The 57,671-nt window shown below is 39.7% G+C and carries 49 protein-coding genes (1 of these 49 running past the window's edge); 17 read left to right on the forward strand and 32 right to left on the reverse strand.

Annotated features, from left to right (window positions below):
- The first annotated feature begins 212 nt into the window (after nucleotides 1-212).
- Entirely contained in the window at nucleotides 213-914 is a 702-nt protein-coding gene (locus H4J61_RS13105; protein WP_182134977.1) for a VC0807 family protein, read from the forward strand.
- Nucleotides 915-1,178: 264 nt separating this feature from the next.
- On the opposite strand, the gene H4J61_RS13110 is transcribed toward H4J61_RS13105, so the two are convergent.
- The 5 genes from H4J61_RS13110 to H4J61_RS13130 form a co-directional block, all read right to left on the reverse strand.
- Complete coding sequence (locus H4J61_RS13110) at nucleotides 1,179-1,451, reverse strand: DUF1145 domain-containing protein (protein ID WP_182134975.1); 273 nt, start codon at nucleotides 1,449-1,451, stop codon at nucleotides 1,179-1,181.
- Nucleotides 1,452-1,466: 15 nt separating this feature from the next.
- Nucleotides 1,467-3,092 (reverse strand): GMC family oxidoreductase, encoded by a 1,626-nt coding sequence (locus H4J61_RS13115; protein ID WP_182185358.1) that lies wholly within the window; start codon nucleotides 3,090-3,092, stop codon nucleotides 1,467-1,469.
- 73 nt (nucleotides 3,093-3,165) lie between these two features.
- Nucleotides 3,166-5,130: an alkyl/aryl-sulfatase gene (locus H4J61_RS13120; RefSeq protein WP_182185359.1), complete on the reverse strand. Its 1,965-nt coding sequence runs from the start codon at nucleotides 5,128-5,130 to the stop codon at nucleotides 3,166-3,168.
- A 99-nt stretch (nucleotides 5,131-5,229) separates the two neighbouring features.
- The gene (locus tag H4J61_RS13125) at nucleotides 5,230-6,591 is read right to left on the reverse strand and encodes a DUF1329 domain-containing protein (RefSeq protein ID WP_182185360.1); all 1,362 of its coding nucleotides are present in this window, start codon (nucleotides 6,589-6,591) and stop codon (nucleotides 5,230-5,232) included.
- Nucleotides 6,592-6,621: 30 nt separating this feature from the next.
- On the reverse strand, nucleotides 6,622-8,463 hold the full coding sequence (locus tag H4J61_RS13130) for a DUF1302 domain-containing protein (protein ID WP_182185361.1): 1,842 nt from the start codon (nucleotides 8,461-8,463) through the stop codon (nucleotides 6,622-6,624).
- A 138-nt stretch (nucleotides 8,464-8,601) separates the two neighbouring features.
- Here H4J61_RS13130 and H4J61_RS13135 point away from each other — a divergent pair, with 138 nt between their 5' ends.
- The 8 genes from H4J61_RS13135 to glsB all read left to right on the forward strand — a co-directional run bounded on the left by H4J61_RS13135 (nucleotide 8,602) and on the right by glsB (nucleotide 20,114).
- Nucleotides 8,602-9,696 carry an AraC family transcriptional regulator gene (locus tag H4J61_RS13135; RefSeq protein ID WP_220461266.1) on the forward strand — a complete coding sequence of 365 codons (1,095 nt, stop codon included), beginning with the start codon at nucleotides 8,602-8,604 and terminating at the stop codon, nucleotides 9,694-9,696.
- A 263-nt stretch (nucleotides 9,697-9,959) separates the two neighbouring features.
- Entirely contained in the window at nucleotides 9,960-11,093 is a 1,134-nt protein-coding gene (locus H4J61_RS13140) for a YCF48-related protein (protein WP_182185362.1), read from the forward strand.
- A 10-nt stretch (nucleotides 11,094-11,103) separates the two neighbouring features.
- Nucleotides 11,104-13,452, forward strand: coding sequence for an RND family transporter (locus H4J61_RS13145; protein ID WP_182185363.1), 2,349 nt, complete (start codon nucleotides 11,104-11,106; stop codon nucleotides 13,450-13,452).
- Nucleotides 13,452-14,867, forward strand: coding sequence for a coniferyl aldehyde dehydrogenase (locus H4J61_RS13150; protein ID WP_182185364.1), 1,416 nt, complete (start codon nucleotides 13,452-13,454; stop codon nucleotides 14,865-14,867). Before H4J61_RS13145 ends, H4J61_RS13150 begins: the two co-directional genes overlap by 1 nt.
- Nucleotides 14,868-15,167: 300 nt before the next feature.
- The gene (locus tag H4J61_RS13155) at nucleotides 15,168-16,802 is read left to right on the forward strand and encodes an AMP-binding protein (protein WP_182185365.1); all 1,635 of its coding nucleotides are present in this window, start codon (nucleotides 15,168-15,170) and stop codon (nucleotides 16,800-16,802) included.
- Between the two features lie 367 nt (nucleotides 16,803-17,169).
- Entirely contained in the window at nucleotides 17,170-18,042 is an 873-nt protein-coding gene (locus H4J61_RS13160) for a LysR family transcriptional regulator (protein ID WP_182135037.1), read from the forward strand.
- A 196-nt stretch (nucleotides 18,043-18,238) separates the two neighbouring features.
- Complete coding sequence (locus H4J61_RS13165; protein WP_182185366.1) at nucleotides 18,239-18,748, forward strand: tetratricopeptide repeat protein; 510 nt, start codon at nucleotides 18,239-18,241, stop codon at nucleotides 18,746-18,748.
- A gap of 433 nt (nucleotides 18,749-19,181) precedes the next feature.
- Nucleotides 19,182-20,114: a glutaminase B gene (glsB, locus tag H4J61_RS13170; RefSeq protein ID WP_182185367.1), complete on the forward strand. Its 933-nt coding sequence runs from the start codon at nucleotides 19,182-19,184 to the stop codon at nucleotides 20,112-20,114.
- On the opposite strand, the gene H4J61_RS13175 is transcribed toward glsB, so the two are convergent.
- Nucleotides 20,101-20,799, reverse strand: coding sequence for a hypothetical protein (locus tag H4J61_RS13175; protein ID WP_182185368.1), 699 nt, complete (start codon nucleotides 20,797-20,799; stop codon nucleotides 20,101-20,103). The two genes, glsB and H4J61_RS13175, sit on opposite strands and share 14 nt — an antisense overlap.
- 208 nt (nucleotides 20,800-21,007) lie before the next feature.
- Between H4J61_RS13175 and H4J61_RS13180 the strand changes: the two genes are divergently transcribed.
- Both H4J61_RS13180 and ltaE read left to right on the forward strand, forming a co-directional pair.
- Nucleotides 21,008-21,736: a YebC/PmpR family DNA-binding transcriptional regulator gene (locus H4J61_RS13180; protein ID WP_182185369.1), complete on the forward strand. Its 729-nt coding sequence runs from the start codon at nucleotides 21,008-21,010 to the stop codon at nucleotides 21,734-21,736.
- Nucleotides 21,737-21,847: 111 nt separating this feature from the next.
- A complete protein-coding gene (ltaE, locus tag H4J61_RS13185) occupies nucleotides 21,848-22,885 on the forward strand; it encodes a low-specificity L-threonine aldolase (protein ID WP_182185370.1) in 1,038 nt (345 codons plus the stop codon).
- A 141-nt stretch (nucleotides 22,886-23,026) separates the two neighbouring features.
- Here ltaE and H4J61_RS13190 read toward each other — a convergent pair whose 3' ends face one another.
- Nucleotides 23,027-23,827 (reverse strand): enoyl-CoA hydratase-related protein, encoded by an 801-nt coding sequence (locus H4J61_RS13190; protein ID WP_182185371.1) that lies wholly within the window; start codon nucleotides 23,825-23,827, stop codon nucleotides 23,027-23,029.
- 62 nt (nucleotides 23,828-23,889) lie between these two features.
- Nucleotides 23,890-24,690: a nucleoside triphosphate pyrophosphohydrolase gene (gene mazG, locus H4J61_RS13195; protein ID WP_182185372.1), complete on the reverse strand. Its 801-nt coding sequence runs from the start codon at nucleotides 24,688-24,690 to the stop codon at nucleotides 23,890-23,892.
- A gap of 209 nt (nucleotides 24,691-24,899) precedes the next feature.
- Between mazG and H4J61_RS13200 the strand changes: the two genes are divergently transcribed.
- On the forward strand, nucleotides 24,900-25,340 hold the full coding sequence (locus H4J61_RS13200; protein ID WP_182134943.1) for a hypothetical protein: 441 nt from the start codon (nucleotides 24,900-24,902) through the stop codon (nucleotides 25,338-25,340).
- Between the two features lie 169 nt (nucleotides 25,341-25,509).
- On the opposite strand, the gene relA is transcribed toward H4J61_RS13200, so the two are convergent.
- Together relA and rlmD are read right to left on the reverse strand one after the other, a co-directional pair.
- Nucleotides 25,510-27,711, reverse strand: a complete 2,202-nt coding sequence (relA, locus tag H4J61_RS13205) for a GTP diphosphokinase (protein WP_182185373.1) — start codon at nucleotides 27,709-27,711, stop codon at nucleotides 25,510-25,512.
- Nucleotides 27,712-27,747: 36 nt separating this feature from the next.
- Nucleotides 27,748-29,064 carry a 23S rRNA (uracil(1939)-C(5))-methyltransferase RlmD gene (gene rlmD, locus H4J61_RS13210; protein ID WP_182185374.1) on the reverse strand — a complete coding sequence of 439 codons (1,317 nt, stop codon included), beginning with the start codon at nucleotides 29,062-29,064 and terminating at the stop codon, nucleotides 27,748-27,750.
- A gap of 140 nt (nucleotides 29,065-29,204) precedes the next feature.
- On the opposite strand from rlmD, the gene barA reads away from it, so the two are divergent.
- The gene (barA, locus tag H4J61_RS13215) at nucleotides 29,205-31,991 is read left to right on the forward strand and encodes a two-component sensor histidine kinase BarA (protein ID WP_182185375.1); all 2,787 of its coding nucleotides are present in this window, start codon (nucleotides 29,205-29,207) and stop codon (nucleotides 31,989-31,991) included.
- Between the two features lie 40 nt (nucleotides 31,992-32,031).
- On the opposite strand, the gene H4J61_RS13220 is transcribed toward barA, so the two are convergent.
- From H4J61_RS13220 to rpoE, 12 genes are all read right to left on the reverse strand, one after another.
- Entirely contained in the window at nucleotides 32,032-32,277 is a 246-nt protein-coding gene (locus H4J61_RS13220) for a hypothetical protein (protein ID WP_182185376.1), read from the reverse strand.
- 136 nt (nucleotides 32,278-32,413) lie between these two features.
- On the reverse strand, nucleotides 32,414-32,794 hold the full coding sequence (gene acpS / locus H4J61_RS13225) for a holo-ACP synthase (protein WP_182134933.1): 381 nt from the start codon (nucleotides 32,792-32,794) through the stop codon (nucleotides 32,414-32,416).
- Between the two features lie 24 nt (nucleotides 32,795-32,818).
- A complete protein-coding gene (pdxJ, locus tag H4J61_RS13230) occupies nucleotides 32,819-33,556 on the reverse strand; it encodes a pyridoxine 5'-phosphate synthase (RefSeq protein ID WP_182185377.1) in 738 nt (245 codons plus the stop codon).
- A gap of 122 nt (nucleotides 33,557-33,678) precedes the next feature.
- On the reverse strand, nucleotides 33,679-34,365 hold the full coding sequence (gene recO / locus H4J61_RS13235) for a DNA repair protein RecO (RefSeq protein ID WP_182185378.1): 687 nt from the start codon (nucleotides 34,363-34,365) through the stop codon (nucleotides 33,679-33,681).
- A gap of 169 nt (nucleotides 34,366-34,534) precedes the next feature.
- Nucleotides 34,535-35,446, reverse strand: a complete 912-nt coding sequence (era, locus tag H4J61_RS13240) for a GTPase Era (RefSeq protein WP_182134927.1) — start codon at nucleotides 35,444-35,446, stop codon at nucleotides 34,535-34,537.
- 34 nt (nucleotides 35,447-35,480) lie between these two features.
- Complete coding sequence (gene rnc, locus H4J61_RS13245) at nucleotides 35,481-36,167, reverse strand: ribonuclease III (RefSeq protein ID WP_310649779.1); 687 nt, start codon at nucleotides 36,165-36,167, stop codon at nucleotides 35,481-35,483.
- Between the two features lie 2 nt (nucleotides 36,168-36,169).
- The gene (gene lepB, locus H4J61_RS13250; RefSeq protein ID WP_182185379.1) at nucleotides 36,170-37,090 is read right to left on the reverse strand and encodes a signal peptidase I; all 921 of its coding nucleotides are present in this window, start codon (nucleotides 37,088-37,090) and stop codon (nucleotides 36,170-36,172) included.
- Nucleotides 37,091-37,185: 95 nt separating this feature from the next.
- Nucleotides 37,186-38,976, reverse strand: coding sequence for a translation elongation factor 4 (lepA, locus tag H4J61_RS13255; protein WP_182134923.1), 1,791 nt, complete (start codon nucleotides 38,974-38,976; stop codon nucleotides 37,186-37,188).
- Nucleotides 38,977-39,064: 88 nt separating this feature from the next.
- Nucleotides 39,065-39,541 carry a SoxR reducing system RseC family protein gene (locus tag H4J61_RS13260; protein WP_182185380.1) on the reverse strand — a complete coding sequence of 159 codons (477 nt, stop codon included), beginning with the start codon at nucleotides 39,539-39,541 and terminating at the stop codon, nucleotides 39,065-39,067.
- Nucleotides 39,538-40,560 carry a MucB/RseB C-terminal domain-containing protein gene (locus tag H4J61_RS13265; RefSeq protein ID WP_182134919.1) on the reverse strand — a complete coding sequence of 341 codons (1,023 nt, stop codon included), beginning with the start codon at nucleotides 40,558-40,560 and terminating at the stop codon, nucleotides 39,538-39,540. The genes H4J61_RS13260 and H4J61_RS13265 overlap by 4 nt, the downstream gene beginning before the upstream one ends.
- Nucleotides 40,557-41,150 (reverse strand): sigma-E factor negative regulatory protein, encoded by a 594-nt coding sequence (locus H4J61_RS13270; protein ID WP_182134917.1) that lies wholly within the window; start codon nucleotides 41,148-41,150, stop codon nucleotides 40,557-40,559. Before H4J61_RS13270 ends, H4J61_RS13265 begins: the two co-directional genes overlap by 4 nt.
- 137 nt (nucleotides 41,151-41,287) lie before the next feature.
- Nucleotides 41,288-41,866 (reverse strand): RNA polymerase sigma factor RpoE, encoded by a 579-nt coding sequence (gene rpoE, locus H4J61_RS13275; RefSeq protein WP_182134915.1) that lies wholly within the window; start codon nucleotides 41,864-41,866, stop codon nucleotides 41,288-41,290.
- 238 nt (nucleotides 41,867-42,104) lie between these two features.
- Between rpoE and nadB the strand changes: the two genes are divergently transcribed.
- Nucleotides 42,105-43,706, forward strand: a complete 1,602-nt coding sequence (nadB, locus tag H4J61_RS13280; protein WP_182134913.1) for an L-aspartate oxidase — start codon at nucleotides 42,105-42,107, stop codon at nucleotides 43,704-43,706.
- A 38-nt stretch (nucleotides 43,707-43,744) separates the two neighbouring features.
- Here the strand turns inward: nadB and H4J61_RS13285 are convergent, their stop codons facing one another.
- Together H4J61_RS13285 and H4J61_RS13290 are read right to left on the reverse strand one after the other, a co-directional pair.
- Nucleotides 43,745-44,224 carry a protein YgfX gene (locus H4J61_RS13285; RefSeq protein ID WP_310650063.1) on the reverse strand — a complete coding sequence of 160 codons (480 nt, stop codon included), beginning with the start codon at nucleotides 44,222-44,224 and terminating at the stop codon, nucleotides 43,745-43,747.
- On the reverse strand, nucleotides 44,184-44,435 hold the full coding sequence (locus tag H4J61_RS13290; RefSeq protein WP_182134909.1) for a succinate dehydrogenase assembly factor 2: 252 nt from the start codon (nucleotides 44,433-44,435) through the stop codon (nucleotides 44,184-44,186). Before H4J61_RS13290 ends, H4J61_RS13285 begins: the two co-directional genes overlap by 41 nt.
- A gap of 197 nt (nucleotides 44,436-44,632) precedes the next feature.
- Here H4J61_RS13290 and ygfZ point away from each other — a divergent pair, with 197 nt between their 5' ends.
- On the forward strand, nucleotides 44,633-45,598 hold the full coding sequence (gene ygfZ / locus H4J61_RS13295) for a tRNA-modifying protein YgfZ (RefSeq protein ID WP_259363322.1): 966 nt from the start codon (nucleotides 44,633-44,635) through the stop codon (nucleotides 45,596-45,598).
- Between the two features lie 8 nt (nucleotides 45,599-45,606).
- On the forward strand, nucleotides 45,607-46,101 hold the full coding sequence (locus tag H4J61_RS13300; RefSeq protein ID WP_182134905.1) for a peptidylprolyl isomerase: 495 nt from the start codon (nucleotides 45,607-45,609) through the stop codon (nucleotides 46,099-46,101).
- Between the two features lie 264 nt (nucleotides 46,102-46,365).
- Here the strand turns inward: H4J61_RS13300 and H4J61_RS13305 are convergent, their stop codons facing one another.
- The 4 genes from H4J61_RS13305 to guaB form a co-directional block, all read right to left on the reverse strand.
- Nucleotides 46,366-48,312, reverse strand: a complete 1,947-nt coding sequence (locus tag H4J61_RS13305) for an ATP-dependent DNA helicase RecQ (protein ID WP_259363323.1) — start codon at nucleotides 48,310-48,312, stop codon at nucleotides 46,366-46,368.
- Nucleotides 48,313-48,352: 40 nt separating this feature from the next.
- Nucleotides 48,353-48,706, reverse strand: coding sequence for a RidA family protein (locus H4J61_RS13310; RefSeq protein WP_182185382.1), 354 nt, complete (start codon nucleotides 48,704-48,706; stop codon nucleotides 48,353-48,355).
- Between the two features lie 246 nt (nucleotides 48,707-48,952).
- On the reverse strand, nucleotides 48,953-50,530 hold the full coding sequence (gene guaA / locus H4J61_RS13315; RefSeq protein ID WP_182185383.1) for a glutamine-hydrolyzing GMP synthase: 1,578 nt from the start codon (nucleotides 50,528-50,530) through the stop codon (nucleotides 48,953-48,955).
- A gap of 242 nt (nucleotides 50,531-50,772) precedes the next feature.
- Nucleotides 50,773-52,245: an IMP dehydrogenase gene (gene guaB, locus H4J61_RS13320; RefSeq protein WP_182134897.1), complete on the reverse strand. Its 1,473-nt coding sequence runs from the start codon at nucleotides 52,243-52,245 to the stop codon at nucleotides 50,773-50,775.
- 190 nt (nucleotides 52,246-52,435) lie between these two features.
- Between guaB and xseA the strand changes: the two genes are divergently transcribed.
- Nucleotides 52,436-53,773 (forward strand): exodeoxyribonuclease VII large subunit, encoded by a 1,338-nt coding sequence (gene xseA / locus H4J61_RS13325; RefSeq protein WP_182185384.1) that lies wholly within the window; start codon nucleotides 52,436-52,438, stop codon nucleotides 53,771-53,773.
- Between the two features lie 9 nt (nucleotides 53,774-53,782).
- On the opposite strand, the gene H4J61_RS13330 is transcribed toward xseA, so the two are convergent.
- The 4 genes from H4J61_RS13330 to H4J61_RS13345 all read right to left on the reverse strand — a co-directional run.
- Nucleotides 53,783-54,466, reverse strand: coding sequence for a PilZ domain-containing protein (locus tag H4J61_RS13330; protein ID WP_182134893.1), 684 nt, complete (start codon nucleotides 54,464-54,466; stop codon nucleotides 53,783-53,785).
- Nucleotides 54,467-54,641: 175 nt separating this feature from the next.
- Complete coding sequence (gene der, locus H4J61_RS13335) at nucleotides 54,642-56,117, reverse strand: ribosome biogenesis GTPase Der (RefSeq protein WP_182134891.1); 1,476 nt, start codon at nucleotides 56,115-56,117, stop codon at nucleotides 54,642-54,644.
- A gap of 152 nt (nucleotides 56,118-56,269) precedes the next feature.
- Nucleotides 56,270-57,478, reverse strand: a complete 1,209-nt coding sequence (gene bamB, locus H4J61_RS13340; protein WP_182134889.1) for an outer membrane protein assembly factor BamB — start codon at nucleotides 57,476-57,478, stop codon at nucleotides 56,270-56,272.
- Nucleotides 57,479-57,492: 14 nt separating this feature from the next.
- Nucleotides 57,493-57,671, reverse strand: partial view of a tetratricopeptide repeat protein gene (locus H4J61_RS13345; protein ID WP_182134887.1) — the end only. 460 nt of this gene lie beyond the right edge of the window; only the last 179 of its 639 coding nucleotides appear in the window; the start codon falls outside the window, past its right edge; the stop codon is at nucleotides 57,493-57,495.

The raw sequence follows: 57,671 nt of genomic DNA on the forward strand, positions 1-57,671 counted from the left end.
CAGGAAAAATGGCCAAATATAAGGCATTTATTTTAATAACTAGTTGTTCTAATTATTAAATAAATAACGCAGTAGTGGGTTATTTTAACCAGTAAAAATGATCAGATAATTAGTGAGATTGGTATCGCATGACATTTTAGCTATTTTTAGCTAAAATGCCGGTAGACTTAAATAAACTGGCTATGGTCAGTTGCACCTTAAAATGAAATATAATGTCAACTCAAACACCCGCTAAACGTCCTAATACCTTTTTAGAGATTATTTTTAATATTGCTATTCCGTCGGTTATTTTAATGAAATTATCGGGGGATGAATATTTAGGCACTGTATATGCCTTAATATTGGCGTTATTATTTCCACTCGGTTATGGCTTGTATGATTTTATTAAAAACAAGTCAATGAACTTCATTGCCTTGCTTGGCTTTATAAGCACCTTATTAACCGGGGGTATTGGTTTATTTGAGTTAGATGTGCAATGGCTAGCCATTAAAGAAGCCGCCATTCCCTCGGCCATTGGTTTAGTGGTATTAATTTCTGGTTTTTGGGGCAAACCCTTAATTGCCAAAATATTATTAAATCCGTTGGTGTTTAATTTAGAGTTAATCTATCAAACCCTCGAAAATAAAAATAAAACGGATGAGTTTAAAGCCAAAATTCAGCGGGCAAATCACTTTTTATCCACCACCTTTGTTTTTTCTGCCGCCATGAATTACTTATTAGCAAAATGGATAGTCGTTAGCCCTGCAGGTACGACGGAGTTTAACGAGCAATTGGGTGAGATGACTCTATTAAGTTATCCAGTGATTGCGATACCTTCGATGATCATGCTAATTGCGATTATGTTTTATGTTGTCAGAAGTACCATGAAGTTAACGGATTTAAAGTTGGATAACATATTGAACAGTGAAAAATAACGCTATTTAGTTTACCTTTACCCCTGTAACACTTAGTTACTATCAGTTTTAAGGGTATGCTTAGCTAGGTATAAAAAATCCTTACCAGAAGAGCTTACATTAGTTGTGTAAGCTCTTTTTTTATCTGGCTATTATGCTCTTTGTAGACTTAAGCATAGATTTAACTCGCGTTAAAATCCCATAAAAAAACCACAGCCAGTTGCCTGGATGTGGTTTTTATTTACCCTAACATATTGTTAAATAAATATTTTCATCTTAATCAACTTACTTTTTAGACCGCTTTAAAATCGGCAGCCAATAACCAAAGCCCCAAAGCATCGTTTGCAGAAAGTTCATGGCTAAACCACTTTGTTTTTTAAACTTAGCTTTCATCGAAAAAAACTCAATAAAGTGTACTAAAAGCGCCACACCCGCTAATGTAAAAGCATAAAGTTGATAGTCTGCTGGTAGTGGTGATAGCGATAATAAACCTAATATTGCCAAAACCCATAAACCGGTCAGTAAAGCTTTAAGACTATATATAACGACATTTAACATCTGCATATTCCTCAATTAATTTGCCAAGATCATCGCTGACACTTTTTCGGCAATCGCCATTGTTGGCGCGTTTGTGTTACCACTGATCAGCGTTGGCATAATTGAAGCGTCAACTACTCGCAGGTTTTTAATGCCATGAACTTTTAACTGATGATCAACCACCGCCATATCATCATGGCCCATTTTGCAGGTACCAACAGGGTGATACACTATGCCTAGGCGCTCTTTTACCTTAGCAAAAATTTGTTCATCGGTTTCAAAATCCTTGCCTGGATGCACTTCATTATCATAATGTTCGGCTAATGCCGGCGCGGTTAATATTTTACGCAACTGTCGCATACCATCAATCATCACCGCTTTGTCTTTGCCTGCTTGATCAGAAAAGAAGTTAAAATCAATCTCTGGTGCGTCTTGATAATTAGCAGATTTTAGCGATACCGTGCCAGTGCTTTCTGGCCGTAAAACACAAATATGACATGAAAAACCATGCTGTGATAAAAGTTTCAGGTCGCGACCATTATCGTCATATAACAATGGCAACATATGTAATTGAATATCTGGCCTTTGCACCTGCTCACTTGATTTAAGAAAGCCACCTGCCTCTAAAATACTATTGGCCAGCTTACCTTTTTTACCCATGATATATTTCACCGTATCGGGTAGCATTTTCAGTAACCCGCTGACTGACACAGTAAAGCCATCTGTTTTTTTACTTTTGACTAAGATACAAGCATCAACATGTTCTTGTAAGTTTTTACCCACACCTTTAAGTTCATGAACACAATCAATACCCTGCTCGTTAAGTTCATTTTTATCACCAATGCCTGAGAGCATTAATAACTGCGGTGAAGCGATAGTTCCACCACTTAAGATCACTTCTTTTTTAGCCGTTATACTGCTACTTTTACCTTTAACAACCACATCAACGCCATAGGCTTGTTGGTCTTTTATCAGTACCTTACTGACTTGTGCATCGGTTAATACAGTCAAATTTTCTCTAGCAAGTACCGGCAATAAATAGGCATGCGCCGCCGAGCAACGCTTACCATCTTTTATGGTGCACTGGTAATAGCCAACGCCTTCTTGATCACTGCCATTAAAATCATCGGTAAATTTAAAGCCCGCTTGTTTGCCCGCCTCAATATAACGTTTACTGATTTCATAAAAAACCGGCCGGTCAGTGACCTGTAAAGGCCCACTATCGCCGTGCAATTCACTTGACCCGCGCTGGTTAGTTTCTGATTTTTTAAAGTAAGGTAAAATATCGTCAAATGCCCAACCTTCATTGCCTAAGGCCGCCCAGTGGTCATAGTCTTGTTTTTGACCACGAAGATACAACATGGCATTGGTAGCAGAACTACCGCCTAAACCTCTACCACGGGGCACAAACAGGGCAGCACCGTGACGAATATCACTTTTAGGCTTAGCATTAAAACTCCAATTGAACTTTTTCAAAAACATAAAGGCTGAAAAAGCGCCTGGGGTATTAACTAACATACTCTTGTTGTCACCACCGGCTTCTAATAAACAAACCGTAAATTTACCATTCTCGGTTAATCGATTGGCTAAAACACAACCTGCTGAGCCGCCACCAACGATAATATAATCAAACTCGTTGGCTGATTTTCTTTGAGTGTTCATCACAAAAACCTCACTTGTTCAAATTGGCTTAATTCATTTTTTATTTTTATATTTATATTTATATTTATATATATTATGGCGTCACAATATTGAACCAGAATGGAAATTCATCCATCATCATCAATAGTTGACCAAAGACTTTGCCATTACCATCGAGCTGCATTTTTCCAGATTTGACCAATTGCCCAAAAGACTGTTGTTTTAACAGTAAAAGGTTTAAATCTTTTCGGTCGATAGTGACCGTTAAGTCTGCGGCTTTGTCTTGAATATTTTCAATGTTATTTAAATGGGCATTACTTAACTCGACTAGGAATTTTTCATTACGGTCGGGGAAAACAAAATTAATTTTAAACTGATGTGCCAAGGCTTTATCAGTATTTAACCGCACACCCAGAAAATCAAAAATCAATTCACTACTCATGGCTTTGATGATATCTGGGCCAGCTTTAGTGGCTTTAGCCTGGGTAGGTATGCCGTGGCGCAATTCAAAAGCGGCCGCTAGATAACTATTACGCCAGCCGGCATTCTCAGCTTGGTAACCCAATTGTTCTAAGGTGTCTGCTTGCAGGTTTTTTGCTTGCTGATTTTCTGGCTGAGCAAAAACTAAGTGATTGAGTAACTCAGCTACCCAGCGATATTCGCCTTGATCAAAAGCTTTTTGTGCCTGAGTTAGTACCTTTTCTGCGCCGCCCATCAAGTCAATATATTTAACCGATGATTGCGCCGGACTCAGCTTATTAAGCGTTGCTGGGTTAGCGTCATAAAAACCTAAGTATTTATTGATAATACCTCTAACATTATGAGAATAAGAGCCATGGTAACCACGGTTATACCACTGGTGCGCTAACACGTCAGGTACCGCTAATTGGTTGTGTATTTCATTAATGGTGACGCCTTTGTTGGCAAGATTTAGCGTTTTATCATGTAGATAACCATACATATCACGCTGTTTTTCTAACACTTCTATAATGTATTCTTTGCCCCATCTTGGCCAAGAGTGCGAAGCAAACATGATGTCGCTATCCTGAGCAAAACGATAGATAACTTTATTTATAAACTTACTCCACGCTTGTGAGTCGCGTACTTCAGCGCCACGTAGGGTATAAATATTGTGCAGTGTGCCAGTAACATTTTCAGCCAACCAAAGGGTTTTAAATTGGGGGAAATAGGTGTTCATTTCAGCGGGTGATTCTGTCCCTGGGGTGTTTTGCATGACCATTTCAATACCATCAACAATAATGGTTTCTTCATCGGCCAAAATTTCTCTCGTCGGTGCAATCAAATCGATGTAGCCGGTAGATAAGCCTTTACCAATAGCGGCGTCAACTTGGCCTTTAGGACCTTTTGCCAGCGCGTTACCATATTGGTAGGTGGCACGACGCGTCATCGCATTGCCGGCTAAGACATTTTCTTTAATCGCGTGTGCCATAAAACCACGCGGGGCAATAATTTCTACGGCACCAGAATCAACTTGGGCTTGGCTAACCACGCCTTTTATACCACCAAAATGGTCAGCATGAGCGTGACTATACACTACGGCTTTTACCGGGAATTGACCTAGTTCTTCGGTCACAAGGGCTAATGCAGCTCTAGAGGTCGCCGCCGTTAATAGGGGATCAAAAATAATCCAGCCACTATCACCTTTAATAAAAGTAATATTGGCTAAATCGTAGCCTCTGACCTGATAAATGCGTTCGGTTACTTGATACAAGCCATAAGCCATATTTAACTTAGCTTGACGGAGTAAACTGGGGTTAACCGTGTCTATATTAGGGTTATTAAGTAAAAATTGATAATTACCGAGTTCCCAAACCACATTACCTGAGGTGTCTTTAATAATGAGTTTTTCAGGCCGTTTGATCAGGCCTTTTTCCGCCAAAGAGAAATCAAGTTTATCGCTAAAAGGTAAGTTTTTCAGTAATTGCGCTTGATGAGCAAGGGTATATTTACTGGCGGGTTTTAGCTCGGTATTAGCATGAGCAGCACCCATGGTGACGAATAAAGCACAATATAAAAATAAAAAAGTACGTTTGCACATATCATTTCTCTTAAATAAGCGATAAAAAAAGCTGATTAATGCGGTTGAAAATACATTCAACCCTATTAATCAGCTCGGTTTTACTTCACTTTACTTTAATTAACGACCTAAACGTCTAAGCGCTGAAGTTGAAAAGTCTTGTCTACTGACTTTTTCGCCCCAAATCATAAAGGTCGGCTCTTCATTACTTAAACCAGTCACCAAGTAGCGACCAGAATTTAAGTCGTGTAAGGTTTCAGCAACCATCCAAGGGGTATCAACATCATAGAATTGGATGTTGTGGGCTTCTGATAATTTCCACAATTCACCACGACCGTCATATTGATCGATAACAGAGGCGCCCCAAGTATCTTCATCAATAAAGAAAGTACGTTTAGCATAAATATGTCTAGCGCCTTCTTTTAATGTTGCCTCAACTTGCCAAACACGGTGTAACTCATATCTTAAATGCTCAGCATTTAGATGACCTTCTTGTATTAAGTCTTCATATTTTACTGTGGTATCGAGTAAGTTATATGAGTTATATGGGATATAAAGCTCTTTTTTACCGACTAACTTCCAGTCATAACGATCAGGAGCACCATTGTACATATCATAGTTGTCAGTCGCTCTTAAACCATCAGTACCTGCGCCTGGGCCGTCATAAGCCACATTAGGTGCACGACGAACACGACGTTGGCCTGCATTGTAGACCCAAGCTTTACGTGCTTCTTTCACTTGATCTATAGTTTCATGAACTAATAGCGCAGTACCTGTTAAGCGTGATGGCGCAGTAATTTCCTGAAGATAATAGAACAATATATTGGCATCTTCTTCAGCATCACGGCCGCCTTTTAAAAACTCAGGCCAAACTAATTGGTCATTCATTTTTACGGGTACAAATGAACCATTGGCTTGTACAGGAATCGTGGTCAAAAAACGTTTAGCCGTACCACCACGATAACGCGTGATGTGATTCCAAATAACTTCTGAGCCATTTTGCGCGATTGGAAAAGGGATCGTGGTATCAAAATTAGCGATACCATTACCCGATTGCACCAATTCAGCTGTGGTCGCATTTTTCTTCACAACATCATAAAGATCATTTGAGTAAGCGGCTGTTCTTCTGGTTTGATAAATAGGCATTGTATAGTCTGCATATTTCTCAAACATAGCAATTTGACCAGCACTTAAATTAGCTTTGTAATCACCAAAATTAGCGTTAGTAATTGAAAACAAAACCTTATCTTCTGAAAAAATGTTTGCGGGGCGCCCTGAGTCTGCACTTGCTGTCGTATTTTTACTGGTTAGCCCACCTGTCCATGCCGGAATAGTACCCGAGGCATTAGCCGCCATTTCAGCACCTAATGGCGTTAGCGTTTTGCCTAATTGCTCAGCTTGCTCTGCAGTCACTTTGGCGAAGGTATAACTACTAACGAGTGATAGCATTAGTAAACTTGCTGTTGTAATATTTTTTTTCATCATAATTCTCTTATGTTTTTTGCAATATAACTAATATGAAATGCCAAATGACAGCGAAACTAAATCTTTATCTTCTAAATTGCTGTGACTACCACCTGAGTAGTTGTTGTAGCCTAGCGTCATAGAGTATTTTTGTTGATATGAAGCTTGCACAGAAACCCCTAGATTTTTGCGACCTTCATGAAATTGCTGACCTGGATCTGGCGAATAGCCACTCACATCATGGCCCCAAAAAATACTTGGCTCTAATGATATGCCTGCATAGACATCGCTATAAGTAAAAATAGCTTTCATGCGATAGCCCCAAGCATTATCGCTGACAAAACCATCGGCACGACAATCACCTGATAAAGCACCTGCGGCAACCAAATTGGTACAGTTAAAACCACCACCGGCATCAAAGTCACCTAAACCAAAGACAGAATTACGACCATAATGTTGGTCAGAGTCTTCAACACCATCAGTTAAAATAACACCGACTTCACCAATAACGGTTATGCGAGAAGCTCCTAACCTGTTTTCAAAGAATTTAATCGCGGTGACTTGTAATTGGGTCACATCAAATTCATCCCAACCTTGAACTTCTTGGCCATAGCCAACAGCGGTAACTCTTGGGCTGAAACGTAATACCGGTGATTCAGACAAAGCACCATTTAATATTTCCGGACCACTAATTTGAATAGGCGTATCTGGCTTGTAAGAAACCTCACCTGATAAAGCCACACCGGCAACATTGGTGGCAAAACTAGCACCAAAGTATTTTAAGTCTTCAGGAAATTCAATATTATAACCAGGATTTAGTGCCGCTAAAGCGCCGCCTGTTGGGTCGACCATCTTAGGAACAAAAACCGGTGTAGGGCTTCCTGTTGCTAAAGGAACACTGGTACGAACAGCATTAATTAGTGGCACACGAGAGTGAATATTCATGTAGTACAAACCAAACTCAGTATCATTGAGTTCTTCAGCATAATAACGTGCCGCTATACCGTATTGACCACCGTCATCTGGTTCAACATCTGCTTGTCTTTCAGCAGCAAAACCTCCGGCTAAACCGGCTTGATCGCCAAAAGGTCCTACCGAAACAAAGTTACAACCAGAGGCGGCAAAATCTGCTCCTGAGAAATAAGTACCACAACCATCAATTTGAGTTTTTTCCCACTCATATTGATAAAAAGCTTCAATACTTAATTCACTGGTTAAACCTAAGTTAGCGTAGAGCATGCCAACCGGTAAAATACCTTCTTTTAATGTCGCGCCTGGGCGACGTAACGCGGCGACATCAAATGGGTTAGATGAGTTCATACCGCCTTGAATAAAGGTGCTTTCACCCCAGCTCACCACTTGGCGGCCTAAACGTACGTCCAGAGGAGAGGTACCTATATCGAATGCGCCATAAACATAAGCATCAAGTAATGTTACACCTGAGAATTTAGTATTATCTTCAAAGCCATCATCACTTAATGGGGTATTTGGCGTGTAGCCATTGTTAGAATTACCATGAAGCACATCACTATCCTTAAGCGCATAGTCGTACCAATATTTAACACGAACAAAAGCACCAAAATTACCTTTACTCAACTGCAGATCATGCACACCTTTTATTATTTTCGAATAGGCATCATGCTTGGCATAGTTTAAGTTGCCATCATCTGTAGTTGATGTAAAACCTGTTCCACCATTGGTTTTACCAATAAAACGAGGGTCAGCATCACCCAGTCTCAAACTTGCGCCAATATCTAATTGTGAGTTGATTTGCAGTAGAATGTCATTGTCTTCACCAAAGTTAAAGTCTACGGCCTGCGCTGAGGATGTACCCAGTGCCATAGCAACAACCAGAGCTAATGGTTTGATTTTACAGTTATTAGTTAGCATTTTATTCGCCTGTTATTATAGTTGTAATAGGTCAGTTGTAATAGATAATGTAATGTTTTTTTATTGTAATTGTAATAGGTAATGTAATATTTCTTCCGCATTAACATTACGCCAATGTTTTAATTAATATTTCGCTAAATGCGCCAACCTATTGTCATTTCGTGCAATAGTCGTAAAATAGAAAAAAATCAAAATATAGGTAATGTAGTGCAAGATTATTATTCAACATTAACTGGCTGGATGATCCCTATTTCAAGGGCTATGCAAGCAAATAGCATTGACGCTGCAAAAGCGCTAAAAGAATGTGATATCTCTCTCGATGTCATGCAGGATCAAGAGTCTAGTATTGCTGCCGAAAAGTTTGCCCATTTACTTGAATATTGTAATAAAAAATTAGACCGTCATGATTTTTCTGTACTAGTAGCAGAGCAATTTCACCCCGGTATGTTTCATGCATTAGGTTATGCCATGATGTCTTCAAATACCTTGTATGATGCACTGGAGCGTATTGCTCATTACAAACGTGTGGTGTCAAACACTTGCCAATTAGTTAATCATGAACGCAATGAACACTTAGTCTTTGAAATGAACATTTTTACCTATGAATCAACTAACAGACCCGTACTATCACAAGAAATTGTCGAAACTTTTCTAGCGACCATTATCCGCTTTTCCCGCGAGCTTGTTACCTTAGACTTTGCGCCGGTAAAAGTTTGTTTTGCTTACCCTACTCCCCGATATGATGTGTCTTATTTAAACAATTTTTTTAACTGTGAAGTAGAGTTTGATAGCAACCAAACCGCGATCATCTTTGATCTAAAGCAAACGAAAGAAAAATTACTTTGTGGTAATCCCTTAATCACTCATAGCCATGAAAAAATGCTTGACGAATTTATGGCTAGAGTTGATAAAAATGATTTAACCCATATCATCAAAAACAAAATTTTTGAACTATTACCACTTGGCGCACCATCACAAACTGAAATAGCTGAATTTCTTGGGATGAGTTTGCGTAATTTGCAACGCAAATTAAATGACCAAGGGACAAGTTATAAAGAAATATTAGAAAGCACGCGCAAAAAATTAGCGATGAATTACATTACTCAAAAACATTTAAGCTTAAGTGAAATTGGCTATTTAGTGGGTTTTTCCAGTGTCGGTAATTTTAATCGCGCTTTTAAGCGCTGGACCAATCAAACCCCTGGTGATTATCGACAAGGTCGTAAAACATAGAAAATTAGCGCTCAATTTCTCTAAAACTGCATACATCTGTAGTTTGGCTGGCGTGTGTATAAGGGCTATCATCGGTTTAACGCTTTGAAGATAATAAATTTAAATTGATGCTAGCGATATCACATAGTCCAAATTCAGCGGCAAAAATCCCATCAAAAATTAACTGTGTTGCAAAGATAATCATTTGGCACGTTTAACACCTCTAAATTAAATTGTTATCATCAATACTAGTCAGTAGATTTATATAACTTATTAGGACTTTTATGCGCCCATCTTATATTGCTCTTAGCGTGATAAACTTATTTTTTCTCGCACAGCTTAATTTAGCTGAAGCGAAAACTAGCTTAGATTTACTTGAGTTACCCGCTAAGCAAAGCGCTTTAGCCAGTAAAAGTGTACTGATGGCAATGACGCCTAATAATAACGCTATTCTAGCGGTAGGTGAACGTGGCCATATTATTAACTGGAAAAGTCAGTCAGATTGGCAGCAACAACAGTCCCCGGTGAGTGTATCTATAACCAGCATTACGGTATTGTCTAACGGCAGAAAAATAGCCGTGGGGCATGATGGTGTCATTCTAAAAAGTGCCCCTGAAAGTAACACTTGGCGTAAAGTATTTACTGGCGCTGAGCTGACTAAGCTTAAAATAGCCCAGGTAAAAGCACAACATAAAGCCCTGCAGTTAGTGATAACGAATACTCAAGATGAAAACGAACTTGATGAGCTAACCTACCAACTTGAAGACTTAGCCTTTGCCATTGAAGATAACCAATTAGAATTAATCTCTGGCCCCAACAAACCGCTTTTATCTGTCACAAGTACCGCTAACGACACCCTATTTGCTACTGGTGCTTACGGCTCATTTTTGACCAGCAAGGACCAAGGAGAAACTTGGTCCTTAATCAGTAAGCGCCTTGATAACCCTGATAGCTTTCATCTGAACTCTGTAATTACCACCCCTGATGACCAGTTATATATTGTTGGCGAAAATGGCATGGGCTTTCACTCTGACAACCAAGGTGAAACTTGGTCGTCAATGGCTTTACCCTACTCTGGCAGCCTATTTGGCATTATCGCCAATCCGACAAACTCTGCTCAACTGGTGGCTTTTGGCTTACAAGGTAATCTGATGGTATCGCTTGACGGTGGCGCGCATTGGCAACATAAAAAGCTACCCACTAGCGCTAGCTTACTCGGCGGCACCTTCTCTAAACAAGGTAAAGCTTACTTAGTGGGACACGGGGGCTTAATTGTCGATTTACTCCCTGAAGACCTCAGCACATTGGCGATTAATAAACACCCTTCAGGTGCAGCACTTTCAAGTGTTTTAGTGCAAGAAAATTCATTAGTTCTCGCCGGACAATTCGGTATTTTAACCTGGTTACTTAAGCAGTAAGGGCAAACTTATGTCAGAGAATAAACCCGTTCATTCGGCTAGCAAGTTAGAGCAACTTATAGAGAAATTCGTCTTTGGTCATCGCGCGATAGTGATGACCATCATTGCCGTTTGTATCGCTTTACTGACCATTCAAGCGGTTAACGTTAAGCCCGAAGCTAGCTTTACTAAAATGATCCCCGGTGATCATCCTTTTGTAAATAATTTTTTAACCTATCGAAAAGAACTGGCTGATTTAGGTAATGTGGTTCGCATTGTGGTAGAAAATAATCAAGGTGATATTTTCAATGCTGATTTTCAACAAACCTTAAAGCAAGTTACTGACGAAGTTTTCTATATTCCGGGCGTAAGTCGTGACGGTCTTAAATCATTGTGGACCCCTAATGTTCGCTGGCAAGAAGTCACTGAAGAAGGTTTTGTTGGTGGCGCCGTAATCCCCGATGGTTATGACGGTTCGGCTGAAATGATAGAACGCGTTAAAGCGAATATCTTTAAATCAGGACAAATAGGCGTGTTAGTGGCTAATAATTTCCAATCAGCCATTATTTTAGCGCCCTTGCAAGACATTAACCCTGAAACAGGTTTGCCGCTTGATTACCGAGAACTGTCAAAGATTTTAGAAGAAAAGATACGTGACAAATACAGTAGCGACAATATCACTATTCGTATTGTTGGCTTTGCAAAAGTGGTCGGTGATTTAATCGATGGCGCTTTACAGGTTGTCGCCTTTTTCGTTTTAGCCGTGCTTATTACCTTTGTATTATTATGGTTTTATTCGCGCTGTATACGCAGCACAGTGTCGGTATTAGTTTTCTCTATTTTTGCCGTATGTTGTCAACTGGGTATTCTGAATTTACTCGGTTTTGGTATTAACCCTTATTCAATGTTAGTGCCCTTTTTAGTTTTTGCTATTGGTGTTAGCCACGGCGTACAAATTATCAATTCAATTATTCACCATAGCGTCACTGGCGCTAATAAAATTGATGCGGCCAAACTTGCTTTTCGCTCACTCTATATTGCGGGTATTACCGCTTTAGTCAGTGATGCTATCGGTTTTACCACCTTAATGGTGATTGATATTGAAGTGATCCGAGAACTCGCCATAGCCGCCAGTATTGGTGTCGCGATTATTATTGTCACCAACTTAGTTGCACTGCCTATTTTAATGAGTTACATCGGTGTTTCTCCTGCTGGTTTAAAATACGCCCAAAAATCAGCTCATAAAACCGGTATTGTTGAGCGTTTGTTTAAAAACTTTGCTAAACCGCCGCTAGCAAAAGTAGCGATAGCTGTTGGTATTATTCTTTTTGCTTTAGGGCTTTATTTCTCACAAGCTATGCAAATTGGTGATTTAGACGCCGGAGCACCCGAGCTAAGACCTGATTCCCGCTACAACTTAGACAATGCTTATATTGTTGAAAATTACAGTACCAGTACCGACCTATTTGTCATTATGGTTAAAACTGAAGTTGAGCAATGTGCTCAATATCAAAACCTAGTGTGGGTCGATCAATTTCAATGGCATTTACGCAATGTGCCTGGTGTACAAGCGGTAAAATCTGTTGCCGATGTGTCAAAATTTGGTCTGTTTGGTATGAACGAAGGCTCATTAAAATGGTATGGCTTAAATCGCAACCAGTTAATGACCAACGCTTCCTTGTCTAAAACACCACAAGGTTTAATGAACAAAGATTGCTCTATGGTGCCCGTATTGGTCTTCCTTAATGATCATAAAGCACAAACCCTAGACAATGTGGTTAAAGCGGTAGAAGTATTTAAAGCTGAAAAGCAAGTTGATGGTGTCGAATTTCTGATGGCTGCCGGTAATGCCGGTATAGAGTCTGCCACTAATATGGTGATTGAAGATGCACAAACTGAAATGCTAGTTTGGGTATATGCCATTGTTATTATTATTTGTTTAATCACCTTTAGAAGTGGTCGCATCGTGGTTTGTATTATCACGCCATTAATCTTAACCAGTATCATGAGCCAAGGCTTAATGGGCGTTTTAGGTATTGGCGTAAAAGTTGCCACCTTACCTGTCATTGCCTTAGGTGTGGGTATTGGTGTTGATTACGGTATTTATATTTTCAGTAAAGTTAAAGAGGCACTCGGCCAAGGTAAATCCTTATACATGACTTATCGCTACGCTTTAAACCAAACAGGTAAAGCCGTTGCTTTTACCGGTATAACCTTAGCGATTGGTGTAGCTACTTGGGTATTTTCACCGATAAAATTCCAAGCCGACATGGGTATATTACTAACTTTCATGTTTATTTTTAACATGTTAGGAGCACTAACACTGATTCCAGCTCTTGCATGGTTACTGAAGATAGGCTCTAACAAGGATAAGAAATAATGACCGAAATAATCACACAAACAGCCTTAAATGAGACTTTTTTACAACAAAAAGCATTTTTTGCTCAGCATACTTATCCTAGCTATCAAGAGCGCATTAGAGACTTAATCAAGTTAAAGGCGCTTATTGTTGATAACCAAGACGCTTTTATTGCCACCATGAGCGAAGATTTTGGCCATCGTAGTGCTGATGACTCAAGAATAGGTGATATTCTCACCACCGTCATGGGTATTAACTATGCAATAAAAAAATTAAAAAACTGGATGAAGCCTGAAAAAAGACATATCGGGATTTTATTTCAACCGGCAAAAGGTCAGGTTATTTATCAACCTAAAGGTGTTATCGGTATTATCGCGCCGTGGAATTATCCGGTATTTCTGACCTTAGGGCCGTTAACAACAGCATTAGCCGCAGGTAATACTGCGATGATAAAAATGAGTGAATACACAACTAACACCAACAGCTTATTAGCCAAGTTAGTGGCTAAGGTGTTCCCGAGTAATCAAGTGGCGATAGTGTGTGGTGAAGCTGACATGGCGGCGGCATTTTCAGCGTTAAGTTTCGATCACTTATTTTTCACTGGCTCTACTGGTGTCGGTAAATTAGTGATGAAAGCTGCCGCTGAAAATCTAGTCCCTGTGACCTTAGAATTAGGCGGTAAATCACCGACCATTATTGATGAAGATATTGATATAAAAACGGCAGTCAGTCGATTAATTTTAGGTAAAACGCTTAATTCTGGCCAAACCTGTGTGGCGCCAGATTATATTTTTTGCCCACAAAGTAAAGTATCAGAGTTAACTCAAGCTTTTCAAAGCGCTTATCAAAGTATGTACCCTAATACGCTAGAAAATGACGACTGCACTTGTATCATAAATGATGGACAAAAAGCCCGAATTGATGGTTTATTAACTGATGCTAAAGCCCAAGGGGCGACCATAATACCCTTGAGCCCAACCAGCAGTGATAGCGCGTCGAGAAAAATGCCTTTAACACTGCTCACCGATGTTAATGATGATATGAGCGTGATGCAGCAAGAAATTTTTGGCCCTTTGTTACCTATTATTGGCTATAACAATATTGACGAAGCCATTACTTATATTAATAGTAAACCGCGCCCACTGGCCTTGTACATTTGCAGTTTTAACAAGGCCTTTCAACAACAGGTATTATTAAATACTCATGCCGGTGGTGTCTGTATTAATGATGCCGCTTTTCATGTTGCTATTGATGATTTACCTTTTGGTGGTATCGGTGCCTCTGGCATGGGGCAATATCATGGTAGTGAAGGTTTTAAAACTTTCTCGCACGGTAAATCGGTACTTTCACGAGGAAAAATAAGCCTAGGGACATTATTATTTCCCCCGTTCGGTAATAAAATTCATCAAATTTTGTTTAAATTATTTATTCGTTAATTAACCTCATGAGTCAATAATTTACTCATGACACTTTTATTAAGTTTTTGATCTTTTGTTCGCAAAGAAAATAAATCAGCCCGATGTTTATGGTTGCAGACTAAACATAAGTACCTGCAGCTCTTTAGCAGCAATACTTGAATATTGTGATTGATAGCACCGCTGCCGTGATGTATTTTAACCGCTACGACTGATCAATAACTTAATGAAATTATTATTAATTTACAATTTCATATTACTTTGCTTGTTCTACTCTATTTGTTTCAAGCACCAACGCATCTAGTTGCTAAAGGAAATAACATGACTAAACCTTGGATTAAAAATTATCCAGAAAACGTGGCTCATGAAGTGGATTTAAATCGTTATGACTCTTTATTAGCTTTATTTCATCAAACCACCGCTAAATATGATCAACAAACCGCCTATAGTAATTTTGGCGCTGAGTTGACGTTCAAGCAAGTAGATGTACTATCACGATCCTTTGCGGCTTATCTACAAAATGAACTCAAGATTGTTTCAGGTGAACGTGTCGCCTTGATGTGTCCGAATACCTTATGTTTTCCAGTGGCTATGTGGGGCATTATTCGTGTTGGCGGCGTGCAAGTAAATGTTAATCCTATGTACACACCACGAGAGCTTGCGCATCAGCTTAATGATGCTCAAGTCGAAACCATCATCATATTTTCACCCTCAACAAAAATGCTTGCTGATGTTATTGAAAAAACTGATATTAAAAATGTTATTACGGTTAACTTAGACGATTTAGTCAATAAAGGTTTACCTTGCGATCCTGTTGACTCGCGTTTGAGCCAAACCATAAGTTTTACTGATGCCTTAACGCAAGGAGAAAGTTTAACCCTGACTGAGCCGACTCTCTGTCAAACTGATTTATTGTTTTTGCAATATACCGGTGGTACTACTGGGCTATCTAAGGGCGCTATGCTGAGTCATGGCAATCTAATTGCCAATATTATGCAATACCAAGAGTTTGCTAAAAATAAGATAAATTACGGCAATGACGTTGTTATTACCGCTATCCCCATGTACCACATCTTTGCTTTGATGGCGAATACGCTAAGCTATTTCTATTTTGGCGCTAAAAATGTTTTAGTGACTAATCCTCGTGATATGGCGAGCTTTGTCGACATATGGAAAAACACGCCCGCCACTGTTTTCACTGGGGTAAACACGTTATTTAATGGTTTATTACACACGCCGGGCTTTGATCAAGTTGATTTTTCATCATTAAAAATTTCTCTGGGCGGCGGCGCAGCAGTACAGCAAGCGGTCGCAGACAAATGGCAACAAGTGACCGGCGTTAGGCTAAACGAAGGTTATGGTTTATCTGAAACTGCACCGGTTGTGTCATTAAATTTTGGCACTACCATTAACGGCAAAGCCGTTTATATACCCGGTATTGGTGTACCCGTGCCCAGTACTGATCTTTCTATTCGTGACGATGCTGGCAATGAAGTCGCACAAGGCGAATCTGGTGAGTTGTGTGCTAAAGGTCCACAAGTTATGCAAGGTTACTGGAACAATATTGCCGCCACCCATGAATGTATGACTCCTGATGGCTACTTTAAAACCGGCGATGTCGGCATGCTGGACGAGCAAGGCTTCTTCCACATTGTTGATCGTAAGAAAGATATGATTAATGTTTCTGGTTTTAATGTTTATCCTAACGAAATTGAAGCTGAAGTGGCTAGAATGCCTGGCATATTAGAATCAGCTTGCATCGGCGTAACTGATGAAAAAACCGGCGAAGCTGTTAAACTCTTCATCGTTAAAGCAGATAAAAGTATTACCGAACAAGATGTTATCAAATTTTGTCGCCAAGGATTAACGGCCTATAAGGTCCCTAAACATGTGATCTTTATCGATGAAATTCCTAAATCAAGCGTCGGTAAATTATTACGCAGAGAGTTAAGATAGTATTTACGGTCAGCTACAGCGGTTATAGGGGCAATGAGTGAAAATAATTCAACCGTTGAATGAATTCTTCTCGTTTGCTGCCAACAGATAATAGCCTTAAGATGATCTTGTTTTAGGATCTCCCCCGGTTCAAAAAACGTTTTTACATAGTTAATTTGTTTCATTTTAAGGACATCAATCGATGTCCTTTTTTTTTCATTATTTTTTATCCACAACATTATTTTGGTGCAAGCACACTATAATGGTGCACTATCCGGTATTTCAAAGCGTAAAAAATAAAATAAAACATATTAAATCAATAGGTTAAATTACGGCTTAAGTTTTGCTATAAGACATTTGTCTTTATTAAAATATGTTAACTATGCCAATTCAAACACCTATACGTGGCCTACGCTCATTTTGCGTAGCGTCGAAATGTTTAAGCTTTAAGCATGCTGCAGCACAATTATTTTTAACTCCCTCAGCCGTTAGCCATCAAATAAAACAACTTGAAACACAATTAGGTATCGTTTTATTCAATCGTGGCACCAGAACCATTGAACTTACCAGTGCCGGAAAACAGTTTTACCAATCGATTCAACCGTTAATTAATCAATTAGAATCAACCATAGACGAATTTACGCAAAAACAACAAAATCAAACTATTGTCATCAGTTTGCCAGAATTTTTTGCCAGCGAATTATTTATCCCTCGTTTATCAGAGTGGTCGCAAAATAACCCAACCATTAACCTACAGCTAGAAACAGTTAAGTCTGGCAGCGAACCATCACGGTCTGCAGATTTATCTATTGTGCTTGCTAATGGCAAGCCTAATGCAAAAATAGTTCAAGAGTTATTTCCTATTCGTTATGCCCCGGCGTGTAACAAAAAACTTTATAAAAAGCTAAAAAACACTGGTTTTTCTGCCTTAAAAACCACACCGTTACTTTTACATAGATCACGCCCATGGTCTTGGCATCAATGGGCTGATAAAAATAATGTTGACGATTTTGACCCTAAACAAATTATCCAATTTGACAGTATGTATGCTGTAGTTCGAGCGGCACAACAAGGCATGGGTATAGCATTAGTGCCATTGCCAATGAGTAAAGCCTGGTTCAGTGAGCAACTGCTGGTAAAGCTATTTGACGAGGAATTAAATACCAATGATAAATATTATCTTATTCAGCATGAAAATATGGATAATAATACAAAGCTCAAGCTCTTTGCTCAATGGGTAAAAGAAACCTTCACCATTTAACCCCCTTACGCTTATAAACATTAAATGCTGATGTTCGACCTTGAGTCAATTCTCCGCTAACAACAGAGTTAAGCTACTGACATACAGTTGAATTTTATTCACTTGATAGGTGTATTCTAATCGTTTGTCAGTTATTGGGCTTATCTTTATATTGTTGTTGTATCAATTTGATGCACAACAGATATGGGATAACAACATGAACAAAACTATGTTAAAAAACACACTATTCGCCACTTTATTATTAAGTACTACGCCTGCAACTTTAGCCAATGAAGGGATATTCCAAGTGGCTGTCGTAAAAGGTAGTATCGGTACTGCAGACATAACTAAAGGTGAAGTAGAGTTGGGCATAAAAAAATTAACCGCTAGTGAAAGTAGCAAAGATTTTTATGACCGTAAAATGAATTTGTGCGTTGCTTATTTGCAATCTGCACAGAGCAATAAATCAGAGTCAGCCTGTACAGAAGCGATCAACAGCATAGAGTCTATTAAGCATCAAAATAGCAAAGTGCGCTATTTAACTTCACTTAATTACAGTAACCGTGGTGTTGCTAGGTATAAACAAAATCAATTAACCGCGGCATTAAAAGACTTTGAATTTGCCGTTACCATTGACAATAACCCCATTACAGCCGGTAATTTACAAAAAATAAAACAACTTTTACCAGTAAACAAAGTAGAAAAAATAGCGGCGTTATCTGATTAACACTGATATTTTTCCAATTAGGAGCAGACAAATGATCAATAATATACTTCACACAATCAGCTCAACCATTAGCTTGATGACTGAAATTAAGCATATCTCGATTAGCCAGTGGGATGTTGAGTAAAAAGACGGCATTATTCATTACCAAAGTTTATAAGCTGGTAGCTAAGGTAATGAATAATGTCAAAACCACCATAACAGCACTGAATAAGAGTAAAACAACGCATTTAAATGATTGAACCAAGATTGCCACTGTCTACAATAAATAGATTTTTCATATGATAAGCGCAACAAATTAAATCACCTTATTAGTCATTTATTAGCTTAAACATAGCAAGGCTAACAAAGCGCTAGGCATGTATCATTTTTTGTGCATAATGAAGATCCCTCATGCATTATTGCAATCTATTCAAAAGATAAACAAGTCCGTTATATGATAAAAGACATTTCCAACTTGCAGGTCAAATTACAAACCTTACTCGCAGCACAGCAAGAATTTTATACTCAAGGTAAAGTAGCCGATTACATTCCAGCCTTGGCTGAAGTCAGTCCAGAAAAAATGGGCGTTTGTGTTTCCACTATTGACGGTAAAACTGTTGGCGCTGGCGACTATCAAGAGCCCTTTTCGATTCAAAGTATTTCAAAAGTGTTTGGTTTGGTTATGGCAATGAACCGCATCGGCGATGACTTGTGGCAACGGGTTAATATGGAGCCATCTGGGCAACCCTTTAACTCCATTATTCAATTAGAATGGGAAAAAGGTATTCCCCGAAATCCAGTAATAAATGCTGGCGCCTTATTGGTGGCTGATGTGCTCACTAGCCACTTTTCTTCTAGTAAGTTAGCCTTTTTAAGTTTTATGCGCTCAATAGCTCATGATGACAGTATTTATGTCGACAATTATGTTTACCAATCAGAATTAGCCCATGGTAGCCGAAACGCCGCATTAAGTTATTTAATGAAAAGTTTTGGCAATATAGAATCAGAAATACCTGAGGTATTAAGTCATTACTTTACCCAATGTTCAGTCGCCATGAGTTGTGAACAACTGGCAACTAGCCTGCTATTTTTAGCAAATAAAGGTATCGACCCCGTTTCTAAAGAAGCTATTTGCACGCCAAGAGATGCCCATCGAGTGAATGCAATATTATCCACCAGTGGTATGTATGATCAGTCTGGCGAATTTGCTTTCTCTATTGGCTTACCAGCAAAAAGTGGCGTAGGCGGTGGTGTTATTGCGATAGTGCCTAACTATGGCGTTATTTGTACTTGGAGTCCGCCATTAAATAGCTTTGGTAACTCAGTGATTGGCACAAATTTAGTGGCGAGTTTAGCCCAAGAGTTAGGCTTGTCTATTTACCATTAACACCATCATCTAATACTCGCTCAAGATAATACTCGCGCAAGATTTTTTCTTCCAAAATATGCGGCGAGTATTGTCTGGATAATAAATCATCCAGCCTGTTAAGGTAATATAAATAGGCGTCACCATCATAGTTCGCTGATAATGGATTCATAAAACCATGTAAGTATTCACTTTTCTCAAGTGTGACCGTGGATTTATCTTGTAAAACAGTGCGCAATGCAGCCACTGAAAAATGTGGCTCTGTGCTAGGTAAAATTAACCTAGTTGCAATATTGGGTGTTAACCGAGTTAAGTGTCTAATTTGGCTACTATAAAAACAAATAGCCCCTAAGCTTTGCTTAACCGCGCCTTGTGCGCATAATTGCCAAATAGCACTGCCACCAACACTAAAACCCACCAACCATTTACTGCCTGATATTGCTAACAGCTTTTGCTCAAGTTTGTTAACGTAACCCTCTAAACTAACGTTTTCAGTAAAATACTGATAAGCGTCACGCTCACAGGTGAGACCTTTCGGTTGTTGTTGATAAGGGCCAACCATATGGCATTTAACGCCATAGGATTTTTCCACGCCATAGCCATTTTCAACGCCAAGACCTTGCTCAAGGTTCGCGGTAACTTGCTGACATAAATGCTTAAACTCATCGGTTAAACCAAAAATATCAGCGACAAAAATTATATTCAACCAACCCCTCCAATAAGTAACTAGTTCGTCAAGTACAGCGACGTTAACAGAGAACACGAGCAAATCATTGACCTTAATTAGGGGGTAAATTTTACCTACTATTTTAAAATTTGAAAGCTCAAATGGGCTAAGCACTAGAAATAGCCGACACTACCCGTTAGAATCTAAGCTATAGCAATTCTAATTATCAGCAACGAGACATATTCAGATGGGCAGAGCATACCAAAACCGTAAATTATCAATGGCCAAAACTGCGGGTCAAAAAACTAAAGTTTATTCAAAGTACGGCAAAGAAATTTATGTACTAGCTAAAAATGGCGGTGTAGACCCTGATGGTAACCTGGCTTTGCGTCGGACGATTGAAAAAGCAAAGAAAGATCAAGTTCCTACACATGTTATTGAAAAAGCATTAGAAAAAGCGATAGGTGCTGGCGGCGAAGATTATGTAGAATCACGCTACGAAGGCTTTGGCCCAGGCAACTGTATGGTCATTATTGATTGTTTAACCGATAACGGCAATCGCACCATTAAAGATGTGCGTCAATGTTTTACTAAAACTTACTCAAAAATTGGTTCATCAGGCACTGTTTCACACATGTTTGATCATCAAGCGTTATTTGCTTTTAAAGGTGAAGACGATGAAAGTGTTTTAGAGAACTTAATGATGGCTGACATCGATGTGACTGATGTTGAGCTTGAAGACGGTATTATTACCGTTTACGCACCACATACTGAATTTTTCAAAATTAAAACAGAATTTGCCAACAGCATGCCGGAAGTTGAACTCGAAGTAGAAGAAATTACTTGGGTACCACAAACCTATACTGAAATTTCAGGTGAAGACGACTTAGCTAATTTTGAAAAATTCATCAACATGCTAGAAGACTGTGATGACGTACAAAATATTTATCACAATGCTGAACTCGCTGAAGAATAACGCTCAAGCAACACTGATTGATTAAAGGCGTCTTAATCCATTTGACTCATAAATGGATTAAGATGCTTTTTTTAATCGCCACTATCTTGCCCTAAAAACCTAAGGTGCCACATGATTGATTTTCGCTCTGACACAGTAACACGCCCCAGTAAAGCAATGCGTACGGCGATGGCAAACGCTGAAGTGGGTGACGACGTTTATGGCGACGACCCTACGGTGAATGAACTTGAGTCTTGGGCAGCAGAACGACACGGTTTTGCCAGTGCCATGTTTTGTAGCTCAGGCACACAAGCTAACTTATTAGCGCTAATGGCCCATTGCCAACGAGGAGATGAGTACCTTTGTGGACAACAAGCACATAACTATAAGTTTGAAGGCGGTGGCGCGGCTATTTTAGGCTCAATTCAGCCACAACCTATAGCCAATGAGCAAGACGGCTCTTTATGCTTTAAAAAGCTTGCAGCGGCAATAAAACCTGACGACTCTCATTTTGCTCGTACGACTTTACTCAGTATTGAAAATACCATTAACGGTAAAGTTCTGCCGTTAACTTATATGCTAAAAGCGCGTGAATTTACTCAGCAAAACAATTTAGCTCTGCATTTAGACGGTGCGCGAGTTTACAATGCGGCCAGCGCATTAAATGTTGATATTACAGAAATTTGCCAACACGTAGACTCAGTGTCTATTTGTTTATCAAAAGGCCTTGGCGCACCAATAGGCTCGTTATTACTTGGCTCACAAGCCTTGATAAAAAGTGCCAAGCGCTGGCGAAAAGTGGTCGGTGGCGGCATGCGCCAAGCCGGTATTATCGCTGCTGCAGCCAAAATAGCACTAGCGCAAAATCCAGAAAAATTAGCACAAGATCACATTAATGCGAAATATTTAGCGCATGCCTTAAACCAGTTTACTGATATTTCCGTCAATCTGGAGCAAGTTGAAACCAATATGGTATTCGCAAAGTTCTCTGAAGCTGTTGATATGGCTAATTTGGTCGATAAGTTAAAGGCAGATAACATACTATTATCTGCGGGCAACCCTATGCGACTAGTCACGCATTTAGATATTGATAAAACGGCTATAGATAACTTTATTAAAAAATTAAGCCACGCTTTAAGCCAAACATCTACTAGCGTTAAAGTAAGCTAATAACTGTTTTATAGTTTAGAGGCTGAGTGTGAAAGCTAAATGGCAGCTGAAATCGAACTGAGAGTGAATTGAAAGTGAATTGAGAGTGACAACGGATACTTGCTCGGGTTAACACGCTAGTTAACCCTTTCGAAGCCGCTGTTATTTTGCCAATTTTTCAATCATGGTATTTACCGCGCTCAAATGCTCAGGGTTGTTATGACACATGCCTTGAAACACGGCACAAATATCAAGAAAATCGGGCAACTCTGTGCGTTGTGCTAGCTTCATCAAACGTTTTGTTAACCGCAACGACGCCACAGGTTTAGCCGCTATTTCGTTTGCTAGCTTTTGTACTCTTTCAAGTAGATATTCTGGCTCAACCACATCTAATACCACCCCCATTTCTTTTGCCTCTAGCGCATCGATAACACGACCAGTAAAGGTTAATTCAGCGGCTTTTTGATAACCAATTAAACGTTGCATAAACCAAGCGCCGCCATCACCTGGAATAATACCTAAGTTAACGAAAGTTTCGCCAAATTTAGCTTTTGTTGATGCTATTCTCATATCGCACATATTGGCAATATCAAAACCCGCCCCTATTGCCGGGCCATTAACCGCCGCAATAACCGGTACTTCTAATTTGTGTAAAGCTAGTGGAATGCGTTGAATACCTTCTCGGTAACGTCTTTCTAGTGCTTGTACATCACCGGCAAAATCTCCTGTGCGCTCAGCCATATCTTTTATATTTCCACCAGAAGAAAACGCAGAGCCGTCACCGGTAATAATCAGCACAGCGATTTCAGGTGTACGATTAATCCATTCAACGGTATTGACAATATCGTCAGCAATGGCAGTACCTGTTAAGGCGTTACGCACATCGTGGCGATTGAATGTTAAAGTAAGCACTTTATTATTTAGCGTTATTTTACTGTCGACTAATATGGGTAGTGAACTCATTTTTACCTCAATAATTTTATTAATTAACCTTAACCTTACCTAAAGTTAAGGTTAATTAGGGCTTAAGATTTTTCAGCAATTTTCACTTGTTGCCAAAAGGCTTCAAGCTCGTCTAACGAATGTTGTTCAAAACTTTTATCCGCGCGATTAACTTGCGCTTCAACACCATAAAAGCGCCGAGTAAACTTATTATTTGCTTGGCGCAGTAAAGCTTCAGGGTCTTGTTTAGCATGTCGACATAAATTGACTACTGCAAACATTAAATCCCCCAATTCTTCAGCTAAAGCGGTATCGTCTCGATGTAATTCCGCTTTTACCTCTAACACTTCTTCTTCAACTTTAGCGAAAACGTCATCAATATTATGCCAATCAAAGCCAACATGGGCACAGCGTTTTTGAATTTTTGCGGCCTGTGATAACGCCGGCAGATTACGCGGAATATCGGCTAAAATACTTAAGTTTTTATCGTCATTTTTTTGCTGACGCTCCTTAACCTTCTCATTTTCCCAGTTGGCTTTGACTTGCGCCTCAGATTCAAAGTCACTACTCGCAAAAACATGGGGATGACGGCGGATCAATTTTTCACAAATAGCACTCAGTACACTGTCAAAGTCAAAACGCTTTTCTTCCTCACCAAGTTGGCTATAAAACACTACTTGAAACAATAAATCGCCTAGCTCTTTTTCCAACTCAGTAAAGTCTTCTTGCTCAATCGCGTCAGCTACCTCGTAAGCTTCTTCAAGGGTATGGGGGATAATAGAGGCAAAGGTTTGTTTTAGATCCCAAGGACAACCCGTTTCAGGGTTACGTAACTCGGACATGATCCAGCGAAGTTTTTCTATTGAGGGTTTGTCATTCAACATTTTAAATATCCTGCCTATTTATCTTGGCGCTATGCAGCACCTACTACTTTGTATAGCTAACCTAGCATCCTAATTCATCATATTAAGCCAATATATTACATTCCTTAATATTAAGATATTGGTGATTCGTTATTGTATATTTTTTGTACTAAGCTTCTAAGGTGAATAAAACATGCAGTAAAAATAAACTTTACAAAAGGAAAATAATTATGAGGAAGGCTATCATTGTTAGTTTATCTTTTTTGTTAACTGTCATGCCGTTTACAATTGATGCAGAAGAACAAAAGCCTAAAAAGTTCGCCGACGTTGAGTACATGTCAATTACCTATACCGACTTTAAACCCGGAAAAGCGGATAGAGCTATGGAAATAATCACAGATCATTATTTCCCAGCATCTAAAACAGCAGGAACTCAAGTACCTTATATTATAAGGCTGCAAAGTGGTGAATGGGATATGGCTACAGCATGGACTTTAAAGGATGGTTATTCATCCATGGAATGGGACGTATCTGCTGAAGGAATAAAGTGGATGGAAGCATTCAACAAACAAGAGGGTATAGAAAAATCGAAAGAACTTAGAGATGAATTTAATAGTTTAATTCAAAGGAGTAATCACGTCATTGGCTATCATCCTATTAATATTAAATAATGAAACAACTCTAATGTGAGGCCATTTTTTTATAAAAATTTGAGGGCTAATATCAACGAAAAAATTGGCTTGCTATAACAAAGGCAACCCTTTTTAGGGTTGCCTAATTCACATTTCACACGCTCAGCTTTTTCTTAAGCGTTTGGCGTTAAAATGACTTAATTACTGGTTATAATCGTTTAACTTCTGCAACGTCATCTAACTGCTTTAATTTAGCTAATAAACGCGTTAACGCTTCGTTATTGGCTATTTCGACTTTTATGGTCATGCTCATACTTTGTTTAGCCTTATCGGTATGACTTTCAATGCCAATAATACTGACTCTTTCATTGGAAATAATCGTCGAGATATCTCTGAGTAAGCCTTGGCGATCACCGCCAATAATGTTGATACTCACTTGATAACTTTTTTTGTTATTTATGCCCCACTGTACTTCTACTTCACGCTCTGGTTGCTGATTCAGTGCGTTGGCGAGCTGTTCACAGTCAACCCGATGCACTGAAATCCCACGTCCTTGAGTAATAAAGCCAGCGATTTCATCGCCCGGCACAGGATGACAACATTTCGCCATGTGAGTCAACAAGTTACCAACACCTGAAACGGTAATACCATTATTATCAGCAGCTTCTGTGTCAGCTTGTTGCGGCTGACGAATTAAGCTTTGCGGATCAATATCTACTTCAGGTTTTAACTTTTCGTCTTGCTGTTGTAAACAATGAACAACCTGTAACAAGCGCGTACTGCCTGAGCCTACCGCCGCAAATAAGTCATCTTTTGTCGTAAAATTAAAACGCTCTATCGCCGCAGAAAAGTCAACTTTAGCCAAAGATAACTGTAACTTACCCAATGCGGTGTCTAACATTTCTTTACCGGCAGCAAGGTTTTTATCTCGGTCAAGTAACCGAAAAAAATGTTGTACCTTGGCACGAGCACGCGGTGTATGAAGATAATTTAAACTGGGGTTTAACCAATCTCTACTCGGATTGAGTGTTTTGCTGCGCAAGACTTCAACTTGATCGCCGGTTTGCAAAAGATAGGTAAAAGGAACTATTCGACCAAATACTTTTGCGCCAATACAACTGTGACCGACATTGGAGTGGATGTAGTAAGCAAAATCTAAAGGGGTTGCACCACTGGGTAAATCAACCACATCACCACCTGGGGTAAAAACATAAATACGGTCTTCAAATACTTGACTACGCAGTTCATCAAGTAATTCGCCACTTTCTGACACGTCTTCTTGCCATTGTAGAATTTTTCTTAACCAACTGACTTTTTCATCAAAACCTGAGGTTTTACCACTGGCATTACCTTCTTTATAACGCCAATGCGCTGCAACACCCAATTCTGCATCGTCATGCATTTGTTGTGTTCTAATTTGAATCTCTATTGTTTTATCTTCGGGGCCGATAACTACGGTATGAATGGATTGGTAGCCGTTGCTTTTTGGCGTTGCAACATAGTCATCAAATTCTTTAGACAAATGCTTCCAACTGGTGTGCACTAGGCCTAATGCGCCATAGCAACCTTGTAATTCATCAACAATAACCCGTACTGCACGCACATCAAATAGCTCTTCAAAGTCTAACGACTTTTGTTGCATTTTTTTCCAAATGCTATAAATGTGTTTAGGGCGCCCACAAACAACACCTTTAATGTCAGACGATTTTAATTGCTGAGATATGTTATCAACAAATTCAGCCATATAGCGTTCTCTGTCGAGACGTTTTTCATCCAGTTGCTTGGCAATTTCTTTGTAAACTTCAGGGTGCAAGTAACGAAAAGAAAGATCTTCTAATTCCCACTTTAACTGGCCAATACCTAAACGATTGGCCAATGGTGCGTATATATTGCTGGTTTCTTTGGCCGCTAACACTCGGGTTTCTTCATCACTGTCTTTTACCAAGCGTAAGTGGCATAAGCGTTCTGCAAGCTTAATAACAACGGCGCGAACATCTTCAACCATCGCCAATAGCATGCGGCGAATATTGTCAATTTGATTGGTATTGACTAGGCTAGATTGTGATTGCTGTAACGCCTTAATCGCTTCCATTTGGCTAAAACCTTTGCACAGTAAATATATTTGTTTAGAGAAATTTTCTTTAATATATTCAAGGCTAATGCACTTATACTCATACAAAGGACAGATAAAAGCCGCGCATAATGAGTCGGTATCAAGATTTAAACCCGATAGAATTTCCACCATTTCTAAAGATTTAGTTTGGCAGGGGGTACTATCATCAAATAAATAATTTACTTTTTGATACAACTTTTCTAACGCTGCTTTTTTGTCATTGTCTAATTCAAGCGCCGCTAGCCATTGCTCAAAGCTTGCTTGTGACATTTGATGTGACTTACGCACAGAAACCATGGAACTCCCTACCTGTGATTCAATTTTTCGACAACGCTATAAGCTAAACATTAGCATAGTTTCAACATGCTTTGTTTGTGCAAACATGTCCATTAAGGCTATTTTTTCAATTTTATAACCGTGATCGATAAGTAATTTTGCATCACGGGCTAATGACGCCGGATCACAACTGACATAAAGTATCTGATTAACATTAAAGGCCAGTAATTGCGTTAACGCTTGATAAGCTCCGGCACGAGCAGGATCAAGTAAAACCTTAGTATACTTTTGTTTTGCCCAAGGCTGGTCTTGCCAATCACTGTTTAAATCCGCTTGATAAAATTGGCAATTGTGAATATCATTTTTCAGCGCATTTTCTTGGGCCTTCTCTACCATTACTGAGATGCCCTCAATACCGACAACACGACTGACCTTTTCGGCAATAGGTAAACTAAAGTTACCTAAGCCACAAAACAGGTCGAGCACAATATCGTTATCATTAAGCGCTAACCAAGTCAGCGCCTGCTCCACCATTTGCTTATTAACCAGATGATTGACCTGGATAAAGTTATTCACCGAAAATTCAATTTTTATTGCATCTGTTAAGGCATAAAACAAGGTTTTATCTTCGGTCAGTGGCGTGACCTCATTACCGTCATCAAAGTAAACTAGCCATTGATTTTTATCAGCAAAATGTTGCCAAAGCTTTTTGTCTTGCGCCGTTGCTTTCACTAATTGTCGCACCACAACCACCTGCTCATTAGCCGCAATAATTTCAACATGACCGATGGCATTTTTACCTGACAACCTGGGCAGAAGTTCTTTTAGCTCAGCAAAAATATGACCAAATGCTTCGACGATTACTGGGCAAGACTTAATTTCAGTTAAGTGGCTGCTCTCGCGTTGACGAAAGCCAATAATCGGCGCGCCACGTTTATTATATTGCACACCAATTCTTGCTTTACGGCGATAATGCCATGGATCATTAATAAGGTGACTCTGCCATGGCAGACTTTCATTGAGTGCTTGGCGAGCAAATAATTGCGTTATTTTATCTTGCTTATAAGCTAACTGCTGCGAGTAGTCCATATGCTGTAAATTACAACCACCACACTGAAAGTAATGACGACACTTAACTTCTACTCGCGCTGCACTGGCGCTAATAACACGTAATAACTTTGCTTTTGCAAACTTACTTTTTTGCTCATACACATTAACTTCAACCGTTTCATTGGGCAGTGCACCTTCAATAAAAATTGGGTTTTTACCCTGAAAGGCAACGCCGCAGCCTTGCTGATCAAGGTGGCTAACATTAACGGTTATGTGTTGCTGTATCGGTGCTTTTTTCGGGCTTGCTTTAAAAAAATTTGCCATAGCTATCTTAGTTTGCCATCAAGGAGCAGCATAGATTATCTATTAGCTGCCATAGTGAACGATTACTATTTGGTATTAGTCTTAACTGTGCCATTATAGTGTTATTAACCCAATGATTTTACACTAAAGCTCAACAAAAAATGCATAAAATAAGCCTGAAAGATTGGGTAATTTTACTTACGGTCGTTCCTACGACCCTAATCAGTTTAGTTGTTGCTGGCTACTTATCCTATAGTCGCTATAGCGAACTCGATCAGTTTATTTATCAACGTGCCAATAGCATCATTTCTCCTCTTGCCATTAGCAGTGCTGAGCCATTATTAGCAAAAAAAAGAGATAGCTTAAGAACGCTGATCGGCTTTAGCCACCGCAGTCAATCTGACATTATAAAAAGCATCGCCATATTCACTGTCAACAACCAAGTGTTCGTCACCAGTGCTTATCACGGTGACACCCTTGCCATGCGCCTTAAAACCGGAGAAAGTTTGCCTAAACGCATTCAGTATGAAGACTTCGGTGATGACCTCATTTATCGCGCGCCCATTATTGACGAATTTACCACACAAACCAGTGACGGCACTTTAGGCAGTAGTATTATTGGCTATATCGCCATACACATTGACAAGAGTACGATTAGATATGCTCAACAACAGTTGTTGATCACAGTATTTTTCATCTTACTCGCTGGCTTTATCATCAGTGCATTGTTTGCCTATAAACTCATTAATAGCGTTACCCGCCCGATATCATCAATGGTATTAGCGATAGACCGTATTAGAGAAGGAAAAATTGATAGTCGTATCAGTGGACAGCTTGTTGGTGAGCTAAACTTTTTAAAAAATGGCATCAATACCATGGCGCAATCTTTAGGCACTTATCAAGATGAAATGCAACGTAGTATTGATCAAGCCACGATAGATTTACGTGAAAGTTTAGAGCAATTTGAAATTCAAAACGTCGAGTTAGATATTGCAAAACGTAAAGCGCAAGATGCTAACAAGGTAAAGTCTGAGTTTTTGGCCAATATGAGCCATGAGTTACGTACGCCTCTTAATGGTGTTATCGGTTTTACCCGGCAAGTGTTAAAAACGCCCTTAAGCGATACTCAGCGCGATCACTTACAAACTATCGAACGCTCAGCGGCCAGCCTGCTATCGATTATTAATGATATTTTAGACTTCTCTAAACTTGACGCGGGTAAAATGATCATTGAAAACATTCCGTTTTCCATTCGTGAATCTATTGAAGAAACCCTGACATTACTGGCACCCAGTGCCCATAAAAAGAATATTGAATTATCATTACGCGTTAGCCCTCAATTACCTGACTCACTGATTGGTGACGCAATGCGTATCAAACAAGTGATGGTTAACTTAGCCAGTAATGCGATTAAATTTACTGATAAAGGCTCGGTGGATATCAAGCTTGAAGGCCATGTTATTGGCAAAAATCGCTATAAAATTAGGGTAACAGTTCAAGACACGGGTATTGGCATATCAAATCAGCAAAAAAATTCAATTTTCCAAGCCTTTGGCCAGGGTGATAAAAGTGTGACTCGGATTTATGGCGGCACTGGTTTAGGACTGGTTATCTCTCAACGTTTAGTCTCAGAAATGCACGGTAGCATTGGTTTTGACAGTATAGAAAATGAAGGTTCAACTTTTTGGTTTACCTTCCAGTGTGAAATAAACACCATACCCACTTTGCAGTTATCTGCCCCAGAAGGTCTGATTGGTAAGGCAATATTGTATTATGAGCGTCATGCCGCAAGTCGTTTAGCAACCAGTGAAATATTGGCAAGTTGGCAAATGAAAACAACTTGTATTAGCCAACGCAGTGATATGGACGAAATACTGGCCAATAAAAAATTGCTCTCGTCATTCGACTTTGCTTTAATCGGCCATGACGTTACGCCATCAGCGCTTAATGACGTGAAAAAGTTTATATTTGTCCTGAAAGATATTATTCCGTCCATACATTTAGCCATTAATAGTAATTCGCCTAGTTTACATGAGGCGTTAATTTCAAGTGGTGCTAAAACTTGTCTCAGTAAACCCATAACGGTGCAGCGCTTGAGTAAAACACTTGCTCCAACAACCATTCGAGAAATCAATAGCTTAATTTCAGTGTCAGAAAAAAAAGTGCCGATTAAAGTACTGGCAGTTGATGATAATGAAGCCAATTTAAAATTGATCAATGCGCTGTTACTTGAACAAGTCACAGATGTCATCACAGCTACCGACGGCGCTCAAGCCGTAGCGTTATGCCGACACGAGAAGTTTGCTTTAATATTTATGGATATACAAATGCCTGTACTCGATGGCATTTCTGCTTTGGCTATTATTCGTCAACAAACACTTAATGAGCATACCCCAATAATCGCGGTGACCGCACATGTCTTTGGCGAAGAAAAAGATAAATTACTCGACAATGGCTTTAACTCCTTTATTACAAAGCCTATTGATGAAGCCATGCTGCATCATAGTATTTATGAGTATTGTGATTCAACATTACTCGCTTATCACCCTAAACTTGTTGCTCCAAAACCTAGGCCTATTAACGATTCTAGGCCAAAGATTATTGATTGGAAACTGGCATTACAAAGAGCAGGACAAAAAAAAATGTTAGCCAAAGATATGTTTATTGGCTTGGTCAACAGTTTGCCAGAAAGCAAAGCCAACATTTCTGAAGCGCTTATCTCTCAAGATATTGAGCAGTTAAAAGTGTTAATACACAAGCTTAATGGCGCTTGTTGTTACTCTGGTGTACCCAGTTTAGGCAAAGTGACTCATGAACTTGAAACAGAATTAAAGCGAGATATTGGCCTAGATGATTTACAGCCAGAATTTTTCGAATTTTTTGAACAAATAGATTTGGTACTAGAAGAAGCCGAAGCTTTTATCAACAATATTGAAAGCAAGCATTGAAAATATAACTAAATTGGACTAAAGAAAACAGGATAAATAGTTAACGCAGTTTTATATTTGGTGAGGTGTTAATGTCGCCATCTTCAGTAACCACCGCAATCCCTGAGTCACACCTTAATACGGCTAAGCTATGTCCTTCATCATTGCGAATAAAACTGAGTTCATAACCAAACTTCCCTAAACTACTAGCAGAAAACTTTTGTGCCAGTGAGAGTTTAAACCACCACGTTGATTGCTCAGGTACTTGTTTTCGCCTATCAAGAATAGGATTTTTTTGCGACGGCATATCAACTCCCCAATCCACATCTACTGATAAAAAATTCATTCACTTAAGTAAAAGTATAGGGTATATATAATGGCCAAGTCATAGTTTATTAGTAGCTTTGTCACATGCCGTTACATACTCAACTTGCTGTCATTAACTAGGTTGATAATACAACAAAAGCTGTGGCATATTTCACTTCATCAGAAAGTGATATATGCCATGTAGTAGCACCTAGATTTTCAGCTAGCATTAACGCCTGCAAACTAAGCTCAAGTGTGGGTTGACCCGAAGCTAATGACACAATATCAAAATGTTGAAACGAGACTCCGTTAGCAATACCGGTGCCAAGCGCTTTAGCTGCTGCTTCTTTGCCAGCCCAGCGTTTAGCCAAAAAACGCTCGGGTTGTTTTAACGTAAGATAGTGCTGATATTCACCAGACGTTAAAATTCGCTTGGCTAAGCGTTGCTGCGCATTTTCAGACATTTTTGCAATGCGCCGAATATCAACTATATCAGTACCAATACCAACAACTGACAAACTTTGACCCTCCTAAGTACTAAGTTATCCTAAAGTACGTGCTTCTAGCATTATACGCTTCATATCTCGAACCGCTTTGTCTAAACCGTCAATCACCGCACGGGCGATAATAGCGTGGCCAATATTGAGTTCAATTATTTCAGGTATCGCCGCAATGGGCTTAACATTGAAGTAATTAAGCCCGTGACCTGCGTTAACTTTTAAGCCTAAGCTATCAGCGTACTCAATGCCTTCAACCAAGCGCGCAAGCTCTTGTTGTTGTTCTTCTTCGCTTGCTGCATCAGCATATTGGCCAGTATGAATTTCGATATAAGTCGCTTTACTGAGTAGGGCTGCATCAATTTGTTTTTTATCAGCATCAATAAATAAACTGGTTTGTACACCCGCATTAGCCAATCGAGCTACAGCGGCGTTAATTTTATCTTGTTGCCCAGCAACATCTAATCCACCTTCCGTGGTTAACTCTTCACGTTTTTCCGGCACTAAACAACAAAATACGGGCTTAACTTCACAGGCAATATCCAACATTTCGTCGGTAACAGCCATTTCAAAATTCATCCGCGTATGTAAGGTTTGTTTTAGTACATAAATATCTCTATCTTGAATATGGCGACGGTCTTCACGTAAATGCACTGTGATACCATCAGCACCAGCATGCTCGGCTACAGAAGCCGCATAGACAGGGTCAGGATAATTAGTGCCACGTGCTTGTCTTAATGTGGCAATATGGTCTACGTTTACACCTAATAAAATATCTTTCATATACAATCTCTATTATGTTTACTGGATTAAATGTTCACTGGATTAAATGTTCACTGGATTAATTTTAACACCTTACATAGCTAAGTTTAACGCTTTAACTTAGAAATTTAATCATGGCTTTGCTAGGTTTTCTTACTAAAGAGTTTTCGGCTATTTAACGGTACACCATCAAGTAAATGGTTAATCACTTGTCTCATCAAAGCTTTAAAGGTATTGAGTACTTCTGGTGTCGATAAATCGCGTTCGGCAATCGCTTGTAAATGCCAACGATTATAACAAGGCTGCTTTAATTTTGTATAAGCTGGAATAAAGCCTTCGTCTGGTAAGTAATAGAAGCCCTCTGCACTATGCTCAAATACTAATGAAAAATCAAAAGAAAGGCCCAGCTCATCCATCAGCATCAATTCAAATTCTCGCAAACAAATCTCAATATTGCTCGCTTGTGCTAAAGCTTCTAAACTCATTTTATATTGCTGAAAAAGCGCCTCGCAAGCAATATTGTCGCCAAGCAGCTTAACCAATAATTCATTAATATAAAAAGCACTGAACAAGGCATTTTTCTTTAAAAGGAAAGATTTGCCAATCGGCTCAACTCGAATTAAGCTCTTTAAGTTGTATTGCCCTTTCAAGGTGACTTTAATGGGTAGAAAAGGTTGTAGTAGTGCCTTACGGCTCGATTTTGTTGAATGACCGACATAACTTAACGCCGCCAGTTTGCCGTCATGCTCAGTTAACAAATCAATTAGCAGCTGATTCTCTCGATAAGGTCGACTATGGAGCACAAAAGCTGACTGCGTAGTTTCTAGCATCTAGATTCCAAGTTAGCCCAGTGGCATTTAAGCACTGTTCAGAAAGCGAAAAATAAAATTTTTATTGGCTCAGGTAACAATTACAAACTAAACCTAAGTACCTAACGCTATGTAGGCGAGGCTTAATCAACTACTTTGTGAATAGTAAATTAAGCCCGAATATATCAAACTAACCTGAGTAATCGTCGCCATAGCCTAAGCTTCTTAAGGCGCGTTCGTCATCTGCCCAGCCTGATTTAACTTTCACCCAAGTCTCTAAAAATACTTTACGTTCAAATAGGTTTTCCATATCACGTCTTGCTTCTTGGCCAATAACTTTCAGCTTTTCACCCTTATTGCCAATAACCATACGCTTTTGGGTCGTTCTTTCGACTAAGATCAGCGCGTTAATATGCAAGATGCCTTTTTCATCAATCTTAAATTGTTCAATTTCAACCGTTGTTGAGTAAGGTAATTCATCGCCAGTAAAACGAATTAGCTTTTCACGCACAATTTCAGAGGCCATAAATCGACTTGAACGATCGGTAATATAATCTTCAGGAAACCAAAACTCTGCTTCGGGTAAGGTGTTAAGGCAGATTTTTTTAATCGCCTCAACGTTATCACCTTTACTGGCTGAAATCGGCACAATGTCAGCAAAGTCGTGCATAGCACCTAGCTTCTGTAAATGCGGTAACAAGGTGTCTCTGTCGGGTATATTATCAATTTTATTAACCACTAATACACAAGGAGCACCGCTGTTTTTAATTTTGGTCAGTACCATTTCATCGTCGCTTGTCCAATGTGTACCTTCAACTAAAAATACTACAGTGCCAACTTCTGCCAAGGTACTGCTAGCCGCACGGTTCATTAAACGATTAATGGCCCGTTTTTCTTCTGAATGCAAGCCAGGGGTATCAACTAAAACGGCTTGATGATTACCTTCAGTTAAAATACCTAATATTCGATGACGTGTGGTTTGTGGTTTACGTGAGGTAATACTGACCTTTTGGCCAAGCAAGGTGTTTAATAATGTTGATTTACCAACATTTGGACGGCCAACAATGGCAATAAGACCGCAATAGGTTTGTTCTGTTGTCATAATCTAGTTATCAACTTAAATGTCAAACAAGCGATTAAGCTTGTTCTATTAATTCTAAAACCTGCAAAGCGGCGGATTGCTCAGCTTTACGTCGGCTACTGCCCTTAGTAATCACTTCCTTCACCACTACACTTGTTGTGCAGCGCACTGTGAACTGCTGATTGTGTGATTGCCCCGTGGTATTAATTACATCATATTGTGGCAAAGGAATTTTTCGTCCTTGCAAATATTCTTGTAAACGTGTTTTTGGGTCTTTTTGTTCATTGCCTGGCTTGATATCGCTTAAGCGCTGTTCAAACCAGCTGAGAATTAATGCCTGACATGTGGGTAAGTCGGCATCTAAATAGACAGCACCTATGATGGCTTCAATGGCATCTTCAAGAATCGAATCTCTGCGATGACCACCACTTTTTAATTCGCCAGGTCCTAAAATCAAATATTGACCTAGGTCAAAGTCTCGACCCACCTCAGCTAAAGTAACACCTTTAACCAAACTTGAACGCATACGCGTTAAATCGCCTTCGGCCTGCTTAGGAAATTTTTGATATAAAGACTCTGCAATCACAAAACCTAAAATCGAATCACCTAAAAACTCTAGTCGCTCATTATGAGCACCTTTAGCGCTTCTATGTGTTAACGCTTGCAATAATAGTTTTGGCTCTTTAAAACTATAGCCAATTTTTTTATAAAGCCGCGCAATCGCGGCAGGAGTATGTAACACAGTTATTCAATTCCACCGATTCGAGAAAAACGCACGTTAGTTGGTATCCAATGTGGTAAAAAGCTGTCTGGTGTTCGATCAAAATCAAAACTCATCCAAATAGCAACCGCTTCACCGACTAAATTCTCTTCTGGCACAAAGCCCCAAAAGCGTCCATCTAAGCTATTATCCCGGTTATCGCCCATAACAAAGTAATGACCTTTAGGCACAAAAAACTCATTCGCTTGTGTACCACTTTGCTGGAAGTAATGCTGTGTGCGCGGTAAAATTTGCTCATTGACTAAGAAGTCATGTGTTTTATCAGCCATCGTTGAGGTGTAACGCGTTAATGGCATACCATCGTCGTTATAATCGGTTTTATTTTTAAAGGTTTGTTTTACTTGCTCAAAATCTGGACATTTTGCATCAGAAGGCAAACAGGCTGATTTGATATATAAAATTTTATTTTTATATATCACTCTATCGCCCGGTAAACCTATCACACGTTTGATGTAATCAATTTGTGGATCTCGTGGGTATTTAAAGACCACAACATCACCACGATCTGGCAAGCCAACTTGAAAAAATTTATTACGTACTACGGGATCGCGCAAACCATAGTTAAACTTATTCACTAAGATAAAATCGCCATCAAGTAACGTTGGCATCATAGAACCAGAAGGTATTTGAAACGGCTCATAGATAAACGAGCGCAGTATCAAGACAAAAGCAATAACCGGAAAAATTTGTACTGAGGTATCAACTAATGCTGATGGCTCAATTAATTTAGTCACAATATTTTCACTTAAAGGTGATGCACATTGAGCTTGCGCATCGGCTAACTTAAGCTGACGTTGTGGTGCTAAATAAAACTTATCAGCTAACCAAACAATGCCGGTAATTACGGTAACTATGACTAAAAATATTGAAAAGTAAACTGCCATATTATTCCTATCTTTTAATAATTAAACTAATACAAAGTTGACTAATTAAGTGTTCTACTCTTTCATTGAACAGTTCATTAATCAACTTGGTATTCTTATTTATCTAATTTAAGCACAGCTAAAAACGCTTCTTGTGGTACTTCTACATTACCCACTTGCTTCATACGTTTCTTACCATCTTTTTGCTTCTGCAATAATTTTTTCTTACGAGAGATGTCACCACCATAACATTTTGCGGTAACGTTTTTACGCAGCTGTTTGACCGTAGTTCGAGCGATAACATTGTTACCAATGGCCGCTTGAATAGCGATATCAAACATTTGTCGATGAATTAACTCTTTTAATTTTTCAACTAGCATGCGACCACGGGCAACAGAATTGGCGCGATGAGTGATCATAGCTAACGCATCAACTCGGTCACTATTAATCATCACATCAACACGGACCATGTCAGCCGGCTCAAAACGAATGAAATGATAATCTAATGAGGCATAACCGCGACTGGTGGATTTTAACTTATCAAAAAAGTCCATCACCACTTCTGCCATAGGTAATTCATAAGTTACCGCAACTTGATTACCGTGATAAATAATATCTTTTTGCACACCACGTTTGTCAATACATAAAGTAATAACATTACCTAGATGCTCTTGAGGTACCAGAATATTCGCTTGCACTATTGGCTCACGAATTTCTTCAATATTATTTGTTGCCGGTAAATCGCTTGGATTATCAATAGAGATAACGTCACCATTGGTACAAGCTATTTCATAATTTACTGTTGGCGCTGTTGTGATCAGATCAAGATCATATTCGCGAGCAAGACGCTCTTGCACAATTTCCATGTGCAACATGCCCAAGAAACCAATACGGAAACCAAAACCTAGTGCTGATGAGTTTTCAGGTTCAAAAAACAAAGACGCGTCATTCAAGCTGAGTTTATTTAAAGCATCACGGAAGTTTTCATAATCTTCTGAACTGATCGGAAATATACCGGCGTAAACTTGTGGCTGAACTTTCTTAAAGCCCGGTAAGGCCTTTTGCGCTTCTTTTTTAAAGATAGTTATTGTGTCACCTACTGGTGCACCGTGAATTTCTTTAATACCCGCAACGATAAAGCCAACTTCACCCGCTTTTAATATACCGGTCGGTTTTTGTTTTGGTGTAAAAATACCCACCTTGTCGACAATATGGTGTTGTCCTGTCGACATCACCACCATTTTATCGCCTTTTTTGATTTGGCCATTCATAATTCGAACTAAGGATACTACGCCTTGGTAGTTATCAAACCACGAATCAATAATAAGTGCTTGCAGCGGTGCATCAGGATCACCCTCTGGAGGAGGAATATTCTCAACAATAGTTTCTAGTACGTCTTCAATACCTAAACCGGTTTTAGCCGAACAGGTCACAGCACCCGTAGCGTCAATACCAATAATATTTTCAATTTCTTCACTGACACGCTCAGGATCGGCTTGTGGCAAATCAATTTTATTTAGAATAGGGATGACTTCCAGTTCCATTTCAAGCGCGGTGTAGCAGTTAGCTACAGTTTGAGCTTCAACACCTTGACCAGCGTCAACAACCAGTAAAGCACCTTCACATGACGCTAATGAACGGGAAACTTCATAAGAAAAGTCGACGTGACCTGGCGTGTCGATAAAGTTGAGTTGGTACACTTCACCATTTTTTGCTTTGTAGTCTAACGTAACACTTTGCGCTTTTATGGTGATACCACGTTCGCGCTCAATATCCATAGAATCAAGTACTTGGGCTTCCATTTCACGTTCTTGTAGACCACCACAATGTTGAATTAGGCGATCTGAAAGCGTTGATTTACCGTGATCAATATGGGCGATAATAGAAAAATTTCGAATATGTTTCATAAATGGGAAGTCAAATAAGTTTATAGTTAATTCAATAATGGTGAGATTTTAGCGAATTTAGCGCGCTGGGGCTATCTTTTGTTGCGATTCAATCAGTGATTTCTGTAATCATGATGTTTTGATTTTCTCGACGAATAATTTTTGGCGCCAGTTTTGCACAGGTTGCGCTCTTTATTTGTTGCCTTTTAGCTAGCATAAAGCCACAAAAACCACCGCTAATACCCAATAAAATGGCAAAAATCTCATGAGGTAGTATGGTGTTAATTACTAGCCATTGGCCAAACCAAGAAGCCAATAACAAGCCTAATACTGGCCATAAATAAACTTGCCAAGCCGATTGCAAGAGCGCACTTTCATTTAAGCCTAACACAACGTTATCGCCAAGTTCTAAGGCTAGTGAAGATGTTAAGGTCAACGAAAGTTTTTTCTGTGGAAAAGCTTTTGCCACCTGACCGCTGCCACAATTGTCAACTTGCTGACAGCCACCACAAGCCGATTTTATCAAACTGGTAACGGTGACATTGTCATGGTCAATAGCGACGACGGTGGCTTGTTCTTCTATCATGGTGTGGAATTAGTATTTAAAACAACAGAATCAGCAATGGCCTTTGCCGTTTTTGCTGGAATTTTACCCACAACACTGACTTCAAAGCCGTTAACGACTTGATTCAATACCACGGTTGCCCCATCCATAACATAATCAGTCGCACGTTGGTTGTCTTCACTGGGATTTACGTAAACAGAAACATCGACTAAACCATCATTAAAAAGCATAAATTCAACCGGTTTTTTAGTGGTAGAAATTCGATGACGATTGGCATTTAATCGTTTAAAGCCATCAGGTAACCATTTAACTTGCCATTGCAGTACTTGCTCTTGATACCCAGCTGGAATTTCAATAACTTTTGGCAAGCTTGTTTGCTGTAATTGCAATAAACTCTCACCTAAAGCATCAGTGATATCTAAATGGGTAAACTGTATTTGTTCTAATAATTGACCAGTACGATTTGCCAAAGCGAGTTTTAATAGCATACCAGATTCTTGGTCTAACCATAGCCAGTGTCCGTAACGATAGACATCTTTAGAAACAATACGAATTAATTGCGCAGGTCGCCCTAGCACTCGACTTCGCCCAACAGAGATAAAATCATAGGTTTGACCAAGTGCAGTGACACCTTCGCGCAAAACAGCAGGTATAGGACCGGTTATTTGTTGAGATGTTACTGAGTATGGAGGTAATTCTGGCTCGATATAACTAACAATATTGTCCTTTCGTAAAACATCCCTGCGCGGGCCGTTTAACAAAGAGAGAATTTCTAGCTCATTACCACTTTCATCTACACCATGAAACCAGTGATAAGGTTCTGCCTGATTGTTTTTAACCACAACAAAAGAGGTACTAAAGTTAAGCGTTTGTAAAGAGGTTGCTAGGCGCTCAAGCCAAGGTTCGGCTTGTTCGTTTTCATTGGCCGCTATGGGTGTGCTAATGTCTTCATTAGCCTCCACTGGTGTGCTAATGTTTTCATTGGCTGCTACTGATGTGCTAATGGTAATCAATAGCAGCAGACTTGATATTAGTTTCATTTAGCTGATTCTTCAGCCTTATCTTGTGGTGATGTATGATTGACATCAACTGAACTTAATTTAATTTGTTGTTGATGATCTGACAATAGCGCTTGGAAACGTCTTTGTTGTTCAATAAAAGCTTGTTTCTCACTGCTGCGACTAGTTTGTTGAAAATTTAAGCTTACGGGTTCTGCAACACCACCAAATGGCATAGTTTTAACCACTTGACTGGCCGGTAATAAAGCATCGGTATCAGCGCTATTTTGTTGTACGCCCATGACCATAAGACCGGCTGCAGATGCTGCAATGGCCATTTGACCAAAGGGTTTAGCAAACTGCACCACTTTCGCTTTTAATTTTCCAACAAGATTATTGCTAGTATGAGGCGCTAAAATCGTTGGCTCATCAGCAATCGCTGACGCTATTTGTGATGACAGGTCAAAATTAATAACATCAGAAGTTTCACCGCGCATTACATCACCCATTAAATGGTAACGTTGCCAGGTTGCTGACAAGTGTGAGTCATTGAGGATTTCATCAAATAGTTCATCGTTTTGTTGATCATTATCTACAATCGACGATACTGCCTCAAACTTATTTTCACTCATAAAGACACCTTAAAAAAATAACTCTTCATTCATTAGTTAACAAAAGACTACACTTTTATCAGCTAATACTATATTTATTATGCTTGCGTGTACTGCTGTTGAGCTTATTATTTTTGCATTTAATGTTACTGCATTCTCTATTGCTGTAACAATGGTCTGATTTTTTTATCGACTGCATCACGCGCTCTAAATATTCTTGAACGTACTGTGCCAACAGGACAATCCATAACCGTTGCAATTTCTTCGTAACTTAAGCCTTCTAACTCTCTGAGGTTGATCGCAGTGCGCAAATCTTCCGGCAATTGTTCTATGGTCTTAAATATGACACTTTTAATTTCATTGGTCAGTAATAGTTTTTCTGGTGAGGCATTCTCTCGTAACGCTTCACCCGAGTCATACATTTCTGCATCTTCAATTTCAATATCTGAGCCAGGGGGTTTACGTCCTCCGGCAACTAAGTGGTTTTTCGCACAATTAACAGCGATGCGATACAACCAAGTATAAAAAGCACTATCACCTCGAAAATTAGGTAAAGCTCGATAAGCTTTAATAAATGCTTCTTGTACTATATCAGGCACATCACTATGATTTTTAACATAGCGTGAAACCAAGTTTGCTACTTTATGTTGATATTTAATTACTAGCAGGTTAAATGCGTTTTTATCACCACGTTGCACCCGCTCAACCAACTTTTGGTCAACGTTCTGTTCGCTCATTTGAGCTCCATCTCCTACTCGCCATTATTTCACTTATCTACATCTGGTTTACATCTGGCTCATAGCAAACGCAACAACTCATGGCAAACGCAACAAGTAGGACTAGCCTTATGTTAAAAAGTTCGATAAATATTGAAAAAAATTAAATTTTGTTTATAAAAATAGTTTTCTGCTGTTCTGTAACAGCAATAAAAGCTATATTGGGTCATAGATTATTGTACCTTAATTTTAAGAATATATGAATCAACAACACAACTGTGACGTTTTAATTATCGGCAGTGGCGCAGCAGGATTATCGCTTGCTCTGCATCTAGCCAAAAATGCCGACGTGCTTATTTTAAGCAAAGACCAAATTAACGAAGGCTCAACATTTTATGCCCAAGGGGGTATTGCAGCAGTCTTCGATGAAAATGACAGTATTGCCTCACATGTCGCTGATACCTTAATCGCTGGAGCGGGATTATGCGACGAAGCCATAGTGCAACATACCGCTGAAAATGCCAAAAACTGCTTAGAATGGTTGATTGATAAAGGCGTTGATTTTGATCAAGATGTACCGGCTGCTAATGGAGATATTCGCTATCATTTAACGCGAGAAGGCGGACATAGTCACCGAAGAATTCTGCATTCAGCTGATGCCACAGGTCAAGCCATTCAAACAACCTTGGCATCACAGGTAAAAAATCACCCTCGCATTCGTATTTTTGAACGCTATAACGCTATTGATCTGGTTTATCAAAAAAATAAAGTCAATGCGGAACGTGAATGTATTGGTGCCTATGTATGGAATCGAAATGATGAACACGTTGAGCGCATTTTTGCCCATAAAACTATTTTAGCCACGGGTGGCGCGAGTAAAGTTTATCAATATACCTCAAATCCTGATGTTGCCAGTGGCGATGGTATAGCTATGGCATGGCGCGCTGGTTGTCGCGTTGCAAATATGGAGTTTAATCAATTTCATCCTACTTGTTTATTCCATCCTGAGGCAGGTACCTTTTTATTGACTGAAGCACTAAGAGGCGAAGGCGCACTGCTACTTCGCCCTGATGGTAGCCGATTTATGCCTAGCTTTGATGAACGAGCTGAATTAGCGCCACGTGACATTGTGGCCCGCGCGATCGATTTTGAAATGAAACGACTTGGCGCCGATTGCATGTATTTAGATATTAGCCACAAATCTAGTGATTTTATTAAGCAGCATTTCCCAACCATTTACGAACGCACACTGGCCCTTGGCATCGACATAACAAAACAACCTATGCCAGTGGTACCTGCTGCTCATTACACCTGTGGTGGTGTTATGATTAATCAACAGGGCCAAACCGATATTGAAAATCTATATGCGATAGGCGAAGTCGCTTATACCGGACTACATGGCGCTAATCGCATGGCAAGTAACTCGCTACTAGAGTGCCTAGTATTTGCGCGAGCCGCCGCCATTGATATTGAACAAAAAATTGATATATCAAAACCTTGCATAACACTACCTGCCTGGGATGAAAGCCGAGTTACCGACTCAGATGAAGAAGTGGTTATTCAACATAACTGGCACGAACTGCGATTATTTATGTGGGACTATGTCGGTATTGTACGCACAACAAAACGCTTAGAGCGAGCATTGCACCGAGTCGAACTTTTACAAAGTGAAATCGAAGAATACTACCGACATTTCAGAGTCAGTAATAATTTATTGGAGTTACGAAACTTAGTCCAAGTGGCCGAATTAATTATTAGATCAGCATTAGATCGTAAAGAAAGTCGAGGTTTGCATTATACCTTGGACTTCCCTGATTTATTGACAGAAGCAAAAATTACTATACTTAAACCAGTGGAGTAATAAGGTATTTTTACCCGTAACTTTTCAGTCACCGCTTTTCATCCGTAACTTTTTACCCGCAAGATAGTGCGAGCCAAACGCGCCTGATCTTTGCTAGATAAGCTATCTTTGAAAATAAAGTGTTGAGTAGTTACGGCGTCTCTGCTGCTAAAAACCAACCAATAGCCCCACAAATTAATTTGTGAGTTAGCCGATATTTGCAAAGCTTTTTGATGGTTAAATTGGCATTCACCCGTATCTGATAAAACAAAATTCGCTTTAGTTTTATCTTTGCTTGAGGTAAATAACATCAGCCACTGACTTGCTAGCGGCGCAGGGGCTTGGCGATACAGAAAAATTATAAAGCCCAACAAAGCAGCCATAAAAAATCCCAGCCAAAAGCTAATGCCGAAAAGAACGGTTAAGGTAAGATAAGTAAAACCGAAATAAAATAATAAGTTAAATATCGCCCTATGACTAGAAGGCGATACCTTAATATTATAGTTTAACTCGCTGTAATATAATCTGCACCATGGCATTAAGCTCTTTGTCTTCACAAGTTTCGTGCCCCATAAACCATGCGAATAGCTCAGGATCTTGACACTCTAATAGACGCTCAAAAGTAGCTTTATGTTCTGTAGATAATTCATCGTAAGCCTCTTCAACAAATGGCATAAAAAGTATATCTAACTCTAGCATACCGCGTCGACAAGCCCAGCGAAGTCGAGGTTTATTATCTTTTAATGTCATACATCACTCTAATTAGTAAAATCTCGCCACATTCTAACAAATCCAAAGTTAAAATAGCCACGAATTGATCATTAAATTAGTAAACTTTTAATAGTAAAATAGCAGAAAAATCGGCTATATGCTTGTAATCTGAATAAATGTCCTCACCTATGATGTTAATAGCCTTTTTTTAGCAATATCGCCGGATGATGAACATAATGAATAATAACTTACCTAGTTATAACGAATTACCAGAAGTATTTGCAATCAACCTTGATAGTATTGGCGCCATTACCTTAACGGGTCAAGAACAAATCAAATACCTACAAGGGCAAGTTACCTGTGACGTTGACACCTTGGCGCAGGAAAAGCTCCTTATTGGCGCGCACTGTAACGCCAAAGGTAAAGTATTTTCTGCTTTTCGTTTACTGGAGCGTGAAGAAAAATTTTTCCTACTCCAACCAACAAGTTCGATTGAACAATCTTTAGCAGAACTAAAGAAATTTGCCGTCTTTGCTAAAGTTGAGATAAGCCAAGACACTGAACTGGCTTATTTAGCCATTGCAGGCGAGCAAGCATCAGCTAAAATGGCGACATTATTTCAACAAGTGCCTGACACACTTACACCCGTCGTGCACGAAAATAATACCACCTTGGTTTACCTTGCTGGCAACATTAGCCGCTATATCATTATTGATAACGTTGATAAATTAGCTGATATTTCTGCAACCTTTGATTTTCCAGTCTATGACGGTGCGCTTTGGAACTTACTAGAGATTTCAGCTGGGTTTCCCATGCTCTCTCAACAGTATGTCGCAGAATATGTACCGCAAATGCTAAACCTGCAAGCAATCAATGGCATTAGCTTTACTAAAGGTTGTTATTTAGGCCAAGAAACTGTTGCTCGTATGCAATATTTAGGTAAAAACAAACGCGCGCTTTTTGCCCTAACAGGCAAAGATATGGAGGCTAACGTCGGTGATATCATCGAGAAAAAGCTTGGTGAAAATTGGCGTAAAGCCGGTGATGTATTAGCGGTTTATCAAGCCAGTAATATGCAGACCTACATACAAGGCGTTTTAGCTAACGATGTTGATAATAGCACAGCGCTAAGAATTAAAACCCAAGACTCAGCCCTAACAATAATACCCTTACCTTACAAATTAAGCACAACCACTGAATAGGACATAATATGAAAATTACCGACAACAAAGTTGTTGTACTGCATTACGCAGTATCTGATAACGAAGACACCTTAATTGATAGTTCTTATGATCACAGCCCACTAGCGGTAATTCAAGGTTCTAACTATCTGATCCCTGGCTTGGAAGCAGCCTTAGTTGATCACAAAGCCGGTGATAAATTTGAAGTTGAAGTCAGTGCAGACGATGCTTATGGACAACGTGAAGACGGCTTTGTACAAACCGTACCCAAAGAAATGTTTGCTGGCATTGAAGATTTAGACGTAGGTAGTCAGCTGCGCGCCACGACTGATGAAGGCGAACAAACCGTTATCGTCATTGACGCACAAGAAAATGAGATTACCGTTGATGGTAATCACCCGTTGGCCGGCATGGACTTAAAGTTTGATGTTGAAATTATAGAAGTACGTGATGCTACTGAAGAAGAGTTAGCGCATGGTCATGTTCATGTTGAAGGTGAAGAAGGTTGTGGCCACGATCACTAACACTTATGAATCCAAGCCAAGGCTACTTAACCTTGGCTTAGATTAAAAAAAGGCACTGATAAAGTGCCTTTTTTGATCGGCCTGATATCTCGCTACCACAAGTTATACCAATTTCATTAATTAGGTGGTCTACTTTATACGCAGGAAAAATGGCCAAATATAAGGCATTTATTTTAATAACTAGTTGTTCTAATTATTAAATAAATAACGCAGTAGTTGGTTGTTTTAACCAGTAAAAATGATCAGATAATTAGTGATATGGTATTATACCAAAGGTATGACTTGTGCTTTAATTTCGCTGTAGCGCATATACTGACAAACGCCAAAGTAACTTAATTGCCGCACTTTAGCGCGGGTAAATAACGGCACACTCATGCCAGACAAAAATCGACAAATAGTATCAGTAGACAAGATATTCGCTGATTCACCGACAGGAGACTTTAACGTTGAAAAATGCTGTTGCAACTGCTTAATACCTAGAGCAATTGTGTCAACACTCACTGTTTGATGATTGCTTGAATAAGGTAATATTGCCACCTGCCCACGACAAACGGAACAATGCCCACAGTTTTTTGGTGCACGTTGATCATCAAAGTATTGCGAGAGCTGCTGAGTTAAACAATGTTCACTTTGAAAAAACGCGACCAGCTTAGTGATACGCTCGATTTCGGCTTGCTCTTTGTCAGAAAAGTAATCAAAAAGCGTATCAACCAAAGCATTATTTTCTAACGCTGCCATGTTGACACTAAAGACTTCTGTTGCCTTTTTCGTTTCCAACACAATATGCTGCTGCTCTGCTAAATACTCAAGCGCTGCAACAATACGTTTTCTCGGCGCTTGATGACGCGCATACATAAGATCAAAGTCGGGCTCACCCCAAATTTTCTTCATTTTTGCGCAATTAAAAACTTGTGCTAAAAATTCATTACGCTCGGCATTAAATGCGCTGATGATTTGCGCTTTTGGCGTAACAAATTTAAATTTAAAATCAGCAAAATAGCTAAATTTAGCGTCAATAACCCCAAGTAATTCTAACTGAACCAATAAGGTTTTTAATGGCAGCTGTTTAATATTACTGGCATTTGACAAGCTCAGCACTTGCAGTTCCCATTGGCCATTTTGCATTTCGTTACGTATGTTTTGCAACACATAGTCGATGCTTGAGCGCTCAGGCGTGTCAGCATAAACAAAGTTTTCTACGGTATGAATACCATCAAGATTAGCCAGAGTAAAACAGGCAGCATTAGCTTTGTCTCGACCTGCCCGGCCAATTTCTTGACTATAGTTTTCAATAGATTTGGGTAAATCATAATGAATAACAAAACGGATATTGGCTTTATCTATCCCCATACCAAAAGCGATAGTTGCGACGATAATCGGGGTTTTTCCGTGCATAAAGTCTTGCTGAATTTGCTTGCGCACATCATCTTTAAAACCGGCATGGTAAGCCTTTGCGGCTATACCTTGTTGTTGCAAAAAGTTAGCTACTTTTTCAGCACTTTGTTGCAAAGTAACATAAATAATACCGCAGCCTTGGTGCTGGCGAATTAAATCAACCAGTGTTTGGTTTTTCTCTCTTTCTGCGACTGGTAAAACAGATAGATCTAAGTTGCTGCGATAAAAACCTGTTTGCACTATATGCTCATCAGTAATGGCAAATTTATTAGCCATATCCTGCTTAACTTGTTTAGTGGCTGTGGCGGTAAGTAAAAGCACTAGGGGAATATTGAGCTCTTGTCGATAACGTGGCAATTTTAAATAATCAGGTCGAAAATTATGACCCCATTCTGAAATACAATGTGCTTCGTCTACCACCAACATAGAAATAGCAATAGCTTCAATAAACTGACGAAAGCGCTCATTTTTAAACCGCTCAACTGATACCATCAAAATTTTTATTTTACCTGAGCGAACGTCACGGGTAATTTGCTGACTCTCTTCAAATGATAATGTTGAATCGATACTGGCCGCGGCAATGCCTTTTGTATGCAAAAATGCGAGTTGGTCTTTCATTAAGGCCAATAAGGGCGATACCACCAAGGTTAAATGCGGTAAATTTATTGCCGCTAATTGATAGCATAAACTCTTACCGGCACCGGTAGGGAAAATGGCTAAGGAAGAGTCACCATTAAGTAACTGCGTTATCGTTTGCTCTTGCCCGGTTCTAAACTCATCAAATCCAAAGGTAGTTTTTAATGATTGCTCTAACATCAACATAATTGCCCTACTGCTTAAATATATACTGTCTAGTCTATGATATTAAGGCAGCAACAACACTTATTTCGACCAAAAGCACATCTCTTGCCATCGCCGCTTGCACGCAAGCACGAGCGGGTGCAAAACCTACTGGCACCCAAGCATCCCATACTGTGTTCATAGCAGCAAAATCAGTCATCGTTTTTAGGTATATTGTTGCTGATAACATATGCTGCTTTGAACTCCCTGCTTCTACTAATAAAGTCTCAACCTTATCGAGCATAGTTTGTGTTTGCTCGGTAATACTTTGCGTGGCGTCAGCGCAAACCTGACCACATAAATAAACTGTGCCATTGTGTTTTACTATGCGGCTCATGCGCGCTTTAGTCTCTAGTCTTTCAATTGTCATTATTCTCGCCTTGATATAGTTAAAATCGCTGCGCCTTCATATCCATGTAATCGCAGCATACCCTAACATCTGGTACATAAAAAACCCCAAGGTTTACACCTTAGGGTTTTATAATATTAATGAAAAAATAATTGAGGTCATCAACACAGGAAGAAGATTCAAATTCAAGGCGAAGGCACCAAGCCTAGTTTACTCGCTGAGTACTGCTAACGCAGAGTTGAATGTTCTCACCCGCTTAAGGCTCAGTTACTCCCATTCAATAGTCGCGGGTGGTTTACCCGATATATCGTAAACTACGCGAGAAATACCATCTACTTCGTTGATAATACGGTTAGACACTAGGCCTAAGAACTCGTAGGGTAGATGTGACCAACGTGCGGTCATAAAATCGATAGTTTCTACACAACGTAGGCTAACTACCCAATCATATTTACGTGCATCGCCCATCACGCCAACTGAACGTACCGGTAAAAATACCGTGAAAGCTTGGCTGACTTTTTTATACAAGTCATGTTTGTGTAATTCTTCAATGAAAATGTGATCAGCACGACGTAATAAGTCAGCATATTCTTTTTTCACTTCACCTAAAATTCGCACACCTAAACCAGGTCCAGGAAATGGATGACGATAAAGCATGTCGTAAGGTAGTCCTAGCTCAAGGCCTATTTTACGCACTTCATCTTTGAATAACTCACGTAATGGCTCAACTAAGCCAAGTTTCATATGTTCAGGTAAGCCACCCACATTATGGTGCGACTTAATCACATGTGCTTTACCGGTTGCTGACGCGGCTGACTCAATAACATCAGGGTAGATAGTACCTTGAGCTAACCATTTAGCATTACTGAGTTTATTGGCTTCTTCATCAAAAATTTCAACAAAAACATTACCAATAATTTTACGTTTTTTCTCAGGATCACTCTCGTCAGCCAAACGGTCTAAGAAGCGGTTTTCGGCATTAACATGAATGATATTCAAACCAAAATGGTCGCCGAACATATCCATGACTTGTTGGCCTTCGTTTAAACGCAGTAAACCGTTATCAACAAAAACACAAGTTAATTTATCGCCAATTGCCTGATGTAACAGCATGGCAACAACTGATGAGTCAACACCACCCGATAAGCCAAGTACGACTTCATCATCACCGACTTGCGCTTTCATTTTGGCAATCGCGTCTTCAATAATTGACGCTGATGTCCAAAGCTTTTCACATTGACAAATATCAACAACGAAATGCTCAAGAATACGTAAACCTTGCTTGGTATGAGTCACTTCAGGGTGAAATTGCACCCCGTAAAATTGCTTCTCTTCATTGACCATAGCGGCATATTTACAGCTAGGGGTTTGTGCAACCGTAACGAAGCCGGCAGGAATAGCTGATACTTTATCACCATGGCTCATCCAGACATCTAACAAGGCATTACCGTTTTCACTGACATGGTCTTCAATGGCATTAAAGAGTGCAGATTTAGTAATAACTTCAACCGCAGCATAACCGAATTCTTTCTGCTCAGAGCTTTCAACGCTGCCGCCTAATTGCTCAGCCATGGTTTGCATACCATAGCAAATACCTAAAACAGGTACACCGGCATTAAACACATACTCTGGCGCACGTGGTGAATTATGCTCAGTAACCGACTCAGGTCCACCAGCTAAAATAATACCGGTTGGATTAAAAGCTTTAAGTTGTTCTTCTGTAACATCCCAAGCCCATAATTCACAATAAACCCCAATTTCACGCACACGACGAGCGATGAGTTGGGTGTACTGTGAACCGAAGTCTAATATGAGTATGCGGTGATCATGAATGTCTTTACTCATGTTGTTTTCCTACTTTTATTTTTAAATGTATAAAATGAACAGGCTGAGCGTTCGCTCTATTTGAGTTACTGCTCAGCCTATTTGAATTGTTGTCGATGAGGTATTCGCCTGCATCAGTTTTTCTACTTTCTATCGCTATTCAATTGATAAAATTGCCGTCCAGTTCAAGGTGCTAGCGCGGAGCCTAGTTTCCTAAGTGAGCACTTACAACGCCAAGATTGGCCGACAATAATTCAATAACGCTAACCCATACGGTAGTTGGGTGCTTCTTTAGTGATAGCTACATCATGCACATGCGACTCGCCCATACCAGCAGAAGTAATCTTCATAAATTCAGGCTTAGTGCGCATTATTTCAATTGTCGCTGAGCCAGTTAAGCCCATTGATGAACGTAAACCGCCCATTTGTTGGTGAATAATAGCGGCAACAGGACCTTTATAAGCAACACGGCCTTCAATTCCTTCTGGTACGAGTTTGTCGGCTTCACCGTCAGATTTTTGGAAATAACGGTCACTTGAGCCTTCTTTTTGGCTCATGGCGCCTAAAGAGCCCATGCCGCGATATGACTTGTAGTAACGTCCTTGATAAAGCTCTACTTCACCTGGCGCCTCTTCAGTGCCTGCCAACATGCTGCCGACCATCACACAATGCGCGCCGGCCACTAGTGCCTTAGCAATATCACCAGAAAAACGAATTCCCCCATCGGCGATAACGGGAATACCCGTACCTTTTAAGGCTTCAACCGCATTAGAAATAGCGGTCAATTGTGGTACACCAACACCGGTAACGATACGGGTAGTACAAATAGAACCTGGGCCTATGCCAACTTTTACCGCATCCACTCCAACATCAGCTAATGCTCTAGCGCCAGCGCCAGTAGCAACATTTCCGGCAATAATTTGTAAGTCAGGATATCTGCCACGTGTTTCAGCAACACGGTCAAGCACACCTTGTGAGTGACCGTGAGAGGTATCAATCAATAATACATCGACTCCAGCAGCAACAAGCGCATCTATACGCTCATCGGTACCCGCACCAACACCAACAGCAGCACCAACGCGTAAGCGGCCTAATTCATCTTTACAAGCGTTAGGTTTATTTTCAGCTTTTTGGTAATCTTTAACTGTGATCAACCCTTTTAGTGTGAAGGCGTCATCAACCATAAGGATTTTTTCGATGCGATGTTCGTGCATTAAACTTAAAATGACTTCACGTGACGCACCTTCTTTGACGGTCACTAATTTGTCTTTTTTAGTCATCAATGCTGAAACCGGTTTTGTTAAGTCTGTTTCAAAACGTAAGTCGCGACCGGTAATAATACCAATCAACTTATTTTTTTCATCAACAACAGGAAAACCAGAAAAACCAAGTTCATCAGCTAGGCGCATAGTGTCTTCGATACTTGCACTTGGGTTGACTGTGACGGGATCTGAAACAATACCACTTTCATATTTCTTAACTTGAGAAACATTTTTGGCCTGTTCAGCTATGGTCATATTTTTATGGATAAACCCGATGCCACCTTCTTGTGCTAAGGTAATGGCTAAACGCGCTTCGGTCACTGTGTCCATCGACGCAGAGATCATAGGTACATTTAAATTTATCTTTCGAGTTAATTTAGTTTTTAAATCGGCAGTATGGGGCAGTACCGTAGAATGGGCAGGTACCAGTAAAACATCGTCAAAGGTTAACGCTTCTTGAGCAATTCTTAGCATCGCAACATCTCTCTAAAGTGAGTGGTTAGGGAGGAAATATTGCGGCAGAATTTTAACCGCTTTCCCTACTAAGGTAAACTTAAAATTGCAATTAATCGAAAATAAACTGCCGATGCTGGTCTAAACAAATATATAATACTGGGCAATTACCCAATTATTACCTCTTAACAACAGAAAAAGTAAAGTATTTATGGCTCAACAGCACATTCTACAAGTAAGTGAACTCACCAAAAAAGTACGTTTTATCTTAGAAAGTGAGTTAAATACCGTCTGGTTATGTGGCGAAATATCTAATTTTATTGCCGCAAGCTCTGGCCATTGGTATTTATCCTTAAAAGATCAAAAATCGCAAGTTCGCTGTGCCATGTTCAAAGGCAATAATCGTCGGGTGAGAATACAGCCACAAAATGGTCAACAAGTATTAGTACGCGCTAAAGTTTCCTTGTACGAACCACGAGGCGATTTCCAGTTGATTATTGAACAAATGGAGTCAGCGGGTGATGGACTGTTAAGACAGCAATATCAATTATTAAAAGACAAACTACACGGTGAAGGTTTATTCGAACTGCACCACAAACAAGCCATTCCTAAGTTAATTCAAACGGTTGGCATTGTCACCTCTCCTACAGGTGCTGCGGTCAAAGATATCATCACAGTATTAAAGCGCAGAAATCCATTAATAAAGGTCATTATTTACCCAGTGTTAGTACAAGGTGAACAGGCTAAATATGAGATTGCCCAAGCGATTAACTTGGCTAACGAGCGTAATGAAGTTGACGTTTTATTAATTGGTCGTGGCGGTGGTTCGCTGGAAGATTTATGGGCCTTTAATGAAGAAATAGTCGCTCGCGCCATTTTCCAGTCAAGCTTGCCAACCATCAGTGCTGTTGGACATGAAATTGATACAAGCTTAGCTGACTATGTTGCCGACCTAAGAGCCCCAACACCGTCTGCAGCAGCGGAAATAGTGTCTGCTGATGTTGACGAGCGTATTAATAAAGTGGCTGAATTACTCAGTCGTGCACAGCTAGCGCTTAAGCAACAACTCAAACGCTCAAGTCATTCGCTAACCAATTTAAATCATAGGTTAGCCCAAGTGCATCCCGAGCAACAACTACAAAATAAACAGCAAAAGTCAGATGAACTGAGTATGCGTTTGCAAGGGCTAATTACCCGAGCAATAAACCAACTTAAGCATAAGCCTCAATACCTTGAACAACGACTACTCAATGCCTCACCATTAACCCACATAAAACAAAATCGGCAACAGGCGGCTCAACTCAACACAAAACTTATTGGCGCACAGCAGCGCTTATTAATAGCCAAGCGAGCAAGTTTTGCCCATCAATGCGAACAACTTCATATGGTAAGTCCATTAGCAACAATTGCTCGTGGTTACAGTATAACTCGTGATGAACAGGGACAAATGATTAAGAGTACCAAAGATATAAATATCGCTGATACCATTAAAGTAGAAATTTCAGATGGTGTAATAGACGCTAAGGTGATAGCGGTGCAAGTCAATTAATACAGTAAATTAATGCGGTAAAATAACTGCCTGTTGTAGCAGTTTGTTCACTTCAACTTTACTTGAATCATCAAATTTAACCCCAAGCATGACACCATCAACTTGGGTTTTGGTGTTACAAATCTCAGCATTTAGTTTCAAGTTTTTTAAGTCTTGGAAAGCTTCAATAATGATTTCCACGGGTTTATCTTCAGTTAAGATAAGTTTCTCGCCATTAGTAATCATAATCTGACAGCCAGACACTGAAATATCAGATATTACTGAGGCCCAATAGTCACCTTTCACCTTAACTTTCGCTTTGATATAAGTCTCAATACGCATTGATGAGCGTAGGTTTTGTAAGAGGACTTCACGTGGAAAATCAAGCACAATAATACGTGATGGAATTTGAATCGTTTGCCTAATATTAGAAATAAAGGCAACTACAGCACCTTCATGACCTTCAATTAACCCGCGCACGGTTACGCCTATACCTTGGGTTACGTATTGTGCAAAACTGCCCAACTTTGAACTGTCAGGGTATTGTACTAAAACGTATTTTTTTGGCATGTAGCCAATAAAAACTGAACGAAACTTACCACGTTGACCGGATGGAGTTGTCATATCTAATGTGACAATCGCGCCTGGATTTAACAAGGCTAAATTGCGACTTAATCGCCCAATCACTGGTACTTTTATAGGATTATCAGGCATAAATTTCCAACAACATTTAATTTAAATGAGACAAAAAAAATAATAAAACAAGTTAGTCGACAATTTCACAGTAGCGGAATATCATCATGAAATCAATATGGTTTTTAGCTATTTTAACTATATTTTGTCATAAAAAAGCTGATGTTATCATCAGCTTTTTTATCAAAATAGCCACTTAGTCTTTCTTATAACCTTGAGTTAGACGTGCCATTTTCTTTTGCTCGGTGTAGTTGAGCTTTTTCTTACCAGCAAACGGGTTAGAGGTTTCTCTAAACTCAATTCTTATTGGCGTACCCATAATTTTTAATGATTTACGGTAATAATTCATTAAATAACGCTTGTAAGAAAGTGGTAGATTTTTCGCTAGATTGCCATGAATAACGATAATAGGTGGATTGTAACCACCGGCATGAGCATATTTTAGTTTTATACGACGACCTTGATGCATAGGTGGCTGATGATCAAACACCGCCATGTCTAAAATTTTGGTGACCATAGAAGTAGAAATACGCTTAGTCGCTGAAACAAAAGCTTCTTCTACCGACTCGTATAAATGACCCACACCTGTGCCGTGCAAGGCTGATATAAAATGAATACGAGCGAAATCGATAAAACCTAAACGACGATCTAATTCAGATTTAATACGATCTTTAACATGATCATCTAAACCATCCCATTTATTTACCGCTAAGACTAAAGAGCGACCCGCTTCTAAAATAAAGCCCAGTAAGCTTAAATCTTGATCGCTGATGCCTTCTTGAGCATCAATGATTAATAAACATACGTTAGCATCTTCTATTGCACGCAGAGTTTTAATCACAGAAAACTTCTCTACGATATCAGTAACATTTTTACGGCGACGAATACCTGCCGTATCGATTAAGGTGTAAGGGCGACCATTATGTTCCATTGGAATATAAACGCTATCACGTGTGGTACCTGGCATATCAAATACCACCACCCTGTCTTCACCTAAAATGCGGTTCGTTAACGTCGATTTACCGACGTTAGGCTTACCAATAATCGCTAACTTGATGGTGTCAGTTTCTTCTGGTGCTTCGTCAATATTTTTTTTATCTAGCGCTTCATGATCTATGTTTTCATCAAAGTCACCGTCAAATTCATCATTTTCTAGTACTTTGGGTTTACCAAGTTCGGCAATATGAGGCGTTAGCGCTAAGGTTAATAGTTGCGTCACACCACGACCATGTGCGGCGGCAATTTGATGTACTACACCACCCAAGCCAAGAGAATAAAAGTCGGCCACAGCAGAGTCGGCATCTATACCATCAACTTTGTTGGCAACTAAAAATACTTTTTTATCTTGCTTACGTAAATGGCTAGCAATGCCTTGATCAGCAGACGTTAAACCTACTCTTGCATCAACCATAAATAGCACGGCATCTGCTTCGTCAATGGCAATCAGCGACTGCTCGGCCATTAAGGCATCAATACCTTTTTCGTTACCTTCAATACCACCGGTATCAATAACAATAAAAGGGTGCTCTTCAACTTCCGCTTTTCCGTATTGACGATCACGGGTTAACCCTGGATAGTCGGCAACTAAAGCGTCTCGACTGCGCGTTAATCTATTAAATAATGTTGATTTACCGACATTAGGTCGGCCAACAAGTGCTACTACAGGAAGCATGTTCACCTCAAATCTCTCTTTAAACTCAATATAACTCAATCATTATATCAGTATTATTAATAAACAACGGCTCCAGTGCTGTTTGCATTGGAGCCGTTTATAATTTTAGTTTTTTATTCAACTAGTTAATAACTATTAATTAGTTGAATAACTTATTTAGCAATGGTGATCGCTTCTAAGTCGCCGTTGCGGGCTTGACTATACAAAACGCCATTTTCAACCGTTGGTGTAGCATGAATACCACTGCTATCAAGGTGATGACGAGCTACAATTTCACCTGTTGCCTGATCTAACCAATGCAGATAGCCTTCAAAATCGCCAACCACAACATAGCTACCGATAGGAGCTGGTCCGGTTAAGCCACGGTTAGTCAGTGATAATTGGCTCCAAAGCTCTAAGCCATTATTACGATCAATGGCATATACGTGGCCTTTAACATCAGTTAAAAACAAGCTATTACCACTAATGGTTAATTCACGGTAAGACGAGTATTGGCGCTGCCACAAGACACGGCCCGAACGTAGTTCAACCGCACTTAAATTACCACGCGAAGATACAGTATAAATATTGTCGCCGAAGATCAATGGCGTTGAGTCAACATCAATCACGCGTTCTAGTTCTGTTGAACCTGCCGCTTCACCAATATCTACAGTCCAGCCTTGACGACCTTGTTCTAGTAAATAAACTGATAAAGAACCGTCAGCTGAGCCAACAATAACACCACCACCGGCAATGACAGGCGCACTAATACCACGCAAAGTAAGCGGCGGAACGTCTTGTTCGATTTGCCAGTCGTCTTGGCCATTTGAAGCATTAAACGCTTTCATAACGCCAGATGCAGTATTGACCACAAGTTTTCCGGAATCGAATGCCGGTGCAGCAATAACTTCACCTTTAACTTTTCCTTGCCATGATAACGCGCCACTTTCTGCATCAAGGGCAATAACATCGCCATTCTCGCTACCGAAAAATACTTTATTGATGCCAACGACAGCGCCACCACTAATTAAGGCGGGTTCTTTCTTATCAAAAAAACCGCGCTTATTATCGATGTCACTTAAATTAGCATGCCAAACTTGTTCACCGCTATTCTCATCAAATGCGTAGGCATCTCCGTCTCGACTAGCACTAAATACTTTGCCGTAGGCAACCACTGGCTGAATGCGGGAAAAGTAATCTCCAACGCCGTCACCAACAGTGGCATCCCATTTTACAACAGGTTCAAATAATGCTTTTATTTCGCTTAATGGCGCGACTTTTAGTTCATCATCTTCATCATCGGTTGATGAACATGCAGAAATCCCTACCGCTAGCAAACAGATAGCAAGGAGGCTTTTGTTAAAGCGTTTACTGATAAACATGCTTATATCACTCTCTATTTGCTTAAGTTAATGACTTGCGCTAAATCATCTAATTTCATTTGCAATGCTGGGTTAGTGCCTTCAGTTGCAAAATCAATTGCGGCTTGATAAGCATTACGAGCTAGTGATTTTTTACCTTGTTTAAAGTAAATATCACCTTTAATTTCTTCAACGCTAGCGTCAAATGAAGCGG

The sequence above is a fragment of the Colwellia sp. MB3u-4 genome (assembly GCF_014077065.1).
GTDB lineage: Bacteria > Pseudomonadota > Gammaproteobacteria > Enterobacterales > Alteromonadaceae > Cognaticolwellia.

What these genes read in the sequence shown, in the direction of transcription:
- H4J61_RS13105 (WP_182134977.1), top strand. Translation starts at nt 213, where the DNA reads ATGTCAACTCAAACACCCGCTAAACGTCCTAATACCTTTTTAGAGATT.
- H4J61_RS13110 (WP_182134975.1), bottom strand. Translation starts at nt 1,451, where the DNA reads ATGTTAAATGTCGTTATATATAGTCTTAAAGCTTTACTGACCGGTTTA.
- H4J61_RS13115 (WP_182185358.1), bottom strand. Translation starts at nt 3,092, where the DNA reads ATGAACACTCAAAGAAAATCAGCCAACGAGTTTGATTATATTATCGTT.
- H4J61_RS13120 (WP_182185359.1), bottom strand. Translation starts at nt 5,130, where the DNA reads ATGTGCAAACGTACTTTTTTATTTTTATATTGTGCTTTATTCGTCACC.
- H4J61_RS13125 (WP_182185360.1), bottom strand. Translation starts at nt 6,591, where the DNA reads ATGAAAAAAAATATTACAACAGCAAGTTTACTAATGCTATCACTCGTT.
- H4J61_RS13130 (WP_182185361.1), bottom strand. Translation starts at nt 8,463, where the DNA reads ATGCTAACTAATAACTGTAAAATCAAACCATTAGCTCTGGTTGTTGCT.
- H4J61_RS13135 (WP_220461266.1), top strand. Translation starts at nt 8,602, where the DNA reads ATGCGCCAACCTATTGTCATTTCGTGCAATAGTCGTAAAATAGAAAAA.
- H4J61_RS13140 (WP_182185362.1), top strand. Translation starts at nt 9,960, where the DNA reads ATGCGCCCATCTTATATTGCTCTTAGCGTGATAAACTTATTTTTTCTC.
- H4J61_RS13145 (WP_182185363.1), top strand. Translation starts at nt 11,104, where the DNA reads ATGTCAGAGAATAAACCCGTTCATTCGGCTAGCAAGTTAGAGCAACTT.
- H4J61_RS13150 (WP_182185364.1), top strand. Translation starts at nt 13,452, where the DNA reads ATGACCGAAATAATCACACAAACAGCCTTAAATGAGACTTTTTTACAA.
- H4J61_RS13155 (WP_182185365.1), top strand. Translation starts at nt 15,168, where the DNA reads ATGACTAAACCTTGGATTAAAAATTATCCAGAAAACGTGGCTCATGAA.
- H4J61_RS13165 (WP_182185366.1), top strand. Translation starts at nt 18,239, where the DNA reads ATGAACAAAACTATGTTAAAAAACACACTATTCGCCACTTTATTATTA.
- glsB (WP_182185367.1), top strand. Translation starts at nt 19,182, where the DNA reads ATGATAAAAGACATTTCCAACTTGCAGGTCAAATTACAAACCTTACTC.
- H4J61_RS13180 (WP_182185369.1), top strand. Translation starts at nt 21,008, where the DNA reads ATGGGCAGAGCATACCAAAACCGTAAATTATCAATGGCCAAAACTGCG.
- ltaE (WP_182185370.1), top strand. Translation starts at nt 21,848, where the DNA reads ATGATTGATTTTCGCTCTGACACAGTAACACGCCCCAGTAAAGCAATG.
- H4J61_RS13190 (WP_182185371.1), bottom strand. Translation starts at nt 23,827, where the DNA reads ATGAGTTCACTACCCATATTAGTCGACAGTAAAATAACGCTAAATAAT.
- mazG (WP_182185372.1), bottom strand. Translation starts at nt 24,690, where the DNA reads ATGTTGAATGACAAACCCTCAATAGAAAAACTTCGCTGGATCATGTCC.
- H4J61_RS13200 (WP_182134943.1), top strand. Translation starts at nt 24,900, where the DNA reads ATGAGGAAGGCTATCATTGTTAGTTTATCTTTTTTGTTAACTGTCATG.
- relA (WP_182185373.1), bottom strand. Translation starts at nt 27,711, where the DNA reads ATGGTTTCTGTGCGTAAGTCACATCAAATGTCACAAGCAAGCTTTGAG.
- rlmD (WP_182185374.1), bottom strand. Translation starts at nt 29,064, where the DNA reads ATGGCAAATTTTTTTAAAGCAAGCCCGAAAAAAGCACCGATACAGCAA.
- barA (WP_182185375.1), top strand. Translation starts at nt 29,205, where the DNA reads ATGCATAAAATAAGCCTGAAAGATTGGGTAATTTTACTTACGGTCGTT.
- H4J61_RS13220 (WP_182185376.1), bottom strand. Translation starts at nt 32,277, where the DNA reads ATGCCGTCGCAAAAAAATCCTATTCTTGATAGGCGAAAACAAGTACCT.
- pdxJ (WP_182185377.1), bottom strand. Translation starts at nt 33,556, where the DNA reads ATGAAAGATATTTTATTAGGTGTAAACGTAGACCATATTGCCACATTA.
- recO (WP_182185378.1), bottom strand. Translation starts at nt 34,365, where the DNA reads ATGCTAGAAACTACGCAGTCAGCTTTTGTGCTCCATAGTCGACCTTAT.
- era (WP_182134927.1), bottom strand. Translation starts at nt 35,446, where the DNA reads ATGACAACAGAACAAACCTATTGCGGTCTTATTGCCATTGTTGGCCGT.
- lepB (WP_182185379.1), bottom strand. Translation starts at nt 37,090, where the DNA reads ATGGCAGTTTACTTTTCAATATTTTTAGTCATAGTTACCGTAATTACC.
- lepA (WP_182134923.1), bottom strand. Translation starts at nt 38,976, where the DNA reads ATGAAACATATTCGAAATTTTTCTATTATCGCCCATATTGATCACGGT.
- H4J61_RS13260 (WP_182185380.1), bottom strand. Translation starts at nt 39,541, where the DNA reads ATGATAGAAGAACAAGCCACCGTCGTCGCTATTGACCATGACAATGTC.
- H4J61_RS13265 (WP_182134919.1), bottom strand. Translation starts at nt 40,560, where the DNA reads ATGAAACTAATATCAAGTCTGCTGCTATTGATTACCATTAGCACATCA.
- H4J61_RS13270 (WP_182134917.1), bottom strand. Translation starts at nt 41,150, where the DNA reads ATGAGTGAAAATAAGTTTGAGGCAGTATCGTCGATTGTAGATAATGAT.
- rpoE (WP_182134915.1), bottom strand. Translation starts at nt 41,866, where the DNA reads ATGAGCGAACAGAACGTTGACCAAAAGTTGGTTGAGCGGGTGCAACGT.
- nadB (WP_182134913.1), top strand. Translation starts at nt 42,105, where the DNA reads ATGAATCAACAACACAACTGTGACGTTTTAATTATCGGCAGTGGCGCA.
- H4J61_RS13285 (WP_310650063.1), bottom strand. Translation starts at nt 44,224, where the DNA reads ATGCCATGGTGCAGATTATATTACAGCGAGTTAAACTATAATATTAAG.
- H4J61_RS13290 (WP_182134909.1), bottom strand. Translation starts at nt 44,435, where the DNA reads ATGACATTAAAAGATAATAAACCTCGACTTCGCTGGGCTTGTCGACGC.
- ygfZ (WP_259363322.1), top strand. Translation starts at nt 44,633, where the DNA reads ATGAATAATAACTTACCTAGTTATAACGAATTACCAGAAGTATTTGCA.
- H4J61_RS13300 (WP_182134905.1), top strand. Translation starts at nt 45,607, where the DNA reads ATGAAAATTACCGACAACAAAGTTGTTGTACTGCATTACGCAGTATCT.
- H4J61_RS13305 (WP_259363323.1), bottom strand. Translation starts at nt 48,312, where the DNA reads ATGTTAGAGCAATCATTAAAAACTACCTTTGGATTTGATGAGTTTAGA.
- H4J61_RS13310 (WP_182185382.1), bottom strand. Translation starts at nt 48,706, where the DNA reads ATGACAATTGAAAGACTAGAGACTAAAGCGCGCATGAGCCGCATAGTA.
- guaA (WP_182185383.1), bottom strand. Translation starts at nt 50,530, where the DNA reads ATGAGTAAAGACATTCATGATCACCGCATACTCATATTAGACTTCGGT.
- guaB (WP_182134897.1), bottom strand. Translation starts at nt 52,245, where the DNA reads ATGCTAAGAATTGCTCAAGAAGCGTTAACCTTTGACGATGTTTTACTG.
- xseA (WP_182185384.1), top strand. Translation starts at nt 52,436, where the DNA reads ATGGCTCAACAGCACATTCTACAAGTAAGTGAACTCACCAAAAAAGTA.
- H4J61_RS13330 (WP_182134893.1), bottom strand. Translation starts at nt 54,466, where the DNA reads ATGCCTGATAATCCTATAAAAGTACCAGTGATTGGGCGATTAAGTCGC.
- der (WP_182134891.1), bottom strand. Translation starts at nt 56,117, where the DNA reads ATGCTTCCTGTAGTAGCACTTGTTGGCCGACCTAATGTCGGTAAATCA.
- bamB (WP_182134889.1), bottom strand. Translation starts at nt 57,478, where the DNA reads ATGTTTATCAGTAAACGCTTTAACAAAAGCCTCCTTGCTATCTGTTTG.